This is a genomic window from Acinetobacter sp. XH1741 (genome assembly GCF_041021895.1).
In the GTDB taxonomy this organism is placed as follows: Bacteria; Pseudomonadota; Gammaproteobacteria; order Pseudomonadales; family Moraxellaceae; genus Acinetobacter.
Window position 1 is genome coordinate 1,901,399 of record NZ_CP157428.1, and the last position, 57,671, is coordinate 1,959,069.

At 38.9% G+C, this 57,671-nt stretch carries 50 protein-coding genes (2 of these 50 running past the window's edge); 26 read left to right on the forward strand and 24 right to left on the reverse strand.

The annotated features are described in order from the left end of the window. On the forward strand, positions 1-1,169 hold the 3' portion of the coding sequence (gene mnmG, locus ABLB96_RS09070; RefSeq protein WP_348897857.1) for a tRNA uridine-5-carboxymethylaminomethyl(34) synthesis enzyme MnmG. 712 nt of this gene lie to the left of the window's left edge; only the last 1,169 of its 1,881 coding nucleotides appear in the window; the start codon falls outside the window, past its left edge; it ends in the stop codon at positions 1,167-1,169. A 386-nt stretch (positions 1,170-1,555) separates the two neighbouring features. Here mnmG and ABLB96_RS09075 read toward each other — a convergent pair whose 3' ends face one another. After that, the gene (locus ABLB96_RS09075) at positions 1,556-2,563 is read right to left on the reverse strand and encodes a WYL domain-containing protein (protein ID WP_348897859.1); all 1,008 of its coding nucleotides are present in this window, start codon (positions 2,561-2,563) and stop codon (positions 1,556-1,558) included. Positions 2,564-2,788: 225 nt separating this feature from the next. On the opposite strand from ABLB96_RS09075, the gene ABLB96_RS09080 reads away from it, so the two are divergent. From ABLB96_RS09080 to ABLB96_RS09095, 4 genes are read left to right on the forward strand one after another with little or no spacing between them, the layout of a single operon-like run. Continuing rightward, positions 2,789-4,339, forward strand: coding sequence for a circularly permuted type 2 ATP-grasp protein (locus ABLB96_RS09080; protein ID WP_348897860.1), 1,551 nt, complete (start codon positions 2,789-2,791; stop codon positions 4,337-4,339). A gap of 22 nt (positions 4,340-4,361) precedes the next feature. Continuing rightward, positions 4,362-4,958, forward strand: coding sequence for an alpha-E domain-containing protein (locus ABLB96_RS09085; protein ID WP_348897861.1), 597 nt, complete (start codon positions 4,362-4,364; stop codon positions 4,956-4,958). A gap of 2 nt (positions 4,959-4,960) precedes the next feature. Next, complete coding sequence (locus tag ABLB96_RS09090; protein WP_348897862.1) at positions 4,961-5,740, forward strand: transglutaminase family protein; 780 nt, start codon at positions 4,961-4,963, stop codon at positions 5,738-5,740. Positions 5,741-5,756: 16 nt separating this feature from the next. After that, complete coding sequence (locus tag ABLB96_RS09095) at positions 5,757-6,491, forward strand: proteasome-type protease (protein WP_348897863.1); 735 nt, start codon at positions 5,757-5,759, stop codon at positions 6,489-6,491. A gap of 58 nt (positions 6,492-6,549) precedes the next feature. Here the strand turns inward: ABLB96_RS09095 and alr are convergent, their stop codons facing one another. The 12 genes from alr to ppsA form a co-directional block, all read right to left on the reverse strand. Then, on the reverse strand, positions 6,550-7,620 hold the full coding sequence (alr, locus tag ABLB96_RS09100) for an alanine racemase (protein ID WP_348897864.1): 1,071 nt from the start codon (positions 7,618-7,620) through the stop codon (positions 6,550-6,552). Between the two features lie 32 nt (positions 7,621-7,652). Continuing rightward, entirely contained in the window at positions 7,653-9,098 is a 1,446-nt protein-coding gene (gene dnaB, locus ABLB96_RS09105; protein WP_348897865.1) for a replicative DNA helicase, read from the reverse strand. A gap of 201 nt (positions 9,099-9,299) precedes the next feature. After that, positions 9,300-9,746 carry a 50S ribosomal protein L9 gene (gene rplI, locus ABLB96_RS09110; protein ID WP_004700828.1) on the reverse strand — a complete coding sequence of 149 codons (447 nt, stop codon included), beginning with the start codon at positions 9,744-9,746 and terminating at the stop codon, positions 9,300-9,302. An 8-nt stretch (positions 9,747-9,754) separates the two neighbouring features. Then, positions 9,755-9,982: a 30S ribosomal protein S18 gene (gene rpsR / locus ABLB96_RS09115; RefSeq protein WP_000090661.1), complete on the reverse strand. Its 228-nt coding sequence runs from the start codon at positions 9,980-9,982 to the stop codon at positions 9,755-9,757. 11 nt (positions 9,983-9,993) lie between these two features. Further along, complete coding sequence (gene rpsF, locus ABLB96_RS09120; protein ID WP_004700831.1) at positions 9,994-10,377, reverse strand: 30S ribosomal protein S6; 384 nt, start codon at positions 10,375-10,377, stop codon at positions 9,994-9,996. 181 nt (positions 10,378-10,558) lie between these two features. Next, entirely contained in the window at positions 10,559-11,437 is an 879-nt protein-coding gene (cyoE, locus tag ABLB96_RS09125) for a heme o synthase (RefSeq protein ID WP_348897866.1), read from the reverse strand. 10 nt (positions 11,438-11,447) lie between these two features. Next, complete coding sequence (locus ABLB96_RS09130; RefSeq protein ID WP_348897867.1) at positions 11,448-11,777, reverse strand: cytochrome o ubiquinol oxidase subunit IV; 330 nt, start codon at positions 11,775-11,777, stop codon at positions 11,448-11,450. Further along, the gene (cyoC, locus tag ABLB96_RS09135) at positions 11,777-12,397 is read right to left on the reverse strand and encodes a cytochrome o ubiquinol oxidase subunit III (protein WP_348897868.1); all 621 of its coding nucleotides are present in this window, start codon (positions 12,395-12,397) and stop codon (positions 11,777-11,779) included. The genes ABLB96_RS09130 and cyoC overlap by 1 nt, the downstream gene beginning before the upstream one ends. Positions 12,398-12,401: 4 nt before the next feature. Further along, positions 12,402-14,393: a cytochrome o ubiquinol oxidase subunit I gene (cyoB, locus tag ABLB96_RS09140; RefSeq protein WP_348897869.1), complete on the reverse strand. Its 1,992-nt coding sequence runs from the start codon at positions 14,391-14,393 to the stop codon at positions 12,402-12,404. 3 nt (positions 14,394-14,396) lie between these two features. Beyond that, complete coding sequence (cyoA, locus tag ABLB96_RS09145) at positions 14,397-15,449, reverse strand: ubiquinol oxidase subunit II (RefSeq protein ID WP_348897870.1); 1,053 nt, start codon at positions 15,447-15,449, stop codon at positions 14,397-14,399. Positions 15,450-15,764: 315 nt separating this feature from the next. Continuing rightward, positions 15,765-16,520 (reverse strand): RDD family protein, encoded by a 756-nt coding sequence (locus tag ABLB96_RS09150; RefSeq protein ID WP_348897871.1) that lies wholly within the window; start codon positions 16,518-16,520, stop codon positions 15,765-15,767. Between the two features lie 64 nt (positions 16,521-16,584). After that, on the reverse strand, positions 16,585-18,972 hold the full coding sequence (ppsA, locus tag ABLB96_RS09155; RefSeq protein WP_348897872.1) for a phosphoenolpyruvate synthase: 2,388 nt from the start codon (positions 18,970-18,972) through the stop codon (positions 16,585-16,587). A 147-nt stretch (positions 18,973-19,119) separates the two neighbouring features. Here ppsA and ABLB96_RS09160 point away from each other — a divergent pair, with 147 nt between their 5' ends. From ABLB96_RS09160 to pgaD, 5 genes are all read left to right on the forward strand, one after another. Next, positions 19,120-19,956, forward strand: coding sequence for a pyruvate, water dikinase regulatory protein (locus ABLB96_RS09160; RefSeq protein WP_348897873.1), 837 nt, complete (start codon positions 19,120-19,122; stop codon positions 19,954-19,956). Positions 19,957-20,343: 387 nt separating this feature from the next. Next, complete coding sequence (gene pgaA, locus ABLB96_RS09165) at positions 20,344-22,782, forward strand: poly-beta-1,6 N-acetyl-D-glucosamine export porin PgaA (protein WP_348897633.1); 2,439 nt, start codon at positions 20,344-20,346, stop codon at positions 22,780-22,782. Further along, the gene (gene pgaB / locus ABLB96_RS09170; RefSeq protein ID WP_348897632.1) at positions 22,782-24,611 is read left to right on the forward strand and encodes a poly-beta-1,6-N-acetyl-D-glucosamine N-deacetylase PgaB; all 1,830 of its coding nucleotides are present in this window, start codon (positions 22,782-22,784) and stop codon (positions 24,609-24,611) included. The genes pgaA and pgaB overlap by 1 nt, the downstream gene beginning before the upstream one ends. Then, positions 24,611-25,858 carry a poly-beta-1,6-N-acetyl-D-glucosamine synthase gene (gene pgaC / locus ABLB96_RS09175; RefSeq protein WP_348897631.1) on the forward strand — a complete coding sequence of 416 codons (1,248 nt, stop codon included), beginning with the start codon at positions 24,611-24,613 and terminating at the stop codon, positions 25,856-25,858. The genes pgaB and pgaC overlap by 1 nt, the downstream gene beginning before the upstream one ends. Then, positions 25,855-26,319, forward strand: a complete 465-nt coding sequence (gene pgaD / locus ABLB96_RS09180) for a poly-beta-1,6-N-acetyl-D-glucosamine biosynthesis protein PgaD (protein WP_348897630.1) — start codon at positions 25,855-25,857, stop codon at positions 26,317-26,319. The genes pgaC and pgaD overlap by 4 nt, the downstream gene beginning before the upstream one ends. Positions 26,320-26,360: 41 nt before the next feature. On the opposite strand, the gene ABLB96_RS09185 is transcribed toward pgaD, so the two are convergent. The 4 genes from ABLB96_RS09185 to ABLB96_RS09200 all read right to left on the reverse strand — a co-directional run bounded on the left by ABLB96_RS09185 (position 26,361) and on the right by ABLB96_RS09200 (position 29,367). Then, positions 26,361-26,924: a flavoprotein gene (locus ABLB96_RS09185; RefSeq protein WP_348897629.1), complete on the reverse strand. Its 564-nt coding sequence runs from the start codon at positions 26,922-26,924 to the stop codon at positions 26,361-26,363. A gap of 146 nt (positions 26,925-27,070) precedes the next feature. After that, entirely contained in the window at positions 27,071-28,075 is a 1,005-nt protein-coding gene (locus tag ABLB96_RS09190) for an LLM class flavin-dependent oxidoreductase (RefSeq protein ID WP_348897628.1), read from the reverse strand. Between the two features lie 133 nt (positions 28,076-28,208). Next, positions 28,209-28,721 carry a hypothetical protein gene (locus ABLB96_RS09195; RefSeq protein ID WP_348897627.1) on the reverse strand — a complete coding sequence of 171 codons (513 nt, stop codon included), beginning with the start codon at positions 28,719-28,721 and terminating at the stop codon, positions 28,209-28,211. Positions 28,722-28,956: 235 nt separating this feature from the next. Further along, positions 28,957-29,367 carry a hypothetical protein gene (locus ABLB96_RS09200; protein ID WP_348897634.1) on the reverse strand — a complete coding sequence of 137 codons (411 nt, stop codon included), beginning with the start codon at positions 29,365-29,367 and terminating at the stop codon, positions 28,957-28,959. 409 nt (positions 29,368-29,776) lie between these two features. Here ABLB96_RS09200 and prfA point away from each other — a divergent pair, with 409 nt between their 5' ends. Both prfA and prmC read left to right on the forward strand, forming a co-directional pair. Continuing rightward, positions 29,777-30,865 (forward strand): peptide chain release factor 1, encoded by a 1,089-nt coding sequence (prfA, locus tag ABLB96_RS09205; protein WP_348897626.1) that lies wholly within the window; start codon positions 29,777-29,779, stop codon positions 30,863-30,865. Beyond that, entirely contained in the window at positions 30,865-31,680 is an 816-nt protein-coding gene (prmC, locus tag ABLB96_RS09210) for a peptide chain release factor N(5)-glutamine methyltransferase (RefSeq protein ID WP_348897624.1), read from the forward strand. Before prfA ends, prmC begins: the two co-directional genes overlap by 1 nt. A gap of 2 nt (positions 31,681-31,682) precedes the next feature. Here the strand turns inward: prmC and ABLB96_RS09215 are convergent, their stop codons facing one another. The 3 genes from ABLB96_RS09215 to ABLB96_RS09225 form a co-directional block, all read right to left on the reverse strand. Continuing rightward, positions 31,683-32,522 carry an ABC transporter permease gene (locus ABLB96_RS09215; RefSeq protein WP_348897622.1) on the reverse strand — a complete coding sequence of 280 codons (840 nt, stop codon included), beginning with the start codon at positions 32,520-32,522 and terminating at the stop codon, positions 31,683-31,685. 3 nt (positions 32,523-32,525) lie between these two features. Continuing rightward, positions 32,526-33,500 carry an aliphatic sulfonate ABC transporter substrate-binding protein gene (locus tag ABLB96_RS09220; protein WP_348897620.1) on the reverse strand — a complete coding sequence of 325 codons (975 nt, stop codon included), beginning with the start codon at positions 33,498-33,500 and terminating at the stop codon, positions 32,526-32,528. A gap of 241 nt (positions 33,501-33,741) precedes the next feature. Further along, positions 33,742-34,770 (reverse strand): AraC family transcriptional regulator, encoded by a 1,029-nt coding sequence (locus tag ABLB96_RS09225; protein WP_348897618.1) that lies wholly within the window; start codon positions 34,768-34,770, stop codon positions 33,742-33,744. A 169-nt stretch (positions 34,771-34,939) separates the two neighbouring features. On the opposite strand from ABLB96_RS09225, the gene ABLB96_RS09230 reads away from it, so the two are divergent. From ABLB96_RS09230 to ABLB96_RS09240, 3 genes are all read left to right on the forward strand, one after another. Further along, on the forward strand, positions 34,940-35,710 hold the full coding sequence (locus ABLB96_RS09230; protein ID WP_348897616.1) for a 3-hydroxyacyl-CoA dehydrogenase: 771 nt from the start codon (positions 34,940-34,942) through the stop codon (positions 35,708-35,710). Positions 35,711-35,729: 19 nt separating this feature from the next. Continuing rightward, complete coding sequence (locus tag ABLB96_RS09235) at positions 35,730-36,866, forward strand: acyl-CoA dehydrogenase family protein (protein WP_348897614.1); 1,137 nt, start codon at positions 35,730-35,732, stop codon at positions 36,864-36,866. A 220-nt stretch (positions 36,867-37,086) separates the two neighbouring features. Continuing rightward, entirely contained in the window at positions 37,087-38,730 is a 1,644-nt protein-coding gene (locus tag ABLB96_RS09240) for an AMP-binding protein (protein WP_348897612.1), read from the forward strand. Between the two features lie 45 nt (positions 38,731-38,775). On the opposite strand, the gene ABLB96_RS09245 is transcribed toward ABLB96_RS09240, so the two are convergent. Further along, positions 38,776-39,354 (reverse strand): flavin reductase family protein, encoded by a 579-nt coding sequence (locus ABLB96_RS09245; RefSeq protein ID WP_348897610.1) that lies wholly within the window; start codon positions 39,352-39,354, stop codon positions 38,776-38,778. 173 nt (positions 39,355-39,527) lie between these two features. Here ABLB96_RS09245 and ABLB96_RS09250 point away from each other — a divergent pair, with 173 nt between their 5' ends. From ABLB96_RS09250 to ABLB96_RS09290, 9 genes are all read left to right on the forward strand, one after another. Then, positions 39,528-40,304, forward strand: coding sequence for a HesA/MoeB/ThiF family protein (locus tag ABLB96_RS09250; protein ID WP_216984858.1), 777 nt, complete (start codon positions 39,528-39,530; stop codon positions 40,302-40,304). 58 nt (positions 40,305-40,362) lie between these two features. Beyond that, positions 40,363-41,661 (forward strand): AarF/UbiB family protein, encoded by a 1,299-nt coding sequence (locus ABLB96_RS09255; RefSeq protein WP_348897608.1) that lies wholly within the window; start codon positions 40,363-40,365, stop codon positions 41,659-41,661. 15 nt (positions 41,662-41,676) lie between these two features. Continuing rightward, a complete protein-coding gene (folB, locus tag ABLB96_RS09260; RefSeq protein WP_348897606.1) occupies positions 41,677-42,057 on the forward strand; it encodes a dihydroneopterin aldolase in 381 nt (126 codons plus the stop codon). After that, positions 42,014-42,460, forward strand: coding sequence for a 2-amino-4-hydroxy-6-hydroxymethyldihydropteridine diphosphokinase (locus tag ABLB96_RS09265; protein ID WP_348897604.1), 447 nt, complete (start codon positions 42,014-42,016; stop codon positions 42,458-42,460). Before folB ends, ABLB96_RS09265 begins: the two co-directional genes overlap by 44 nt. 249 nt (positions 42,461-42,709) lie before the next feature. Then, positions 42,710-44,419: a potassium-transporting ATPase subunit KdpA gene (gene kdpA, locus ABLB96_RS09270; RefSeq protein WP_348897602.1), complete on the forward strand. Its 1,710-nt coding sequence runs from the start codon at positions 42,710-42,712 to the stop codon at positions 44,417-44,419. An 8-nt stretch (positions 44,420-44,427) separates the two neighbouring features. Beyond that, on the forward strand, positions 44,428-46,467 hold the full coding sequence (gene kdpB / locus ABLB96_RS09275; protein WP_348897601.1) for a potassium-transporting ATPase subunit KdpB: 2,040 nt from the start codon (positions 44,428-44,430) through the stop codon (positions 46,465-46,467). Between the two features lie 13 nt (positions 46,468-46,480). After that, positions 46,481-47,086: a potassium-transporting ATPase subunit KdpC gene (kdpC, locus tag ABLB96_RS09280; RefSeq protein ID WP_199944414.1), complete on the forward strand. Its 606-nt coding sequence runs from the start codon at positions 46,481-46,483 to the stop codon at positions 47,084-47,086. Positions 47,087-47,124: 38 nt separating this feature from the next. Further along, positions 47,125-49,779: a sensor histidine kinase KdpD gene (locus ABLB96_RS09285; RefSeq protein ID WP_348897598.1), complete on the forward strand. Its 2,655-nt coding sequence runs from the start codon at positions 47,125-47,127 to the stop codon at positions 49,777-49,779. Positions 49,780-49,790: 11 nt separating this feature from the next. Next, a complete protein-coding gene (locus ABLB96_RS09290) occupies positions 49,791-50,507 on the forward strand; it encodes a response regulator (RefSeq protein ID WP_004791511.1) in 717 nt (238 codons plus the stop codon). A gap of 72 nt (positions 50,508-50,579) precedes the next feature. Here ABLB96_RS09290 and ABLB96_RS09295 read toward each other — a convergent pair whose 3' ends face one another. Continuing rightward, positions 50,580-52,004: a glutamine synthetase family protein gene (locus tag ABLB96_RS09295; RefSeq protein WP_348897596.1), complete on the reverse strand. Its 1,425-nt coding sequence runs from the start codon at positions 52,002-52,004 to the stop codon at positions 50,580-50,582. A gap of 397 nt (positions 52,005-52,401) precedes the next feature. On the opposite strand from ABLB96_RS09295, the gene ABLB96_RS09300 reads away from it, so the two are divergent. Further along, positions 52,402-52,950, forward strand: a complete 549-nt coding sequence (locus tag ABLB96_RS09300) for a DUF2799 domain-containing protein (protein WP_348897594.1) — start codon at positions 52,402-52,404, stop codon at positions 52,948-52,950. 45 nt (positions 52,951-52,995) lie between these two features. Here the strand turns inward: ABLB96_RS09300 and coq7 are convergent, their stop codons facing one another. Then, the gene (gene coq7 / locus ABLB96_RS09305; RefSeq protein ID WP_348897592.1) at positions 52,996-53,631 is read right to left on the reverse strand and encodes a 2-polyprenyl-3-methyl-6-methoxy-1,4-benzoquinone monooxygenase; all 636 of its coding nucleotides are present in this window, start codon (positions 53,629-53,631) and stop codon (positions 52,996-52,998) included. Between the two features lie 3 nt (positions 53,632-53,634). After that, positions 53,635-54,957, reverse strand: coding sequence for an MFS transporter (locus ABLB96_RS09310; protein ID WP_348897590.1), 1,323 nt, complete (start codon positions 54,955-54,957; stop codon positions 53,635-53,637). 165 nt (positions 54,958-55,122) lie between these two features. Between ABLB96_RS09310 and ABLB96_RS09315 the strand changes: the two genes are divergently transcribed. Then, on the forward strand, positions 55,123-57,671 hold the 5' portion of the coding sequence (locus tag ABLB96_RS09315) for an autotransporter assembly complex family protein (RefSeq protein ID WP_348897588.1). 178 nt of this gene lie beyond the right edge of the window; 2,549 of the gene's 2,727 nt are visible here — the first part of the coding sequence; the start codon lies at positions 55,123-55,125; its stop codon lies beyond the right edge, outside the window.

The window sequence follows — 57,671 nt, forward strand, 5'->3', positions numbered from 1 at the left end:
AACAAGTAAACTGTTATATCACTCATACAAATGAAAAAACTCACGATATTATTCGCGGTGGTTTAGATCGTTCACCTATGTATACCGGCGTTATTGAAGGTGTAGGTCCACGTTACTGTCCTTCAATTGAAGACAAGATTCACCGTTTCGCTGATAAAGACTCGCATCAGGTATTTTTAGAGCCTGAAGGCCTGGATACACATGAGCTTTATCCAAATGGTATTTCGACTTCTTTACCATTTGATGTTCAATTTGAGCTTGTACGCTCAATTCGTGGTATGGAAAATGCCCATATCCTGCGTCCAGGTTATGCAATTGAATATGATTACTTCAACCCACAAGCTTTAAAATTTACTCTAGAAACCAAAGCAATTAATGGTTTGTATTTTGCAGGGCAAATTAACGGTACAACCGGTTATGAAGAAGCAGGTGCTCAAGGTTTACTTGCTGGCTTAAATGCTGCACGTCGTGCTTGGGAACAAGAAGAATGGACACCTAAACGTGACCAGGCGTATATGGGTGTATTGGTTGATGACCTGATTACTTTAGGTACTAAAGAACCGTATCGTATGTTTACTTCACGTGCGGAATATCGTTTGATGTTGCGTGAAGATAATGCCGATCAACGTTTAACGACTATTGGTCGTGAACTTGGTTTGGTCGATGATGTTCGTTGGGCTGCTTATTGTGAAAAAATGGAAGCAGTTGAGCGTGAAACCTCTCGTCTACAGCATTTGTGGGCAGCACCTAACAACCCAATGGGTAAAAAGTTTGTTGAAATGACAGGTGCTGACTTAAGTAAAGAATGTAGCGCGATTGACTTGCTCAAACGTCCTAATATTAGCTTTAGTCAAATTGCAGAACTTACAGGTTCAGAAGTTTCACCACAAGTTGGTGATCAAATCGAAATTGCTGTTAAGTATGAAGGTTATATTAACCGTCAGCATGAAGATGTAGCTCAATTGAAGCGTCTTGAAGAAACCAAAATTCCTGCCGATTTTGATTATGATGTCGTTTCTGGTTTGTCTCGTGAAATTACTCAGAAGTTGAAAACTGTTCGCCCAGAAACATTAGCTCAAGCGAGCCGTATTCCGGGTGTTACACCTGCCGCAGTTCAACTGGTCATGATCACAATTCGTAAAAATAATATGACGAAAAAAACAGCTTAATTATTTAAGCACGTAAAAAAGCTCAGTTCAGACTGGGCTTTTTTATTTTCTGATCAAAAAATATATGGAAACTTCCTAAGGAAGAAAATAGATTTCGCTTCCTTTTTTTCTTATTTCACACGTTTTAAATGCTCAGTTATATTGAACTCACATTCAAACAAGAGGGCTTTAACTATGACAATGAAATCAATTCGCTACAATGGATATGAAATGGCATGCCAATGCTCATGTTCAAAATAGCGCAAAAAAAAGAGCAGATCAGTCGTGGTGGGGGAGAACATATTGATCTGAACACAACTAAAAATATAAATGCCAATATAAAATTAAGAAAATTATAATTCAAAATCTAAAGAGAACCTTCTGGTTCTCTTTTTTATATCTACTTACTATTTATGATCTGGCTCAATTTCACGTACAGCATTGTGTACTTGAATTGGTTCAATATGCAGCAGTTTCTTACCATAACTTCGTAACCACCACACTAACTGAGACGTAAATGGAACGGTTGCCGTAACTTCAACAATATTTTCTTCAATTGGAGTGATTGTCTGATCTTTGCTTAACTGACTTTCATAAAAAGTTTTAGCAGTTTGTTCTGTCATGGTTAAGGTAAGTTGAATAGATTCGGTAGGTTGGCTGTAATCTACTCTAAAACCTAAAGCTCCAGAATCAATATAGTGGTCAATATCAAAATTGACTGGATGAAGTGCACGACTTTCTAAAACCTTGGCAGATTTGAAGCGGTGTAATGCAAAGGTTTGTACTTCAGTTTTGTCATGTCGGGTGCAAATTAAGTAAATCACTGCACCTTTTTGCACCAAGGCCAACGGATTTAAAATATAAGTTTTATCTTCACCTTGATTCACACGGGCCTGATAAATACACTCAATTTGTTTGTCTTGTAATAAGCCTTCATAAATTGCTTGCTGGGCATTACGGTCGACTATCGGTGGAATAAGAGGCTGACTGGCCGGTACGATACGGACTCGATTAATCCATTGCCTTACATTGTTCTGTGTGGAAAGGCTACGTTTAGCAAGATCAAACCACGGCCCCATTTCATCGAGCAAGCTTGGAGGAAGTAAATGCTTGAGATGCTCCTCAACCATCATAAACGTTACTGCTTGAGAGCTTGTCATGTGCGGTAAGCTTTGAATTGGTGCATCTGATTGCCAACGCCAGCCTTGAGGGACGGCTTTATTACTTTCAATTGGAAAACGCTGAGCAATTTGATTTAAATCACGCTGAATTGTCCTTAAACTGATTTCAATACCTTCACGCTCAAGCATTTCTTGCAATTCTCGAGTCCCGATCCATTTACCGGTAGGAAGGCGAGATAGAATCTGCCATTGGCGATATAAACTATTTGAAGTTTCTTTTTCTATTACAGACATAAGCGTAATGCATCTACATCCAATTGCTTTGGTGTCAACACAATAAGAAAACTTTACACATTTGGCAAGTTTGTCAGATTCGGTTTATAGCTCCTTTTACAATCAATGCTAAAATTTAGAAGAAAGTAATAACAATGATATGCAATAAGTATTATAGATATATAAGTGGCACTGAAATTGCTTATTTAAAAATGAAATATAGATAAAACATAAGACGAGGTTGCTATGTCAGAACAAGAGAAAGACCTACAAACCGATATTGATTATTTTTTACAAGACCAAGCGGCCAATGCATTACTCAACCAGACCTCATTTATACAAAGTATTACTGTTCAAACAAATTTATTTGAACAGCTCAAGTCTCAGTTTTTTAATGAGATGTTAGATGATATGACTTCAAATGGGGCGGCTTCTAAAAAAATTGAGCAATGGTTGAGTATCCGTACTTTAGATGAGCTTAAACAATTAAATAAGGAAGCCAAACAACATTTTCTCTATCACGGTATTACCTTTAATGTATATGGTGATAAAGAAGGTGCAGAACGAACCATTCCTTTTGACTTAATCCCAAGGGTAATTGAAAAGAAACAATGGGAAAAAATTGCGGCAGGCTGTGCACAAAGAGTTAAGGCTTTAAATTATTTTTTAGATGATATTTATCATGGGCAACACATTTTAAAAGAGCAGTTAATTCCTGAAAATCAGATTATTTGTCATGAAGCTTTTCAGCCCCATATGCTCAAGCATACGCTCAAAGGAAAAATTTATTCCCAAATTAGTGGAATAGATATTATCCGTGACGGCGAGGGTGAGTTTTTTGTGCTGGAGGATAATTTGAGAACCCCCTCTGGCGTATCTTATATGCTTGAAAGTAGAAATATTAGTCAGAAATTAATGCCTGAGTTGTGTGCGGCGAACAATTTGCATGGAATTGAACACTACCCAAGCTTATTAAAAGAAATACTTCAAGAAAACTCAGAAGTTGATCAAGCTTTTATTGTGGTACTAACACCTGGGCGTTTTAACAGTGCTTATTATGAACATGCCTTTTTAGCACGGGAAATGGATGTACCACTGGTTACCAATAGAGATTTATTCGTAGAAAATGATCAAGTCTTTGTAAAAACGATTCGGGGACGTCAAAAAGTCGATGTGATTTATCGCCGTTTAGATGATGATTTTTTAGACCCTCTTGCGTTTAGATCTGATAGTGCTCTAGGCGTGGCAGGTCTAATGTCGGCTTATTTACAGAAAAATGTAGTGATTGCCAATGCACCGGGAACAGGTGTGGCTGACGATAAATCAATTTATCCGTATGTTGATCAAATGATCCAATATTATTTGGGAGAAACACCAATTCTGAAAAATGTACCTACCTATCAGTGCCGTGAAAAAGAACATTTAGACTATGTTCTAGCTCATTTAGATCAATTAGTGATTAAAGAGGCTCAAGGGTCTGGTGGATATGGCATGTTAATCGGACCTAAAGCGGGTTTATGTGAAATTGATGAATTTAGAAAAAAACTGATTGCTACACCACATGCATATATTGCACAGCCGACCTTGGCTTTATCTGTTGCACCAACTTTAACTACCGCAGGAGTGGCTGAGCGCCACATCGACCTACGTCCGTTTGTATTAAGTTCTCCTTATCGTACTGAAATTGTACCGGGAGGCTTAACTCGAGTGGCCATGCAGGCAGGATCTTTAGTCGTAAACTCCTCACAAGGAGGAGGGATTAAAGATACATGGGTTGTTGAATCACTCCATTCCTAATGGCTGGTTAAAGAGGAAATTTATGGTTTTACTAAATTCGAGTGCACACCATATTTATTGGCTGGGCCGTTATTTAATGCGTATTAAATTTGCTGTATCACACTTGCCATTTACAGATGATGAAAAAGCAACCCAATTTGCTGCTGCATTTGGTCTGGTGATTGAACAAGCAGAATTACTGAATTGCTATATGTTGGATACGAAACAAACATATTCGTTACTGAACCAGTTCCTCATTGCTAAGGATAATATTCAAGAATTAAGAGGTGTATTATCTTCGAGTGCTTATGCGGAATTGAATCATGCGATTAAGTCCATTCAAGCTTATCCTGATTCCTTAAAGCAGACTTTAGCTCAATGTAGCCAGATACTCGAGGCTGAACATGAGGATATAGTGTTATTTCTACATTTGGGACAAAAAGTAGAACAATTTGATATACAACTACGTTTCCAGCGAGACCTTACAGGGCTCGTACACGAGCTAGAAAAATTACTTCAACGGCTGAATGAATTAGGATGGGATCAACTAAATCAACCATGGCAATTATTAAAAGATCATCCCAATTGGGATGCTTATTATAATTTTACTCAGCAGCTGGAATATATGTTCGAGGCATGATTATGAAATTGATGGTGAATCATCAAACGCATTATAACTATACTGAAACTGCGAAAAACAGCATTCAGTATATTAAAATGATGCCTCAAACATCACTGCATCAACATGTTGTGAATTGGGCAATCAGTGTCCCGGGTGATAAGACACTTAAGAGAGATATTTTTAATAATGTGTGGTTAACGGCTACTCAGCGTTATGAATATCAGCATCTCACTTTTATGGCACAAGGTATAGTAGAGCTTTTAAATACAGAAATTGGTGGCGTCGATGTACCTATACCAATAAATCTATTTCTTCAAAGTACGCAAGTCACAAAATATGATTCCGAAATGTTGGATTTTGCCCAGAGAATTGTAACCGTCAAAGATCGACAGCATATCGCTTTACTTAGCGAAAATATTTTGCAAAAGATGCCATATCAACCAGATAGTACCTCTGTTGATACGATTGCTACTGAGGGTTTTCATGCAGGTCAGGGAGTATGTCAAGATCATGCACATGTTTTAATCGCTATGTGCCGTGCGTTACAATTACCAGCACGTTATGTCTCTGGTTATTTATTTGATCAAAACTATCCGCACCTTGCCAGTCATGCGTGGGCGGAGGTATTTTTAGATAATCAGTGGTATTGTTTTGATGTAAGCAATCAGTTGTTTACGCCAAAGCATCATATTTATCTTGCAGTTGGTCGAGACTATCTTGATGTAGCACCTATTAGAGGTGTGCGAGAGCAAGGTGGTATTGAAAATATGATGTCTGTGGTTCAAGTGCTGGCTTGTTGAATGTAAAGAGAACGAAATGACCTATTGTTGTGCGCTGAGATTAGAGCAGGGTTTAGTGTTTATAAGTGACACTCGAACTAATGCCGGGGTCGACCATATTTCTGTGTTCCGTAAGCTTCATACTTTCGGTGTGACAGGAGAGCGGTTTATTGCCTTACAAACAGCAGGTAATTTAGCCACTACACAAGCCGTTATCGGACATTTACAAAATGCGCTTACTTTACAGCAAGAGCCTAATTTATATAGCATTAATACAATGTTTGAAGTGGCTGACTTAGTCGGTAAAACTTTAAAAAATGTTTTGGAAGATATTAGTTCAGATACCCAAGAACAAATGAATTATGCCTGTAGTATTTTAGTGGGTGGGCAAATTAAAGGCGGCGATATGCAGCTCTATAATGTCTATCCGCAAGGTAATTTTATTTGTGCGACAACAGATACACCTTATTTTCAAATTGGTGAAAGTAAATATGGTAAACCTATTTTAGATCGAGCTTTATATTATGCGATGCCGCTAGATGATGCGTTACGTTGTAGTTTGATCTCATTTGACTCAACTTTGCGCTCTAATGTTTCTGTTGGTTTGCCATTAGATGCATTGGTCTATAACAGAGATAGTTTTGTGATTCCAATGGGTAAGCGTGTTACTGAAGATGACTCGTATTTTTCACAAATTAGTCGCCAATGGTCAGATACATTACGCCGTGGTTTGCAAGAAATGCCAAAACCTACAGATGATTATTGGCGTTAATAGGCACTTTAAATAAAAAAAATCCAAGCTTGCTTGGATTTTTTGTTTTCTTTATAGATTAAATACTTTGACGAACCGGGCGTGGGCTAAGGCGACAAAGCAATTCATAACCGATTGTTCCATTCGCATCGGCAACATCATCAACTAGGCGGTGTTTTCCCCAAAGTTCAACTTGTGTACCTAGTTTTACTTGAGTATTTGTGACATCAATTGCAATCATGTCCATACTTACTCGACCTACGACTGGGCAAAGTTTACCGTCAATAGCGACAAAATTTTGTTTGATATAAGCACGTGGATAACCATCTCCATAACCAATAGACACAATGGCAATATCCATAGCTTGTTGAGCACAAAACGTAGAACCATAGCCTACATGTTCACCAGCTTGAATATGATTTAATGCCATAACTTCAGCTGTAAAAGTCATGACAGGTTTTAAATCAAGGTCATGTACTGTTTTGTCTGCAAAAGGTGATGCGCCGTAGAGCATTACTCCTGGTCGAACATAGTCGAAATTTAGCTCTGGCCATTTAAAGATCGCAGCTGAATTACAACAAGAGGCTAAAACTGGATCACAGGCTTGTTTAATATGTAAAAATTGCTGTTTTTGCTGTTCATTTAACGGGTGATCAACATCTGCATTTGCAAAATGCATGGCAAGTACACACGTAAAGCCCTCAGACTTTAAGGTTTTAATCACTTCAATAATTTCTGGATCTTTAAAACCTAAGCGGTTCATACCACTATTAAGCTTAACCCATACTTTTAAGTCTTGAGCGATGTAGGCTTGTTTATGCTTAATTAACCATTCAAATTGTTGTTGATGGTGAATAACACATTCAAATTTGTGTTCAATTGCGATGGGCATTTCATCTTCAGAAAATACCCCCTCAATTAACGTTACTGGTTGCTTAAATCCGAGTTGTCGGATTTCTAAACCTTCTTGTAGGCAGGCGACACCAAAGGCATCTGAGGCATTTAAGGCTGCTAAACAGTCTTTGACTCCATGTCCGTAAGCATTAGCTTTTACCATACTTACGATTTTTGAATTTGCTGCGAGTTGTTTGACACGGTTTAAATTATATTGAAGCGCTTGGCGATCAATATAAACTGTTGCTTGACGCACCCTCATTTACTCCTTTGGGCTAGAGATAGAGCTTATTCTTCATCATCATATTGGCTGTAATACTCAGGAGAGAGATTACTAAATCGAGTATATTGACCTTCAAAGGCAAGACGGACAGTACCAATAGGACCATTACGCTGTTTACCAATAATAATTTCCGCAGTGCCTGCTTCTTTAGATTCTTTGTTATAAACTTCATCACGATAAATAAACATGATTAAGTCGGCATCCTGTTCAATCGCACCGGATTCACGTAAGTCAGACATTACTGGGCGTTTGTTTGGACGGTTCTCTAGGCTTCGGTTAAGCTGGGAAAGTGCAATAACAGGACATTGCATTTCTTTCGCCAAGGCTTTTAAGCTACGTGAAATTTCCGAGATCTCTCCCACACGGTTATCACCCATGCCTGGAACTTTCATCAGCTGTAAATAGTCGACCATAATACAGCCGATTTTCCCGTCATGCATTTTTGCAACGCGACGAGCACGCGCACGAAGCTCTGTTGGTGGTAGAGCAGAAGAATCATCGATATATAAATGCATTTGTTGAAGTTGCAAAATGGTACCGGTAACCTTGGTCCATTCATCAGCATCTAAGTTACCCGAACGTAGATGTCCTTGGTGAACTTTACCCATTGCTGAAATAAGACGCATCGCAATTGAGTCGGCTGGCATTTCCATAGAGAATACGAGAGCAGGAAGCTTATTGTATTGTAAAACACTTTCAACCAAGTTCATGGCAAATGTCGTTTTACCCATAGATGGACGTGCCGCAACAATAATTAAATCGCCTGGTTGCATACCCGAAGTTTTATTATCAAGCTCTAAGAAGCCTGTAGTTAAACCCGTAATATTTCCATCAAGTTTTGAAAGCTCATCTAGTTTGCTAATAACATCAGCAGTTACAGAGCTGATTGCTTTAGGGCCAGAATCTTTCTTATTGTTATTATGCTGTTCTGCCAAAGAGAAAATACTGGTTTCTGCTAAATCTAAAATTTCACTTACACCACGACCTTTTGTGTCATAAGCATTTTGTAAAATTTCAGTACTTACTTTGATCATGCTGCGTAGCGTAGAAAATTCTTTAATTTTCGTTGCATAAGTTTCAAGGTTGTAGAAACTTGAAGGGGAGTCAGCCATAAGCTGCATCAAATATTCTTCGCCACCAATTGCATTAAGTAAATTTTGTTTTAATAACCAATCATTGACTAAGACTGCGTCATATGGGGAATTTTCCTGTGCTAATTTTTCAATTGCACGATAAATATATTTATGACGAGTGGCATAAAAATCATTTTCTTTGAGTAAATCGCTGACTTGTTCAAAAGATTCAGCAACTGTCATCAGCGCAGCAAGCACCGCTTGCTCAATAGCTAAATTGTGTGGGGGAGTGCGAAACTCTTTAAGTTGGCCTGATTCACTCGACTTATTTTCTGTTGAAGGTGAAGGGGTTAAAGAAGTGGCATTCGCCTGAGACATAATTAGACCTGATGATAAAATGTGTGCACAAAAAGGGTTTTAAGCCGAGAACTATCTTAAAACAAAACTAAATAAACTACCTAATTAAAAAACCAATTAAACTGAAGAACTGATCAGGAATTAATATATCTAATTTTATTTCATAAATTTAAGAGATAAAAAAAGAGCATGCGTAAGCATGCTCTTTTTTTTGATGAGAAATTACTCAGATACGATAGTAACGAGAACTTCTGCAACAACATCATGATGCAATTGGATTGCGATGTTGAATTCACCAGTGTGACGAAGCGCACCGTTTGGTAAACGAACTTCTGCACGGTCAACTGTAAGACCTGCATTCGTTAACGCGTCAGCGATGTCACGAGTACCGATAGAACCGAAGAGTTTACCTTCGTCACCAGCTTTAGCAGTGATAACGATGTTAACTTCGTTCAATTGTTCAGCACGTGCTTGAGCAGCAGCTAAAATTTCAGCTTCTTGCTTCTCAAGTTCAGCACGACGAGCTTCAAAAGCAGCAGTGTTAGCTTCAGTAGCTGCAACTGCTTTACCTTGAGGGATAAGGAAGTTACGGCCGTAACCAGCTTTAACTGATACTTTATCGCCTAATTTACCAAGGTTCTTAATGCGTTGTAATAAGATAACGTCCACAGATCACCTCACTTATGGTTGTCAGTGTACGGAATCAAAGACAAATAGCGAGCTTGTTTGATAGCAAGTGCTAATTGACGTTGATAACGAGCTTTAGTACCAGTGATACGGCTAGGAACAATCTTGCCGTTTTCAGTGATGTACTGTTTTAAAGTGTCGATATCTTTGTAGTCGATGTACGCAACATTCTCAGCTGTAAAGCGGCAGAACTTGCGACGACGGTAAAAACGTGCCATTGATGTTCTCCTTATTCAGCTTCTTGAGCAACTTGCTGTGCTTCTTCACGTTGAGCTTTACGCGCACGCTTTTCTTCAGCACTCTTAGCAAGCAATGACTCTTCAGTGATTGCGTGTTCACGACGAATGATAAGGTTACGAATGATCGCGTCGTTATAACGGAATAATTCTTCTAACTCATCAAGCGTAGCTTGACCACATTCAACATTCATAAGAATGTAGTGTGCTTTGTGAATTTTGTTAATTGGGTAAGCCAATTGACGACGGCCCCAATCTTCTAAACGGTGAATTTGACCTTCAGCTTCTTTGATCTGAGAGATATAGCGTTCAACCATACCTACAACTTGATCGCTTTGGTCTGGATGTACCAAAAGTACGATTTCGTAATGACGCATTGTCAGCTCCTTACGGTTTAAACAGCCCCTAAAAAATTAGAAGCAAGGAGTCATAGCTAAAATAATAATAGCTACGTCGCAAAAAATGCGAAGGCTGAATTATAGGTAAAAATTAGACTAAAAACAAATCTTTTGATGAGAAAAATGAAAAACTTGTTCGGAGGAGGTAATCCTCCCTTAATTAAAAGAGAGGAAGATTTGGAGCAGGGGATTGATAGGTAAAGCTAAAACTCAAACTTAACAAAGTAATTAGGATTACTGAGTAAAGGAAAAAACGCTTAGCCCAAAGTTGGTCGTTTTCAGCTTTAAATCCAATAATTGATAAATAAAACCAATATGCAGTCAAAGCATTAAAGGTAATTAAAAAGAATACATTGGTATAGCCAAAACAATATAATCCATTTAAAACTGCTGCAAATAAAAGGATATATATTACACATTCAATTTTCGTACGATAAATAGAACGTGCCACAGGCAAAATTGGAATTCCTGCATTTTTGTAATCATCAAAACGATAAATCGCAATTGCCCAAGAGTGGGGCATTTGCCATAAAGCGTATGCTAAAAACAAAAGCAAGGCTGCTACATCAAATTGATGAGTTACTGCTGTGTAACCAATAACAGGAGGACTCGCTCCGGAAATACTACCAATGACGGTCTGATGGATTGAGGTACGTTTTGTCCACAAACTATAAAAACCGACATAGACAACAAAACCAATTATTGCAAATAAAAATGCATAACCATTTACACCAAACCACAAGATGCTAAAACCAATTGCTCCAAGTACGAATGCATATATAAGTGCAACAGTAGGAGATATGGTTTTTTTGACAAGTGCGCGGTTTTGAGTGCGCTGCATTTTTGTATCAATATCTTGATCTATGACGTTATTAACAACACATCCTGAAGCAACAACTAACGTTGTTCCAATGAGGGTGAGTAATAATAACAAGATGTCTATAGAGCCTTGGGCGGCTAAGAAGAAGCCGCCCAAGGTGGTAATGAAATTACCGAAGAGAATTCCTGGTTTAGTCAGGAATAAATACTTTTTCAACATGACAATCAGTTTAGATCATCATATTGTAGTGAAGGTAATTCATAATCCACACAGAACCAATCAATAGTACAGCGATACATAGGATTGTGTAGATAAATGCAATCATATTCCAGCGTTGTTCAGATGATGTATTCATGTGTAGGAAGTACACAAGTTGTACAAGAACCTGAGCAACGGCAGTAAGTGCAATCACTGTCATTAAAAGACCGCGGTTAAAACCACCTGCCATTACCATTCCGAATGGGATGATGGTAAGGATTACAGATAGAATAAAACCTACAGTGTATTGCTTAAAGTTACCGTGTGACGCACCAGCAGCATTATGCTCATGACTACTCATTAGAGAACTCCCAGTAAGTAAACGACGCTGAATACACAGATCCAAACGATGTCAAGGAAGTGCCAGAACAAGCTTAAGCAAGCAAGACGACGTGTATTCGGTAAAGTCAAACCTTTAGTTTTGATTTGATACATCAATACTAACATCCACACTAAACCAGAGGTTACGTGGATACCGTGTGTACCAACCAAAGTAAAGAAAGACGACAAGAATGCACTATGAGTTGGACCGTGACCTTCTTCTACAAGGTGATGGAATTCATAGAGTTCCATACCGATGAAGGTTGCACCAAATAGGAATGTAATAAACAACCAAGTGATCACTTGATTTACATTCTTTTTATAAGATGCAAGTACAGCAAAACCGAATGTTACCGATGAAATCAATAAGGCAAATGTTTCAGTTAACACATAGCCTAATGATTCATGGAACAGTTTATATGCACTTGGAGTCCCTTCTGGAACATGACTGTTTAATACAGCGAACGCAATGAAGAGTGATCCGAAAAGAATCAAGTCACTCATCAAGTATGTCCAGAAACCAAAGACCGTTAAGTCTGTATCATCATGTTCATGATGACCATCGTGGCCGTGGTTGTCGTGATGAAGTACTTCAGCCATTTCCTTAGTCCTTCTTCAAGTGTTTTTCAAGTAAAGCATAGCGTTCGTTTTCAATACGCTCAACCTCAGCAGCTGGAACATAGTAATCAACATTCTTAGTGAATGAGCTTACGATCAAGCTAACAACAGCTGAAACGAATGAAACAACAACGAGCCACCAAACATGCCAAATGAGTGCAAAGCCAAGAACTGTAATGAACATTGCAATGACAAAACCAGCAGCACGATCAGTCGGCATGTGGATGTCTTCATATTTAGTGTTACGTGCGTATGCTACACCATTTTCTTTGTCAGTCCAGAAACGGTCAACACCGCTTGCATCTGGTTCATGCGCAAAGTTATAGAATGGAGCAGGGGAAGAAGTTGCCCACTCAAGTGTACGAGCATCCCATGGATCGCCTGTAAGGTCCATGTTGTCCTTGCGTTGCAAGAAACCAACGATGATTTGCATTAAGAAACATGCAATACCAATCGCAACAAGAACGGCACCAAATAATGCAATCGCAAGGTATGGGTCCCATTGAGGGTTGTCATATGTATTCAAACGACGAGTCATACCCATGAAACCAAGGATATAAAGTGGCATGAATGCAAAATAGAAACCGAAGAACCAGAACCAGAATGCAGCTTTACCCCATGCTTCATTGAGCTTCCAACCAAACATTTTTGGCCAGTAGTAAATGATGCCGGCAAACATACCAAACACCACACCACCGATAATTACGTTATGGAAGTGAGCGATCAAGAATAATGAGTTGTGTACAAGGAAGTCCGCAGGTGGAACAGCCATAAGTACACCAGTTAAACCACCAATACCGAATGTTACAAGGAAGCCAAGCGTCCATAACATTGGAGTAGTAAAGGTGATGCGGCCCTTATACATGGTGAATAACCAAGAGAAGATTTTCACACCAGTAGGAATCGCAATAACCATGGTCATGATACCGAAGAACGCGTTAACGTTCGCACCAGCACCCATGGTGAAGAAGTGGTGAAGCCATACAACGAACGCAAGAACAGTAATCGCGATAGTTGCATACACCATAGACTTGTAACCGAACAACGCTTTACGAGAGAAGGTTGCAACGATTTCTGAGTATAGACCAAATGCTGGTAATACCAAGATATATACTTCAGGGTGACCCCATGTCCAAATCAAGTTCACATAAAGCATTGGGCTACCGCCAAGCTCATTTGTGAAGAAATGGAAGCCGAAGTAACGGTCTAGAGTAAGCATTGCAAGCGTACCTGTTAATACAGGGAATGATGCAATGATTAGTACAGCCGTACAAAGTGAAGTCCACGTGAAAATAGGCATGTCCATTAATTTCATGCCAGGTGCACGCATTTTGATGATGGTAACGAAGAAGTTAACACCAGATAAAAGCGTACCTAGACCAGAAACCTGAAGTGCCCAGATATAGTAGTCAACACCTACACCAGGAGAATATTGAATGCCAGACAGAGGAGGGTAAGCCATCCAACCAGTCGCAGCAAATTCACCTAATACAAGTGAAAGCATCATCAAACCAGCAGCACCAGCGAATAACCAGAAGCTTAAAGAGTTTAATAATGGGAAAGCAACGTCGCGAGCACCAATCTGTAAAGGTACAGAGATGTTCATCATACCTACAACGAGACCCATTGCTACGAAGAAGATCATGATGACACCATGTGCGGTGAAGATCTGGTCATAGTGGTCAGGATGTAAATAACCTTCGCCGCCGCCTTTAGCGAGGAAAAGTTGTAAACGCATCATGATCGCATCGGCGAAACCACGCAAAAGCATGACAACAGATACGATGATATACATGATACCAATCTTTTTATGGTCTACAGTAATAAACCACTCGTTCCACAAATATCCCCATTTTTTGAAATAGGTGATACCGCCAAGCACTGCAATTGCACCAATTGCCATAAGGACCATGGTGACAAGTACGATTGGCTCTGTCGGGATAGAGTCCCAACCCAGTTTACCAAAAATCATATCCATGTCTTATTCCCCTTGAGCAGCGTGTTCAGCTGCAGCATGAGTGTCAGCTGTTGCATGTGCAGCAGAGTGGTCAGCACCATGATAGTTACTCATATACCGGTTGATAATTGTTTCAAACAATTGTGGTTCAACTGAAGAGTAATAAGTCACAGGGTGTGGCTTAGTCGGGAACGGTTTCATCGCTTCTGCTTTAGCAAGCGCTTCTTGGTCACCAGCAGCTTTAGCACGATTTACTAAATGCTCGATTTGGTGCTTAGAACGGTCGCCATCACGTAAGGTTGCCAATTCAGCTTGGTCAAGCGTAGTTTTTTGAACTGCTTCTGGATTAATAGTCGAACCATTACCTGCTTTAACAGCTGCTACCCATTCGTTAAATTGTTGCTCTGTAACGCTATGCGCTTTGAAACGCATTTGAGAGAAACCATAGCCTGAGTAGTTAGAAGAGAAACCACGATATACACCAGTTTCATTTGCTAACAAATGAAGGTGAGTTTGCATACCTGCCATTGCGTAAATCTGACCACCTAACTGCGGAATGAAGAATGAGTTCATTGTGAAGTTAGACGTGATTTTGAAACTTAACGGAGTTTTTTCTGGGAAACGTACTTCGTTAACAGTCGCAATGTTTTGTTCAGGATAAATAAAGATCCACTTGAACTGTTCAGCAATAACCTGAATAGTTAAAGGTGCTTTATCTGATTCTAAAGGACGGTATGGGTCATACTTGTGGGAACCCCACCAAGTTAACCAAGCTAAAATACCAATAATAATGACAGGGATACCCCATACTACAACTTCAATTGCAGTTGAGTGTGCCCATGTAGGTTTATAGTCTGCATCTTTATTTGACGCACGATATTTCCAACCAAACCATAATGCCATGATGATTGATGGAATCACCACAAGTAACATTAAATAGATCGCAGTCATCATAAGGTCACTTTGACCTTGACCAACTGGACCTTTAGAGTTTAGAAGTACCATATCACCACCACACCCAGTCAAAAGTGCGGCAAGCGTTGATAAAGACAATACAGCTAAAATCGTTTGTCTCATTTTACAACCTCGGTGAAGAGTCCCATTCCCTAATTAAATATGGGATAGCGATTAAAGTGTCGCATGATTGAGAACGCTAGTCTTAAAGTTTAGACTTCTCAATCATGTGACACCGCTACGTTGTAGGGCATTATGCCTCATATCGACAAACTAAGCTACACATAAAGCAGCTTGAAATAATTGTTTTAAAACCCGATTTTTTTTGTAGGGTATTGAATCTGCATAGAGCTTTTATTTAAATATCAATTCCCTATAGAAAAAAGGAGGCGGGGTGCCTCCTTTTTTTTAGACTTTAAATGAATGAGTCATTCACACTCATTTGATCACTTTTGTTCTTGCAATTTTGTCATGTAGAGCTTGTCTTTTTTGCCCTAATGCAAAAGCATAGTCAATAATTGTACTAATAGGCATAAACAGTAAGTTCAAAATAATGAAGACGATACTTCTTAATAAGAAGATGCGTGTTAGATTAACTTTACCATTCGTTTCGGCATCAACAATTTTAATTCCAACAATTTTTTTACCAATACTTTGCCCGAATTTGGTCAACATGAAAGCTTGAATAGCGAGCATTATTACTACATAAAGTAACATTGTATGCCATGCTTCAATTGGGATGAGTGTAAAAAGCTGTTGTTGAAGTTCAGCTGCTTTAGTTGATGCTACTTCTGCAGATTGCATCTGCTTTTGTAACTCAAAAAGTTGTTTATATTGAGCTTCGTTAAAGAAAAATGAAGGTATAGCTGCAATAGGAAGCCAAAGTAATAAATCAATAATTTTTGCAAGCGCACGAGAGGGAATTGAGGCAAGTTCATGTGTTTTAGTTTCTACACGAATTTGCTGAATTGTCTCATTGTAAGGCGTGTTTATATTTGCTGAAAAAGCAGAATAACCTGTAGGTTGATATACAAGTTTACCTTGGGTTAATTCTCCTAAAGCTTTCCACTCTGTCATGCCTTCATGCCAAGCTAAATCAGTCAATAAAACTTGTTGGCTTGCCAACATTTGATTTAGTTGTTCTAAGGTATAAGGCCCAGCTTGTTGATTATTACGTGCCAAGTAAATTTGCATAAGTAAAAATTCTCTATTCTAAAGATGAAAAAAGACCCACGGATGGGTCTTTTTCTATAACAAATTAGATTTGCTTGATTTTTTCTTCAGCAAGGAAGAACCATGTATCTAAAACCGAATCAGGATTAAGCGACACTGATTCAATACCTTGTTCCATTAACCATTTTGCAAGATCAGGATGGTCAGATGGCCCTTGACCACAGATACCCACATATTTACCTGCTTTACGACAAGCATGAATCGCCATAGAAAGAAGAGCTTTTACAGCAGCATCACGTTCATCAAATAGGTGAGAAACAATACCTGAGTCACGGTCAAGACCAAGTGTTAACTGAGTTAAGTCATTAGAACCGATTGAGAAGCCATCGAAGTGCTCAAGGAATTGTTCAGCTAACAACGCGTTAGTTGGTAATTCACACATCATGATAACTTTTAAGCCGTTCTCACCACGTTTTAAGCCATTTTGAGCAAGTAACTCAATTACGCGTTTTGCTTCAGATACGGTACGTACGAAAGGAATCATGATTTGGATGTTGGTTAAACCCATTTCATCACGAACTTTCTTAAGTGCACGGCATTCGAGTTCGAAACAGTCACGGAAGTTATCAGATACATAGCGGCTTGCACCACGGAAGCCCAACATTGGGTTTTCTTCTTCTGGCTCGTATAACTTACCACCAATGAGGTTTGCATATTCGTTTGACTTAAAGTCAGACATACGAACAATGACAGGTTTGTCAGCAAATGCAGCTGCAAGTGTTGCAATACCTTCAACTAGCTTTTCAACATAGAATTCTACAGGTGAAGCATAACCAGCTGTGCGGGTCATTACGGCAGCGCGAGTTTCACGAGGCAAGCTTTCAATGTTGAGAAGAGCTTTCGGGTGTACACCGATCATGCGGTTAATAATGAACTCAAGACGAGCAAGGCCAATGCCTTCATTTGGAATTTGAGCAAAGTCAAAGGCACGGTCAGGGTTACCTACGTTCATCATGATTTTGAATGAAAGCTTAGGCATAGATTCAACAGAGTTACGTTGAACTTCAAAATCTAATGCACCTTCATAGATGAAACCAGTATCACCTTCTGCACAAGAAACGGTAACTTCTTGACCATCAGTTAATACTTCAGTTGCGTTACCACAACCTACAATTGCAGGCACACCCAGTTCGCGGGCAATAATTGCAGCGTGACAAGTACGGCCACCACGGTTAGTGATAATAGCAGCTGCACGTTTCATTACTGGTTCCCAATCTGGGTCAGTCATGTCTGATACAAGTACGTCACCGTCTTGTACTTTATCCATTTCTTTAATTGAGTTAACAATACGGACTTTACCAGAACCGATACGTTGACCAATTGAACGACCTTCACAAAGTACAGTACCTTTTTGTTTGAGTAGGTAGCGTTCCATTGTGCCGACATTCTGACGACTCTTTACGGTTTCCGGGCGAGCCTGAACAATATAGATTTGACCATCGTCACCATCTTTTGCCCACTCGATATCCATTGGAGCACCATAGTGCTGTTCAATAATAAGTGCTTGCTTAGCTAACTCTTGTAATTCGTGGTCATTTAATGCGAATTGTTGACGCTCTTGTTTTTCAACGTCTACAACAACAACTGATTTACCTGCTGAACCTTCTTCACCATAAATCATTTTTTGGTGTTTAGAACCGAGGTTACGGCGTAATACCGCATGTTTACCCGCATTTAATAATGGTTTAGAGAGGTAGAATTCGTCAGGGTTAACGGCACCTTGTACAACCATTTCACCTAAACCGTAAGATGCAGTAATAAATACAACATCACGGAAACCAGATTCTGTATCAAGGGTAAACATTACACCCGCAGCGCCAGTTTCAGAACGAACCATACGCTGAACACCAGCAGAAAGTGCAACAACGTCATGATCAAAACCTTGATGCACACGGTAAGAAATTGCACGGTCGTTATATAAAGAAGCAAATACTTCTTTGATGGCAATAAGTACGTTCTCAATACCGCGAATATTCAAGAAAGTTTCTTGTTGACCCGCGAAAGATGCATCTGGTAAATCTTCAGCAGTTGCAGATGAACGAACGGCAACCGCGATATCAGGGTTGCCGTTAGAAAGTGTTGTAAAAGCGGCGCGAATTTCTTGTTCTAGGGTTGCAGTGAGTGGAGTCTCTACAATCCATTGACGAATTTTAGCGCCTGTTTCTGCAAGTGCATTTACGTCATCAACGTTAAGCTGTGCAAGTTCTGCTTGAATTCGAGCGTTAAGACCGCTTTGGTCTAAGAACTCACGATAGGCCTCAGCAGTTGTTGCAAAACCACCAGGTACCGATACACCAGCATTTGATAAATGGCTGATCATTTCACCCAAAGATGAGTTTTTCCCACCTACGAGTTCGACATCGTGTTTCCCTAATTTTTCTAGACCGATTACGCGCGCTTCCAAAGTTTTCACTCCACTTTTGCAGTATTAATGTCTATCTTGGCATGAAATTAAAAAAATAAAGTGCTTAGTTGAGAATTTTACTAAGCGACAGTCATGTAAGATCAGTTTACTATAAAGATTATATAGCACTAAGACAAATGTTTAAGGAGAATTTTAATGTCAGAAAGTAAACAGTATAAGCGGAGTGTTTTTTTTATTTCTGATGGAACTGCAATTACTGCCGAGACTCTTGGACATTCGTTATTAGCCCAATTTCCTAATGTAGATTTTGATATTCACATTATGCCTTATATCACAACTGAAGAAGCTGCAATGGCGGTTGTGGTTGAGATTAATCAATGTCAAAACAGAGATGGGTGCTTACCATTAGTATTTGATACGTTAGTTGATCCGCATGTGCGAGAAATCATTAATACGGCTAAAGCAGTTAATTTAGATGTGTTTGAAGGATTAATTAGTAAGCTAGAGCAAGAACTAGGAACACCACCAACAACATTGGTTGGACAAACACATGCGGTAACCGATTCTGAATATTATAAAGCCCGTATTGATGCTGTTCATTTCGCACTTGATAACGATGATGGAGCACGTACTCGTCATTATGACAAAGCTGATTTAATTTTAATTGGTGTGTCTCGTTCTGGTAAAACACCGACCTCGATTTATCTATCTTTACAGTTTGGTATCCGTGTTGCTAACTATCCTTTAACAGAAGAAGATTTAGATGATAACCGTCTGCCGGCTGTACTTAGACAGCACCGTAGCAAACTCTTTGGTTTAATGATTGATGCGGAGCGTTTAGTTGCGATCCGAAGTGAGCGTAAAGCAAATAGTCGATATGCAAGTTTTAGTCAGTGTCAAATGGAATTAAGAGCGATTGAAGGTATTTATATTTCTGAAGGAATTAAATATTTAAATGTAACGGAAATGTCAATTGAAGAAATTTCTACTCGTATTTTACAAATGACTGGTTTAAAACGTCGTATCGGTTAATTAAATCAAATATTTATTTTAACCATTCAATTTGAATGTTGTTGATATGAACAAATTGAATGGTTTAAAAAATAAAACACAATAAAAATAAAAGTTTTAAATATAAAACACTAAGTTAATAAATGGTTTCTAATTAGTTATCGGCACGTAGACTTTTTACATTAAGTTTGTGAGATAAAATTAGCTTTTTGAAACGAAATGTATGGGATAAAAAGAAGAATAAAAACTCTAATTATTTATTTTTTCTAAATATTTGTTCAAAAACTAAAATTTATTTTTAAAATTTAAAAAATGATAAATAGGTCACACTATTTGTTTTTTGTGAGATTAAATATTCAATTTTAACTATAATTTCTCATCTCGATATGGGACTATCCGATTATCAAAATGCTAAAAAAATGTGTTTTTTCATTGGTATATCTCTTACCAATTCATTTATACGCAGCTCAAGTTGATGTATTACGTGAGCAAGCTATTCAAAATTATAGAGCAGGACAAACGCAACAAGCTGTATCTCAACTAGATCAATTGTTAAAAAATAATCCACATGACCAAAAATTGCTTGCGGATTATTTCGTTATTATGTCCAGTGAAAAAAAGGACCTAATGAGTTTTTCATATTTTTTGGGAAATATTAATTATGTGAATTTTCCAGAATATGCACAGCTACCTTTAATTCAAAATTTCCGTGATTTTAAACACTTTAAAACTGCAATTGATTGGTCAAATAAGTTCAATATTCAAAAGTCAGTTGATGGGCGTATTTTATTATCGGTTTTGTATGCTGAAGCTCAGGACACAGCAAATGCGAAAACTCAGTTATCGAACATCAATATTAAAGGTTTAACTGCTGATCAGTTAGTACGAGTTGCCTATGCTTACCGATTATTAAATTTACCTGTAGATGCTTTAACTACAATTGAGCATGCTTATCAGCAACAACCGAAATCTTCATCAGTTTTACAAGAATATGTTTATGACTTAATCGCTGTAGGAGCATATAAAAAAGCCCAGCAATTATTACAGTCAAGTGAAAAAAATGAGCAAATAGAGCAATTACAGCAGACTTTACAAGTGAGTGAATTTTCTCAACATGTAAATAATGCAATTGCGCGTTATAAGTATCTAAATCGTCAAGGTTTATCTGATACGGAAAGTTTCGCCGAATTAGATGCAGTGCTGATGCAGGGTCAAAAAATGCAACAGCAGATGAAAACTACTGATCCTAACTATTTAAAATTTCATTACGATTATTTATACGCGTTAGATTTTAGAGGTCGTGCAAAAGCAGTCTTAGATAACTTTACGCAGTTAAATCTTCCCATTGAGAAATTACCAGCATATGTACGTCATGCAATTGCTGATAGTTATTTGACTGAGCAAAAACCAAAGCAGGCCGAGCTTGCTTATAAAACACTTTTAACGGAAAAGAATTATGCAGATATGACCGTGTATACGGGACTGTATTATTCTTATATCGAACAAGAAAAATATAAGGAAGCGGAACAGCTTCTAACCGAGGTTGATCATCTTATCCCTACCTATAAATATAGTCAGGCTAAAGGTGTAGACAAAACCAGTCATCCTGATCGTGACGATTATATTGCTTTGCAAGGGATGCATTTAGCCTATGCCAACCATTTAGATCAAGCTGAAAATCATTTTAAAAAATTGGTAGAACGAGCACCTGCTAATGAAAGTTTGGTAAATAACCTCGCACGTGTTGAGCGCTGGAGAGAAAAGCCTTTAGAAGCTAAAAAAACAATTTCTCGTTTAAATGGTTTAGATCCAGTCGCTAAAGATACGCGTGTTAACCAAATGCAAAATGCTCAAGCTTTAGGCGATATTCCAGAATGGCGTAAAAATACAGAAAGCCTTTTGCAATATTATCCTGAAGATACAGGAGTGATTAAAAGTCGAAAAGAATTAGATGACCGTAATAGAGCCACCATTTCGCACTCAACGACTTGGGGACAAAGTAAGGCGGATAATAGTGATGCTGTCAGTGGGCAAAACGGCTTAAAAGACAGAGAAATGGAGACGCGTCTTAATAGTCCTTGGATAAAAGATAATTATCGGTTATTTGCTTGGCATCAAGATCGTTACGGAGAATATCGTTTTGGTGATGTCGATAACCAGCGTTATGGTGTTGGTGCAGAATGGCAAGCAAACCGTAAAGCATTGTCAGCGATTTTTTCGCAAGGTACAGACGGCGGACAAGCTGGTATTCGTCTTGATTGGTCGCAGTGGTTAAACGATCACTGGCAGTATCAATTGCAATATAACAGTCAGGCAGACATTCCTCTACAAGCTATTGATGCAGGGGAGGATGGTCAATCTTACCGAGCTGCTTTGACATGGCAAAAAGATGAATCTCGTCAGATTGGCGCAAGTTATGGTTTGACTGATATTAGTGATGGTAATAAACAACAAGAATTTTCAACTTTCTGGCGCGAAAAGTTATTTGCTGCACCACATCACATAACTTACGGCACCGTTCGTGGTTTTTACGGCAGTAACAGTCAAGATCAAACTGCTTATTTTAGTCCAAGTTCTCATTACAGCGCTGAGCTGAACTTAAGCCATGACTGGGTCACTTGGCGTGAGTATGAGCGCTCATTTAAACAGCATTTTGAGGCTGGAGTAGGTCTATATAAACAGGCTGATTACTCGACTAAGCCAACCTATTCTTTGCAATACCAACACCAATGGCAGCTATCACGTACATGGCAACTCAATTATGGAGTGGGTTGGCAATATCACCCTTACGATGGACATGGTGAACAACATACCTATGGTATTTTCGGATTTGAAGGGCGTTTTTAATGAATAATTTATTGTCGAAAATGTTGAGCTGTGCTTTGGCTTCAACATTGTTACCTCTGCAATGTGCATATGCCCAGATGGAAAAAGATTTACCAAAAAATAATACGGTGACTTTAGCTTTTCATGATGTCAGAGATGATGTTTTAAAAGAGGGAGACCGGGATATTTATGCGATTCAAACTAAAAATCTAGCACAATTCTTTGACTGGCTCAGCCAATCTGACTGGAAGCCCGTTCGCTTAAAAGATATTGAAGAGGCACGTCAGAAAGGTAAGGAGCTACCTCATAACGCTATTTTATTAACTTTTGATGATGGTGCTTTAAGTAGTTACAGTCGTATATTTCCATTGCTCAAGCAATATCAGATTCCGGCAGTATTTGCGCTCCCGACCAGTTGGCTAAATGGTAATACAAAAGCTGGCTATGAGGCATATGGGCAAGGAAATTTGGTCAATTGGAAACAAGTTCGAGAAATGCAAGCATCCGGTTTAGCTGAGTTTGCAAGTCATAGTGATGATTTGCATCATGGCGTATTGGCTAACCCTCAAGGGAACGAACAACCCGCAGCAACTACTTATATGTATTTAAAATCACAATCGCGTTATGAAACAGACCTTGAATATCAGCAACGTGTTTTGAAAGATTTAAAAAAATCTCATGATGTGTTGAAAAAAGAGTTGGGTGTGGAATCTAAAGCGATTGTATGGCCTTATGGCGCCGTAAATCAGCAGTTGGAAAAACTAGCTCAGCAAGCGGGTTTCACTTTTTCTTTTAGTCTAGGGCGTGATGGGATAAATCAGATTAATGATCTGACCTTTAAACGTACGCTTATGGTTGATAACGCTACAGCCGAACAATTGTCTGAGACATTACTGAGTATTCTGAACTCTGCAGATAAAGATTTATATAAGCAACCAAAACACTTTGTGAGTATGGATTTAAAACAATTATCTGCTTCAACCAATACTCAGTCAGATCAAAAACTAGGGGGACTGTTATCCAATCTCTATAGCTTAAAAAACAATACACTGGTATTGAAGCCTTTAGATGATCAGGACGGAGATGGGCAATATGATGTTGCTTATTTTCCAACAACTCAATTACCGATTAAGCAAGATATTTTAAACCGTAGTTTATGGCAGGCACAAACTCGTGCAGGGCAGGCGGTTATTTTAGAATTGCCCGCATATCCGCAAAAAAATAAACCGTTTTTGGTGGCAGACTTAGCCAAAGATATTGCACGTTTCAATAGTAATTTAAGTGGTATCCAGCTCAATGCAGGAAACTCTCTAAATTGTGCAATGCAAAATGTGACTCTAAAAGAAAACAGTTGTGTTGAACAAGTAAAGCAATTGGCTCAAGTAAGTCAATTGACCCAAAGTGCCGTGAAGCCTTATTTAAATATGAGTAATCAGGCTCAGTTTAGTTTGTTGCTGACCCCTGATTTGGAGCATGTTGAAAATTTACCAGTGCTTTTAAAATCACTATTAACCCAACATGATTTGGTGAATTTAAAATTTAATATTGTGGGTAAGCAAAAACAATTTAAACAAGCCCTAGAACTTTTAAATACGCTTGATAAAAAATATAAGCAAAGAATTATGCTGACTTTAGCATTGCCAGAAAATGATCAGCAAAATGCTTGGCAAGAAGTGAAACAAGGAATGTTTGATATTCAGCGTATAGGTATTCAAAAATTTGGTGTTGATGGCTATAACACCGAAAACGCAAAAAATGTCCACAACTACTTATATAACCCGCTCAGCTTAAATTCGAGCTCTGTAATGTTTCAACCCTTTGCTGGTCTAGCGACTGAGGGGAAAAAGTAATGAGAGTATTCCTCGATATTCTATTTGCTTTTGCCTTTTTATATCCGCTACTTATGGCTTGGACATGGATGGTAGGTGGTCTCTGGTTTTTCTTTAAACGGGAATATCATGAACAGCAGTTACCTGAACCCTCAAATGAAGGGTGCAGTATTATTATTCCTTGTTTTAATGAAGAAGCACAGGTACGGCAAACTATTCGCTATGCCTTGCAAACAAAATATCCAAATTTTGAAGTTATTGCTGTCAATGATGGTAGTAGTGACAGAACGGCAGAAATTCTTGATGAACTTGCAGCTCAAGATACTCGATTGCGGGTCGTACACTTGGCAGAAAACCAAGGTAAGGCAGTAGCTTTAAAATCGGGTGTATTGGTGAGTAAATACGAATATTTAGTTTGTATTGATGGAGATGCTTTGCTGCATCCGCATGCTGTTCTTTGGCTCATGCAACCATTTCTAAACTTCCCGCGAATTGGTGCCGTTACGGGTAATCCTAGAATTTTAAATCGCTCAAGTATTTTAGGAAAATTACAGGTGGGTGAGTTTTCTTCAATTATTGGATTAATTAAACGGGCACAGCGTACGTATGGACGTATTTTTACGGTATCGGGTGTCATTGTAGCATTTAGAAAAACTGCCTTGGTCCGTGTTGGTTTCTGGTCTGATGACAAAATTACTGAAGATATTGATATCTCGTGGAAGCTTCAAATGGACCATTGGGATATCCAATATATTCCGCAAGCACTTTGTTATATTTATATGCCTGAAACTTTTAAGGGTCTTTGGAAGCAGCGTTTACGTTGGGCACAAGGTGGAGTGGAAGTATTATTAGAATACATCCCTAAAATGTTCAAAATTCGTCTGCGCCGTATGTGGCCCGTTATGCTGGAAGCTTTGGTCAGCATTGTTTGGTCATATGTCATGATTTTGATCTTTATTCTATTTTTTGTAGGATTGTTCTTTGATTTGCCTCAGCAATTTCAGATTAATTCACTGATGCCTCAGTGGTATGGCGTGATATTAGGTGGAACATGTCTTGTCCAGTTTTTAGTAAGTTTATGGATAGACCATCGTTATGATCGTGGCCGATTTTTTAGGAATTATTTTTGGGTAATTTGGTACCCATTGTTTTTCTGGCTACTCACCCTGTTTACCAGTGTTGTTGCAGTACCTAAAACTATATTTAACACGAAAAAGCGTGCTCGTTGGGTTAGCCCAGACCGAGGTTTCCGTGGAGATAATTCATGAAAAATGAAAAAAGTACTGAAGTAGAAGTCTTGGATATACCTGACTATATTGACCAACCTGAATATGTGAAAAATAAAGCCGCAAACTATACTTTACAGACAATTGGCTGGTTTTGTCTGATGTGGTTGCTTTTTCCACTTGTCTCATTATTTTTGTGGTTTTTCGAAGGCCATCTCATTTATGACTATGTATGGGTAGATAATATTTCGGAAGTAAAGACTTTGCTGCATTTACTTCTTTTAATATGCGTAAGTGCTTTGGTACTCATTTTATGGGCAAGTTATAATTGGCTTAGATTTCACGGCGATGATCGCCGTAGCAAGGCTCCCAATAGTTCTGTTGAGTTATTGGCTTCACAATTTAGGGTGAGTACAGCGTCATTATCAGAGTTACAACAGGCTCAGCGTGTTGTCTTACATTATGATGATCATGGTCATTTAATAAAATATGATTTGAGATGAGTTAAAAAAAGCATGGTTATATTAACCATGCTTTTTTATTTTTAAGATGCCGTTCTAATAATTACATCAACAGAATGTTGTGTCCCATCCATACTATAAATAGCCGTTTGGGTAATTTTTACGACTGGCCATGTTTGCAGCTTACAATTTGATCTTTGTAGCGCGGTATAGTAGTTGTCAGATTTAAAAAATGTTTTATTGGCTTTTGCTATGTTAGGCGTCAAAAGACGTTTAAGCCACGTTTCACTCACGTGAGTTTCAAGAAAACGTAAAGCCAAGATACTTTTAATACGGTTGTTGAACAGCCTCCGGTTTTTTGCAATAAGCGGGTGAGTGATTAATCGATGTATGCCGATTTGACTATGGGGCAAAATAAAATGCGGCGTAATTTGAAACACAGTTACAAAGTTGGCTTGTTGGCAAATTTTTTCTAAATGCGTTACGGTTTCCTGATCCGTTCCAATAATGGCTACATTTAAACGAGAAAAATCAAATTCTTTAAGTACATTCGATAATAGAATTTGACCAGTAAATGCATCAAAATCTTGAACTATATTTTGAAAAGTAGCTGATTTAGCAGCATTATTTTTTAGGTTAATAGTCATTTTTCAAAAGTCCTTTTGGTTTTTCATTTATGATGTTTTTATCGTTTTAATATAAATAACCAAGTGAGGAGTTTGGGTAAAGTCTTTTCAGATAGGTGGTTACCTCATGCCTGATATACGCTCAAGCATGAGATCTTCGGTGTTAGTTAGTTTGCTGATTTTACTTGCATTAATTGAGTAAAGCTGTCTAAACGTTTATTTGTATCATATACATCACAAGTAAAAATAAACTCATCGACTTCATATTTACTCAAAAGCTTTTGTAAACCTGAACGTACAGTTTCAACTGAACCAATTTGGGCCATCTGATAGAAATTTTCAACAGAAAGCTGTTCTGCTGTGTTCCATAGTCCCTGCATGGATTCAACTGGCGGTTTGAGTTTTAAGCTTTCACCGCGAATTAAGCCTAAGACGCGTTGATAAGCACTGGTTGCTAAAAACTGTGCATCTTCATCTGTGTTTGCAACGACAACTGGCACACCCATTGAAACATACGGTTTATCTAAATATTCAGATGGCTCGAAATTTTCACGATAAAGCTCAATGGCTTGACCAAGCATACGTGGAGCAAAATGCGATGCAAATGAGTAGGGTAATCCTAGTCTGGCTGCTAGTTGTGCGCTAAATAAGCTTGAACCTAATAACCAGACTGGCACATGTGTGTTTTGGCCTGGTGTAGCAATAATTTTTTGACCTGCTTGAGGGGCGTTAAAATATTGCAAAATTTCGACAACATCTCTAGGAAACTGATCTTCTGTTTCCTGATGCCCGCGACGTAAAGCACGCATGGTGAGCTGATCTGTACCCGGAGCACGACCTAGGCCTAGTTCAATACGATTTGGATATAAGGTAGCTAAGGTACCGAATTGTTCTACAACTACTAAAGGGGCATGGTTTGGTAGCATGATACCACCTGAACCTAAACGAATGCGCTGGGTATGAGCCGCGATAAAGCCAAGTAAAACAGCGGTTGCTGAACTCGCAATTCCATCCATATTATGATGTTCTGCAAGCCAAAAACGGTCATAACCTAATTTTTCTGCATGTTGAGCGAGCTCTAAAGCATGACGCAATGAAAACTCAGTGGTTTTATCATCACGGATGGGAGCAAGCTCCAAAATTGAAAACTTGGTGTCTTGAAGTGATCGCATGCGATATTCTCAAAAAACGTTATATCGAAATAATACGATATAAAGAGGCGCATGTATATCGTTTTATTTCGATATAAATTTAATACACAAATAAAAAAGCACCGCTAGGGTGCTTTTTGATATCTGGATACCATTAGTCGTGTTTATACCAACCACGGTGTAAGCCATTATCATGACGATAATAAGCACGGTCATTGTAACGACGGTCTTCTCTATAGTGACGATCGTAACGGCGGTCATCACGATCATAACGACGGTCATAACGGTCATCATAGTTACGGTCTTGACCAACTTTACGACCTAGAGCAGAACCACCAGCTGCACCTACAGCGGCGCCAATATAGCCACCGTTGGTACCGCCCATATTTCTACCGACGTTATAGCCAGCACCACCACCTAATGCACCACCAATCGCAGCTTCTGTACGATTACGACGGTCACTTGCAGCAGCTGCACCACCAGCGCCACCTAAAGCTGCGCCAATAGTCGCACCAGTTGTGCCACCCATACTTTTACCGAGTGCTGTACCTACAATACTACCGAGGGCTGAAGTTGCTGCAACACGTGTACCATTATCCGCATGTGCAACACTCACCATTGAAGAAGTTGCGATTAATGCACTTGCTAACCAAATATTCATTTTCATTTTGGAACTCCATGCCCTTTTCATTAAGGAGCAATCTGTATGTCTTGAGCTAAATGTAATTAAAAATTTCGTGAAAATTATGGAGAAGCCCCATATCGATACGATAGTTTTGTGTCTGCTTTGTATCGTTTCTATTAAGATGTGAATAAATCATGAACAACTTGTCTTAAGCAAAGATAGTTCTCAAAATAAAAAAACACCCGAAGGTGTTTTTAAATCAATTACATCGCTGTGATTAGCGGTGATGACGATGTCTTTTCTTCCAGTGTTTAGAAGAATCGCGGTCTTTAGAAATTTTATTACCTAAAGCACCACCACCAGCAGCACCTAGAGCAGCACCAATATAACCGCCATTTGTACCGCCCATGCTTTTACCAACAGTATAGCCAGCACCACCGCCTAAGCCACCACCAATTGCAGATTCTGTACGGTGACGACGGTCACTTGCAACTGCTGCACCACCAGCACCACCTAAAGCAGCACCAATTGTTGCGCCAGATGTACCACCCATGCTTTTACCAATTGCAGTACCTGCAACACTACCTAAAGCAGAAGCAGCTGCTACGTGAGTTGTGTTGTCTGCATGTGCTACAGTTGCCATCGAAGTTGCTAAAACAGCACTACATAATAAGGCATTTAATTTCATCATTTACTCCGTGTCCCCAGTTGCAGGACCTTATATCTTTCGTTACAACAAATGTAACAAAACGCTTCTCTTCAAATGTGGAGAACCATCATTTGATTATTGGAGTTTAGTAATTTCTTTGTATGTTTTCTATTAAAAACGGATGTAAAACCACCAATATTATCTAAAAACTAACTAATAAAAATTATTTAAAGTAGGTGATAAGCATTTGAGGAGATGAATATACAATTTAATCCATATCCAGTTAAAAAGAAGACAAAGTTTATTGCTACCTAAAGTTAATGAATTAAAGGATTATATATGTCATTTAAGCAGCATAATCTGTAAACTATGCGCTATTTTTATGATTTGGCTTATCTTCTTATATTTATCGAGATAAGTTTTTTGGACTTTTGAGATATTTCCTCTTATGAAAGCGTCACTCCGTTTACGACTTGATCAACTCTGTGATCGTCATGAAGAACTTACCGCATTGCTTGCAGATGCTGAAGTGATCTCCGATAACAAACGTTTCCGTAAATTGTCTCGTGAACATAGTGATTTATCTGAAATTACCGAAGTTTGGGGCAAATACCGTCAAGCAGAAGAAGACATTGAAACTGCTGAAATGATGAAGGCGGACCCAGACTTTAAAGATATGGCGGAAGAAGAAATTCAAGCAAATAAAACATTGCTTGAAGAATTAGAAAGCCAACTCAATATTTTGATGATTCCAAAAGATCCAAATGACTCTAATGCAGCTTATTTAGAAATTCGCGCTGGAACAGGTGGGGATGAGGCTGCAATTTTCTCTGGTGATTTATTCCGCATGTACAGTAAATATGCCGAGACACAAAATTGGCGTATTGAAGTACTTTCTGAAAATGAAGGCGAGCATGGTGGTTTTAAAGAAGTCATTTGCCGCGTAGATGGTGACGGCGTTTATGGCCGCTTAAAATTTGAAAGTGGTGCTCACCGAGTACAACGTGTTCCTGCAACTGAATCACAAGGGCGTGTACATACTTCAGCTTGTACAGTTGCGATTTTGCCTGAAATTGATGTTGATACGAATGTTGAAATTAATCCGGCAGATTTACGTATTGACACTTACCGTGCGTCAGGTGCGGGTGGTCAGCACATTAACAAAACTGATTCGGCAGTACGTATTACTCACATTCCAACCGGTACAGTAGTTGAATGCCAAGAAGAACGTTCACAACATAAAAACAAAGCCAAAGCGATGGCTCTTTTGGTATCGCGTTTAGAAAATGCGAAACGTGCAGCAGCTGATGCAGCTACTTCTGAAATGCGCCGTGATTTAGTGGGTTCTGGTGACCGTTCTGAACGTATCCGTACTTATAACTACCCACAAGGGCGGATGACAGACCATCGTATTAACCTCACTTTATATAAGTTAGATGCGATTATGGAAGGTGATTTAACTGAATTACTCGATAGCTTGCATCGTGAATATCAGGCAGATCAGCTTGCGATGCTTGCACAGGAAAATGGCGGCTAATGAATATTGCTCAAGCGCTTGCAATTCGTGGTGAGCCTGACAGTTATGAACGACAGGAGAATGCTTGGTTACTTGAGCATTTTCTAAAAATCAATTCACTTGAATTAAAGTTTAGACTTGAGCAAGAGTTAACAGTCCAGCAAGAACAAGATTATTTGTCTAGCCTTAAGCGTATTCAAAATGGTGAACCTTTAGCTTATGTAACAGGTTCACAGCCATTTTGGACGCTCGATTTAAAAGTGACTTCCGATACTTTAGTGCCACGACCTGATACTGAAGTTTTAGTTGAAACCGTTTTAAATCTAAATTTGCCAAATAACGCAAATATTGTGGATTTGGGAACGGGGACAGGGGCGATTGCACTTGCTTTAGCGAGTGAACGTCCAGATTGGCAAGTCACGGCAACTGATATTTATGCGCCTACTTTAGAAGTTGCAAAAGAAAATGCTCAATCACATGATTTGCAACGTGTGAAATTTGCTTGCGGCGCTTGGTTTGAGGCACTCGAACTACAAAAGTTTGATTTAATAGTTTCTAATCCGCCGTACATTAACCCTGAAGATGAACACATGCAAGCTCTGGCAACAGAACCGCGCCGTGCATTGGTTGCAGATCATCAGGGACTGGCTGATATTGAAATTATTATTTCTCAAGGTAAAAACTGGTTAAAACCACAAGGCTGGATTGCACTTGAGCATGGTTATGATCAGGGGCAAGCAGTTCGACATATTTTTGCAGAGCATGGTTTTAGTCAGATTAAAACCATTCAAGACTATGGTCAGAATGATCGGGTCACTTTGGCATGCTGGATTTAAAGTTATTTCTGTAGTGTATCGCGCCAACGTAATAGCCAGTTTTCTATAAGTTTCATTAAGCTATCGGTTACTTTACCTAGCAACGCCAATAAAATAATTGCAATGATAACAATATCAGGTCGAGACGTTTCTCGGCCATCACTGAGTAAATAGCCAATTCCTTGAGTGGCCGCAATCAGTTCAGCTGCAATCATAAACATCCAAGATAAGCTTAAGCTATTGCGTAAGCCAGTTAAAATGCCTGGAGATGCTGCCGGTAAAATAATAGATATAATCCGCTGAAAAGCACTAAGCCGATAAACTTTTCCAACTTCAATGAGCTTTTTATCTACGTTATGAATTGCTGCAACTGTATTGGTATAAGTTGGGAAAAAAGCTCCAATGGCAATTAATGTAATTTTAGAACCTTCGTCAATTCCTAACCAAAGTAATAAAAGTGGAATCCATGCAAGACTTGGGATTGACTTAATAGCTGAAAAAGTTGGTTCTAAATAAGCTTCTGCTTCTTTACTTAAGCCAACCCAAATCGCAAAAATTAAACCTAAACCACTTCCTATAATAAAACCCACGAATACACGCCATGTACTCATATAAATATGGGTAAATAGATCACTATGAACTAAATCTAAAAAAGATTGCCATAAGCTGCTAGGTGCAGGGAGTAAATAAGCATCGATATAGCCATTTCTAACTAAAAACTCACAACCCACTAAAAAGATGACTGGAATAAGTAGTGCTTTAAACCAACGTATAAATTTGTTGTTTAAATGCTTTTTCTGAGATTTTAAAGCTTGCTGAGCTAGTAACTGATTTAGCTCAGCTTTGTTAAATGAATCACTCATATATTACTTCACGACTTTTTGAGCAAAACGTGGGTCTAACAACTGATCAACCACTTGATTGACATTAGTGCCTTTTCTTACCAAGTCTTCTTCAGTCAAAATTTTACCTGAACGTTTCAGTGCTTGTGCTTGAGTTGCTGATGGAATATTTTGATCAAAATTGGTACGGCTTAATTGTAGTTTAGCGACAGGGAGAGGAAGTTTTGATTCTTGAGCTAAAAGAGCTGCTACTTTATCTGGATTGGCTTTTGCCCATTTTCGGGCTTGTTCATAGGCTTTAATAACGGCTTCAACAGCTTCTGGGCTTTGCTTTGCAAAGTCTTCTTTTACGCTAAGTACACTATAACTATTAAATGCTACATTACGATAAAGTAATTTGGCACCCGATTGAATTTGAGCTGAAGCCATTAATGGATCAAGCCCAGCCCAAGCATCGACTTGACCACGTTCTAACGCCGTTTTGCCATCTGGATGCTGTAAATGGACCAGTTGTACATCTCGTTTATTCAAGCCTACCGTATCTAGTGCTTGTAGAGTAAATAAGAAAGGGTCTGTTCCTTTGGTGGCTGCGATTTTTTTACCTTTTAAGTCTTTTAGACTTTTAATGGGTGAATTTTTTGCGACAACAAGAGCGGTCCATTCGGGCTGGCTTTGTACATAGACAGTTTTAATTGGGCTACCATTTGCTTTGCTTAATACAGCTGCCAATCCAGCGGTAGATGCAAAATCGATACTATTACTGTTGAGATATTCTAGTGAGCGATTACTCCCTTGACTAAATACCCACTTAATTTGGGTATTGGGCAGCGCTTTTTCAAGAAGTTTTTGGTCCTTTACGACTAAACTGGTTGGAGCATAATAGGCATAGTCGAGTTTAAACGTAGTTGGAATCGCTGCGAAAGCAGATGAAGCAAATACAAACCCCAATGTTGATGCTAATATAGTCTTTGGTATAGAAAATTTTGATTTGAAAGACATAATAAAAATAGAACCGGAACAAATAATAGAGCATCCTTGCATGGCTTCGGTTGCTTCCAAACTGAGTTATTTTGATTTATAAATCAGATTGAAAGATAAAAGTTTAAATAAAATTATAAATTACTGTTTCTATAGTGATTATTAAGTTTTGAGTAATACACTTATCTGAAATATTGAATTTAAAAGACATAAATATCATAAGTTTAAGGTTTTATGTCTTAAGCTTCGTTGAGTATGGATTTTATTGCTTGTGGGCAGTTAAATTATCTCGATATGCACCTGGACTGACGCCAGTCCATTTTTTAAAGGCACGGTGAAATGCACTTGGGTCTTGGAAGCTTAAATCTTCACTAATGTCATGTATTGAGTCATTCGTTTTACTTAAACGTTCAACCGCAATATCACAGCGGATTTCATTTTTAATTTGTTGATAACTGACTCCTTCATGTTTCAGACGGCGTTGAATGGTGGCTTCTGAAATATTGAGTTGTTTTGCAACATCTTTGAGTTCGGGCCATTGGGCGGGGTGGAGTTTCAATAAATGACGACGAATAAGAACGCTCAAGGCATTTTCATTTTTAAAGCGAACTAAAAGATTTTGTGGAGTTTGTTCTAAAAAATCATAAAGCGCTTTTTTATCTTTTTTAATTTTAATATCTAAATAGTGGGCATCGAATTCAACTCGATTTATCTCGGCATTAAATTGAATATCTTCACCGAAACGTACGAGATAATCCTGAATATCGCTCGGTTTAGGACAACGTACTCTAATACTATTTAAGCCAATTCGTTGGTCTACTAACCAGCACATAAGTCCGTGTACTAATATTAAAAAAGTTGCATAGCTAAACATGCGTTTAGGTTGTTCACGATCATGAATCAGCAAATAAGCTTTTTCTTGATCTCGTATTAATTCTCCGCGCATGTCATCAAGCACAAAGTTAAAAAACTTCAAAATATCGTAGAGGGCCTTTTCTAAAGTTTCGGCCGTACTGACAAGTTTAGTCAATAACTTATAGCTGCCACGACGCATGGGATGACTATCCATACCAAAAAACTCATCGTTCATGGCGTTGGCAAGCTCTATCCATAATTGGGCATATGTCGTAACAGGTACACGAGCCTTTGGAGACATCAGTAATTCAGCGGGAATGCCTGCTTTATTTAGAATTATTTGTGTATTTAGGCCTTTGGCATAAGCCGTACTCAGTGCTTCATGTACTAGTGCAATCGAAATTGTGCCTTTACTTAAAGAAGATTGGACAACCATGTCAAAGACTCATATTTTCTTCATATATTTCAAGTGAAATATTTCATATTTAAAATTTGGATTGATCAAAAGCTGCAAGCATTTTGAGGCTTTTTGAAATTGTATCGGAAAACAACAACTTTTACTCTCACAACTAAAGTTAAAGAACATTTCTATAGGATAGTAAATAATGAAAATTCAAGGGAAACATTTCGTGATTACAGGTGGTGGCTCTGGTTTAGGTGCTGCTACAGCTGAGTATTTAGTGAAGCTCGGTGCCTCAGTCACATTGGTCGACATGAATGTAGAAGCAGGCGAGCAGCAAGTAAAACAGTTGGGGCCAAAAGCTGACTTTGTAAAACTTGATGTAACCGATGAAGCTGCTGCTGAACAGTTCTTTAAAGATATTTTAGTAAAACATGGTCGTTTGCATGGCTTAGTAAACTGTGCGGGTATTGGCCCTTCTGCAAAAGTGGTTGGCCGTGAAGGTGTTCATGATTTGGGGTTATTTGCAAAGATGCTCCAAATTAATGTCACTGGTACATTTAACATGCTGCGTTTTGCAGCAGAGGCAATGAGTAAAAATACGGTTGAAGCAGGCGAAGAGGACCGTGGTGTAATTGTAAACACTGCTTCAGTTGCAGCATTTGACGGTCAAATTGGTCAAGCGGCTTATTCCGCATCTAAAGGCGCTATTGTGGCCATGACATTGCCGATTGCGCGTGAGCTTGCGCGCCATGCTATTCGTATTATGACTATTGCCCCGGGTATTATGGAAACTCCAATGCTTAAGGGCATGCCACAAAATGTACAAGATGCTTTAGGTCAAATGGTGCCGTATCCATCGCGTTTAGGAAAGCCAGAAGAATTTGCTCGTTTGGTCGCCCACATTGCTGAAAATTCCTATTTAAATGGTGAAGTTATCCGTTTAGATGGTGCAATTCGCATGGCAGCAAAATAATAAAAATAAGGATGTTGAAATGATTCTAAACGCTGAGCAAAGTATGGTTCAGGAGATGATGCGTAATTACTCGCAAAATCAGTTAAAACCAACAGCTGCACATCGTGATAAAACCCATGAATTTCCTGCTCAGGAATTAAAAGATTTAGGTGCTCTAGGCGCTATGGGGATGACTGTACCCGATGAATGGGGCGGTGCTGGAATGGACTATGTCTCTTTGGTGCTTGCCATTGAAGAAATTGCCGCAGGTGATGGTGCTATTTCGACAATCGTAAGTGTTCAAAATTCATTGATTTGCGGTATTACATTAGCTTATGGTTCTGAGCAGCAAAAACAAACCTATTTGCCAAAATTTGCTTCTGGCGAATGGCTAGGATGCTTTTGTTTAACTGAGCCACATGTCGGTTCCGATGCAAGCGCGATTTTATGTAAAGCCGAGCGAGACGGTGACCATTGGGTACTCAATGGTGTAAAGCAATTTATTACCAGTGGTAAAAATGCTCAAGTGGCTTTGGTATTTGCGGTCACAGATAAACACGCTGGTAAAAAAGGCATTTCGTGTTTTCTTGTACCAACCAATACACAAGGTTACTTAGTGACTCGTATTGAAGACAAAATGGGTCAACATGCCTCGGACACAGCAACCATTACGCTAGAGGACTGCCGAATTCCTTTAGAAAATTTGGTAGGACAAGAGGGCGAAGGTTATAAAATTGCGCTATCTAATTTAGCGGCTGGGCGTATTGGTATTGCGGCTCAATCTGTTGGTATGGCAAGAGCTGCTTTTGATGCAGCCGTGCAATACGCAAACGAGCGTAAGGCCTTTGGCGTAGAGTTAGTCCAGCATCAGGCGGTTGGCTTTCGCTTAGCAGATATGGCAACTCAGATTGAAGCGGCACATCAGCTGGTTTTACATGCTGCAACTTTAAAGGATGCAGGGCTACCATGTTTAAAAGAAGCCTCGATGGCAAAACTCTTTGCATCAACCATGGCTGAAAGAGTATGTTCGGATGCCATTCAGATTCATGGTGGTTATGGCTACGTTAGTGATTTCCCTGTTGAGAGAATTTATCGTGATGTCCGTGTAAGCCAAATTTATGAAGGCGCTTCAGACATTCAACGTTTGGTGATTGCTCGTGAAGTGGCTCAAGTTTAGATCATAAAATATTGAGTTTTTAAACTTAAAACTGCAAGAAGCCGCACACCATGTGCGGTTTCTTGCAATTGAAATGATGCATTTTTGATATTAGTTTTATTTGAAATAGAGGGAAAAGTTGAAGAAATATTCTTCAAGCTTTAGCTAAAACAATAACAGTCAGGACAAATTTTGTGACCTTGCACAAAATTAATCATCAAACGGAATGAAGGTGAGCATCATGAAAACTTTGGCAGAAGCTTATCAGCAATTTGATCTTGCAAAACTCATTGAAGAGCAACTTGTTGGCGACCCTCAAGCGATAAATGCTTATGTTGAGTGCTGTGAGCGTTATGTAGGAAAAAATAAAATAGCGCTGATTTGGGAAGGGAAAAACGGACAGGCAGAGCACTATACGTTCGAACAACTTGCGGAGCTGTCTGGAAAACTTGCTAACTTTTTTAAAGCACAAGGAATCCAAGCTGGAGATTGTATTGCAGGACTTCTACCGAGAACGCCTGAGTTATTAATTACAATTTTGGCAGCGTGGCGCATAGGCGCGATTTATCAGCCTTTATTTACTGCCTTTGAAGCAAAATCGATTGATCACCGTATTACGACTGCTCAAACTAAACTGATTGTGACCAATGATGAACAGCGCCCTAAACTAAATACTCTAAATGTTCCCGTTATTGTCACTGTTCATCAGACAGGTTATTTGTCTGAGCATGACTTTGATTTTTGGCAATCCTTACAACGCTATTCTGAGCAATGTGAGCCAGTGAGTCGTAGCTTTGACGATGACTTTTTAATGATGTTTACCTCTGGCACAACTGGACTAGCCAAGTCTGTACCTGTTCCACTAAAAGCAATTTTGGCATTTAAAGGTTATATGACCCATGCTGTTGATTTGCGTGAAGATGACATGTTTTGGAATTTGGCAGATCCCGGCTGGGCATATGGTTTGTATTATGGTATTACGGGGCCTTTAAGCTTAGGGCATAGCATTATTATGGATGAGCGTTCATTTAATGTAGATCAGGCAATTGAGTTAATTAAAAAATATAAAGTAAGTAATTTAACTGGTTCGCCGACAGCATTTCGAATGTTTTTTGGATTTAAAGAAAAATTTGATCCTTTAATTAAGCAACACTTACGCGTAGTCAGCAGTGCGGGTGAGCCATTAACTCCCGAAGTTGTGAACTGGTTTAAGCAGGATTTAGAGGTCAATATTTTTGATCAGTATGGTCAAACAGAGTTAGGTATGGTGATTGCAAACCACCATGCTCTTGAGCATCCATTAAAAGTAGGCTCGGCTGGTTTTGCAATTCCTGGTCATCGTTTTGCGGTGTTAGACCAAAATTATCAAGAAATGCCAGCTGGTGGTATTGGTATTCTTGCAATGGATTCTGAACAATCTCCATTGATGTGGTTTAAAGGTTATGGTGGCAATAATCGTAAATCATTTGTTGGTAAGTATTATTTAACAGGTGACACAGTCACTTTAAATGAACATGGGGGCATTGATTTTGTGGGGCGTGCTGACGATGTCATTACAACATCAGGCTACCGAGTTGGACCATTTGATGTTGAAAGTACTTTGTTAGAGTGTGAAGCGGTATTGGAGTCCGCCGTAATTGGTAAACCTGATCCGGAACGCACCGAAATAGTAAAAGCTTTTGTGGTGCTTAAACCTGCTTATCAAGCATGTGAAACATTAAAAGATAAATTACAGCAATATGTTCGTAACCGTTTATCTCGTCATGCTTATCCGAAAGAAATTGAGTTTGTAGACAGCCTACCGAAAACCACGAGCGGAAAAATTCAAAGAGGGTTATTGAAGCAGCAAGAAATTGCAAAAATGCAGCAAGCCTATGCAAGCTAAATTAAATAAAGGGAAATATTTAAATATTTCCCTTTATTTCTTATATTAGATATCGGCTTTTACTTCCTCACCAATTAAATAAAACGTTCCCCCAGCAATATAGTGCAGACTTCGAAGTTCTTTTGGTGCATCTTGGAAATGCCAGTGTCCATCTCTAAAAACACGGGTATCGGCCCATGCACCCACAACAGAACCAATAAATAAGTCATGAGCTGACTGATTATGCGGTTCAGGAATAAGTTTACAAACCAGCCATGCGATACAACCTGATACAAGCGGACTGGTTAGCCCTTCTTGATAAAAGAGTTCAACACCACAATGCTCAAGTTTTTGTGGGTCATCTAATTTACTAATGGTGCCAAGTTGCTTGGTCATATTAAGCTGTGCATAGCAAGGAACTTGTAATGTGAAATAACCACTTTGCTCGACAAGCTGTCGGGTTTTCGTACTTTTATCTAAAACCACGGACACTTTGGCAGGCTTGAACTCTAAGGCACATGCCCATGCAGCAGCCATTACATTGCGGTCGTCACCATGTTGTGCAGAAACAAGGACAGTTGGACCATGATTTAACAAACGATAAGCTTTTTCTAACTCTACAGGTGCAATATATGATTGGGACATATTTAGCCTAAGTAATACAGAAAATGGATTGCTCTATTGTTGCAGAAAGTGTGAAAGAAGTAATGTGAACAAACGTGCTTGAACCGAATAAAAAAGTTGTTTCCATTTTATAGCTTTCATAATGACGAACTTAGTCATAAAATCATTTTGCTTCTAAGTGAAAGGATTAAGGTGTGACCGAGCTTCAAGATATCGATTTTGTAGAGTTAAGTGATGAAGAAATGCATCTCTATAGCCGTCAGATTTTACTTGATGGGTGGGATATTGAAGCTCAGGAAAAACTCAAACTGGCTAATGTGTTGATTGTAGGTGCTGGTGGCATAGGCTGTAGCAGTGCAGAGCTACTCGCACGAGCAGGGGTCGGAAAAATTACACTCATTGATGCCGATACCATTGAGATAAGTAATTTACAGCGCCAAATCGCATTTGGTCATGAAGATATTGGTCGCTATAAAGCTGAAGTTTTGGCAAAACGGTTACAGAAAATTAACCCTTATATCTGTGTTGAATACTTTAATGAACGTTTAGACGAACATAACATTGATAGACTTGTTGAACACCAAGATGTGGTTTTAGATGGCTGTGATAACTTTACAACTCGTTATTTAGTGAATAGCGCTTGTAAGAAACATCAGGTCGCTTTAATTAGTGCTTCTGCAATTGGCTTTCAGGCGCAAATGTTTATGGTAGAAGGTGATTCTGCTTGTTATGAATGTTTGTTCCCCAAAGAACAACATGACAATGAAGGATTGCGATGTGCAGAGTCGGGTGTACTAGCGACTACACCTGTAATGATAGCGTCATTACAAGCACATCACACTTTATTGTATTTAGGGCTAAATCGTACGCCGTTAAAGCAGAAACTGCTACTTTGGGATGGGTTAACGATGACACAACGCATTGTTAATTTTGATAAAGATATAAATTGTCCACTTTGTCAGGCAAGCTAATCAGCAAATAAGACAAAATTTGCTACACTTGATTTGAATACTCTGGTTTTAAAGAAATATGAAAAAAAATATTTTATTTGATGGATTGCGCTCAGTTGCCCGTATCGGTGAAACAGCAGTTGTTGCTGCTAAAGCTGGTATTAAATATGCAACTGATAAACCAAGTAATGCCAAACTCATGCGAGAGACTTTTGAATCACTTGGCTCAACATATATTAAACTTGGTCAGTTTATTGCAAGTACACCATCGTTATTCCCACGTGAATATGTAGAAGAATTTCAAGGTTGTTTAGATCAGACACCAACTCTGCCATTTAGCTATATTCAAGGCGTACTTGCCTCTGAATTTGAAGGGCGTGATTTAAGCCAGATTTTTAGCTATATCGATGAGAAACCATTAGCTTCTGCTTCAATTGCTCAAGTTCATGCAGCTAAACTGACGACAGGTGAAGATGTCGTTATTAAAGTACAAAAACCTGGCGTGGAAACCATTTTATACACTGACCTAAATGTAGTGCATTGGGCAGCAAAATTACTTGAACGTGCAGTACCCAAAATTAAGTTTGCTGCTCTTTCTGATATTGTCGATGAAATTAAAACTCGTATGGTGCGTGAAGTCGACTTTATTGAAGAAGCACAAAACTTAGATGACTTTGTAGAATATTTAAATATTTCTCAAAACCACGCCGCGACAGCACCTAAGGTTTATCATCAGTTTTCTACGCGCCGTGTTTTGACCATGCAGCGTTTATACGGTGTGTCTTTGACAGATTTTAGTGTCGTAAAACAATATGCTAAAGACCCATCACAAGTACTCATTACTGCCATGAACACATGGTTTGGTAGTCTAATGCTGTGTAAGAGTTTCCATGCTGACTTACATGCTGGAAATCTAATGTTGCTTGAAGATGGACGAATTGGTTTTATCGATTTTGGTATCGTGGGGCAGTTAAAGCCAGAAGTCTGGACAGCATGTATTGCGTTTATGGATGCCTTGCAAAAGACTGATTATCAGGCAATGGCTGAAAATATGCTGAAAATGGGTATGACCCATAATAAAGTTGATGTTCAGATTTTAGCTCAAGATTTAGAGCGTTTATTTAATGGCGTATTAATGGCAGATCCTCAGCAAATTCTGTCTACCAATCCTGCCGATTTAAACGACATTATGATGGATATGGTCGGTGTAGGTGAGCGCCACGGTATTAAATTCCCTCGAGATTTTGCCTTATTATTTAAGCAAATGCTTTATTTCGATCGTTTTATGCGCGTACTCGCTCCATATACAGATATTTATGCAGACCAACGTTTGAAAATGGTTCAAAATATGGAACCTGCTTCTTTGTTAAAGCACTAAGGTCAGTTTAGATTTATGGATGCCATTATTATTGAAGGCTTGAAGGTTGAGACAGTGATTGGCTGTTTCAACTGGGAAAGACAAATTATTCAACCTTTAATGTTGGATTTGACCATCCATAATGATTTGAGCCGAGCAGCAGAGTCTGACAAGCTTGAGGACACTCTCAACTATGCTCAGATTTGTGAGTTATCGGCTCAAACTATTCAACAAGCCAAACCTGAATTAATCGAACATGCAGCCCATCTGGTTTTGCAATGTTTGTTTGAAACCTTTCCAACAATTGAAAAAATTACCATAACCATCCGTAAGCCAGCCATCATTGCAGAAGCTAATGCTGTAGGAATTCGTCTTGAACGCACCAGAAACAATTTTTGCGCTCGCCCTTGCGAGTAATTTAGACGCAAATCAGTACTTTACTTTTGCTTATACGCAATTAGCAACTTTGGGGAAAGTGCAGTTTTCATCTGTTTATCAAATTCCATGCCGAGATGGTATTGGAGACAATTACTGGAATTCAGCATGTTTATTAAGAAGCCCTTTATCGTGTGAGCAAATTGAATCTTTTCTAAAAAAACTTGAGACAGATTCTGGGCGTGTTCGTCCATCGCATCATATTTCTTTAGATGTAGATTTGATTGCATGGGGAGTTGATCTGGACCATATGCAATTTAATTCTAAAAAATTACCTTTGGCCCTTGATGTAAAAATCCCTTTATATGAGCTTTGGCATTGTGAGACTTTAAAGGCTGATAGAACACTTTATCCAGTCGTCAACTTTAAGGTTTCAGGTCTTTAAAACTAAATTTTACGCAAAATTTACGCGGTCTTTGAGTTCCTCAATAGAGAATTTACGAGCATTTTACCCATACTGAAATCCACTAAATTAGTGTTATTTCAGGACAATAAAGATGCTTATAAATTCTCAAATGCGCATCTTGCATCAGTCTGGCATAGTGTTATGCGGACTCAAAAAAAATGATATTTCTTCATTTCTCCTTATTTCCAATTTGGCAGATCAAGCCATGGGGTATAGAGGAGAATAGCCATGTTAGAACTTATACTTGTTTTATTTATTGCTATTTTTTTAGCATGGTGTCTGAGTAAATATCTATCCAAAGTAATGGCAAATCAGCCGATGTGGGGTGATGGATTATTTCGTTGGATTGAAAATCCTGTATATCGCTTGTTAGGTATATCTCCACAACAACAGATGAACTGGAAACAATATTCTTTAGCATTTGTTGTTAGCTGTGTCTTTCTAGCTGTAGCCGTTTTCGCTATTTTTATGACGCAAGCATGGCTACCATTAAACCCAAATCACGCGCCAAACATGAGCTGGGATTTAGCATTACACACGACGATTTCATTTTTAACTAATACCAATCAACAGCATTATTCTGGCCAAGCTCAGTTATCTTATTTGTCGCAAATGACAGGTATTGTGGGCTTGCAAGTCATTACTCCAATGATGGGGTTGGCTTTAGTTGTCGCGACCTTAAGAGCTTTCTTTTATCAACGTCCAAGCCATATTGCAGCCGATGTTGCCGAGCAGCCAGACCAAATTTTAATTGGGAACTATTGGGCAGATGTGATTCGCCCTACAGTACGTTTCTTGCTTCCTCTGTGTTTTGTCTGGTCACTGTTGCTCAATAGCCAAGGCGTGCCAGCAACTTTTCAGGGTGGACCAGAAGTACAGGTTATGGATAAAGCGAATACTGTACAAACCCAAAAAATTCCATTAGGTCCAGTTGCACCAATGGTTGCTATTAAGCAATTGGGTAGTAACGGTGGGGGGTGGTATGGTCCAAATAGTGCTGCACCTTTAGAAAATCCAACGCCGCTATCTAACTTTTTGGAAATGCTTGCGATTTTACTCATTCCAATTACAGTCATTTTTATGGTGGGTCATTTTACTCAACGTAAAAAATTTGCCTACTTTGTATTTGGTAGCATGCTCTTCATGTCGGTTATTTCAGGTGCAGCAGCTGTCTGGTCTGAAAGTATGTCGTCTACAGCATCACAAATTGCCATAATGGAAGGTAAAGAACAACGATTTGGAGCTGCATCATCAGCAGTTTGGGCTGCGCTTACCACACAAGTGAATAATGGTTCAGTCAATATGATGCATGATTCTTCGGCACCTCTTACTGGGCTGGTTGAACTCATTAATATGTTGATTAATGCCATTTGGGGTGGTGTGGGCTGTGGTCTGCAACAGTTTATGGTTTATCTGTTACTTGCAGTATTTATTGCAGGTTTAATGACAGGCCGTACGCCTGAGTTGTTTGGGCGCAAAATTGAAGCCGCGGAGATCAAGTTACTTGCAATTATTATCTTGATTCAGCCTCTTATCATTCTTGCTTTTACGGCTCTAAGTGTCAGCATTCCGGGCTTATCAGGCATCACAAACCTAGGACCACATGGTATTACCCAAGTGTTCTATGAATATGTCTCTGCATTTGCAAACAACGGTTCAGGCTTTGCAGGCCTTAAAAATACGACAGTCTGGTGGAATGTCACTTGTAGCATTGCACTTCTTTTAGGGCGCTTCCCAGCATTAATTTTGCCATTAATGATTGCGACACGTTTAGCAGCAAAAAGAAAAGCACCCGAAACAACAGGTAGTCTTCAAGTTGAAACACCAACTTTTGCGTTAACACTGATTACGATTGTTGTGTTGCTTACCTTATTACAATTTATGCCAGTTCTTGTCCTTGGGCCAATTGCCGATCAACTTTTGTTGGTTAAAGGCTAAGGAGGCGAGTGAAAATGAATACACAAACTCATGTAAATAGCCATAAAACGACTGTGGCAGTACCAACTTTTGAAGTTTGGAAAAATGCTTTTGTGAAATTGCTACCGCAGCATGCAATTAAAAACCCTGTTATGGCAATTGTATGGCTTGGAACAGTGATTACTGCTCTAAGTACCTTAATGGGATATGCCACACTGCTGTTTGGTTTGGTCGTCACAGCAATTTTGTTTATTACGATTTTATTTGCTAACTATGCTGAAGCGGTTGCAGAGGCTAGAGGTCGTGGACAGGCATCTTCATTGCGTGCAGCAAGAGAAAACTTGACTGCTCGAAGACTTAATTCTTTGACAGACCGCCAAACCACTCAAATCGCAGCCACCGAACTTCATTTAAATGATTTTATTGAAGTACATGCAGGTGAGCTTGTTCCAGCTGATGGTGAGATTATAGAAGGCTTTGCCACGATTAATGAATCGGCTGTTACAGGTGAATCAGCACCTGTGCTACGTGAAGCCGGAACTGACCGTTCTGGTGTTATTGGCGGTACCAAAGTCCTTACAGATCGTATTGTTGTGCAAGTGACTGCTGAATCTGGTCAAAGTTTCTTGGACCGTATGATTGCTTTGGTTGAAGGCTCAAATCGTCAAAAAACACCGAATGAGGTTGCACTTGGCTTCTTGTTAATGGTGATGACACTTACATTTTTAATTGTGGTGATTAGCCTACCATTTATTGCTCATTATTTGCATATTGAGCTAGATCCAGTTGTACTCGTAGCATTGTTAGTCTGTTTAATTCCAACAACCATTGGTGGCTTGTTACCTGCGATTGGTATTGCAGGTATGAACCGCGCGCTCAAAGCCAATGTTTTGGCGAAATCAGGTAAAGCTGTCGAAGTTGCGGGTGACATTGATGTGCTTTTACTAGATAAAACGGGAACCATTACTTATGGTGACCGTCAAGCGACCTCATTTTATCCTTTAACTTCCGTAAGTGAATCTGAATTAAGAGCCGCTGCTTGGGTAAGTTCACTTGCCGACCCTACACCAGAAGGAAAGTCGATTGTTAAGTTAGCAAAAGAACAAGGTTTAAAACAGCAAGAACCTGAGCAAGCCGAATTTATCTCTTTTAGTGCTTCAACTCGAATTTCTGGTGTGAATTTACCGAATGGTGACCAAATTCGTAAAGGTGCTTTAGATGCAATCTTGAAATTTGTAGATGAAGATTATTCTCAAGATTTAGAGTTAAAAGCACGTGTTGAACAAGTTGCCAAAAAAGGTGCAACACCATTGGTTGTCGCAAATCAACATCATGTATTAGGTGTGATTGAACTCTCTGATGTGATTAAACACGGTATTAAAGAGCGTTTTGCACGCTTAAGAGAAATGGGCATCAAAACTGTCATGGTCACAGGTGATAACCCATTAACTGCTGCCGCGATTGCTGCTGAAGCTGGTGTAGATGACTATATTGCCGAAGCAAAACCAGAAGATAAATTGGCTTGTATTCGTACTGAACAACAACAAGGTCGTTTAGTTGCAATGGTCGGTGATGGAACCAACGATGCGCCGGCATTAGCGCAAGCCGATATTGGTTTGGCTATGAACTCAGGTACACAAGCTGCAAAAGAAGCCGGCAATATGGTTGATTTAGACTCTGACCCGACCAAACTGCTTGCTGTGGTTGAAATTGGGAAACAGCAGCTGATTACCCGCGGTGCTTTAACCACCTTTTCGTTAGCAAATGACGTCTCTAAATACTTTGCCATTTTGCCTGCCTTATTTGCAGCTGCAATACCGCAAATGCAAGTATTAAATGTCATGCACTTAGCGAGTCCAAACAGTGCAATTTTATCTGCATTAATTTTTAACGCGATTATTATCCCGCTATTAATTCCAATTGCACTTCGAGGCGTGAAATTTAAACCTTCCACTGCAACTCAGTTACTACGTCGAAATATGTTGATTTATGGTGTGGGTGGCGTGGTTCTACCATTCATTGCCATTAAAGCGATTGATGTTGTGATTGTTCAATTATTTGGTTTGTAATCTGGAGTTTGAAATGAAAACTTATGCACAAAATTCAGAAGCAAATTTGGGTCAGACCTTAAGAGCATCTTTGGGATTATTAATTTTTACACTTGTCGGTTGCGGTGCAGTTTATAGTGCGATTGCTACAGGTGCGGGACAGGTGCTATTTAACAATCAAGCGAATGGTAGTTTGATTGAAATAGATCATAAAGTTTTAGGGTCAAAATTAGTCGCTCAGCCATTTGTGGGAGAGGCTTATTTTCACCCACGTCCTTCAGCAGTCGCTTATGACCCGATGGCTATGGCAGGTACAAATTTAGCTCGTACTAATCCTGAACTACAGCAACAAATTGATGCTCAGATTCTTGCGGTGAAAAAACAAGATCATACAGGTAATACACCGATTCCAAGCGATTTGGTGACTAAATCGGGGAGTGGTATCGACCCGCATATTAGTCCTGAATCTGCTCAGTTACAGGTTGCTCGAGTGGCTCAAGCTCGTCATTTAGAACCTAAGGTTGTAGAAGAGTTACTCCAAAAGCATATTGAACCGATGCAGTTTGGTGTATTGGGGCAAGCTCGTGTTAATGTATTAGAACTCAATATTGCTTTAGATCAATTACAATCTACACATTAACTTAAAAATAAAGTTGTTAGTTTACCGGATGATATCAAGTGCAAAGCAATCGCGAAAATCAGGCTGAGGCCTTATTAAATCATGTCAACAGATATCAAGCCGGTCGACTAACGGTCTTTTTAGGTGCGGCACCGGGTGTTGGAAAAACCTATGCCATGCTTGCCCGCGCCAAAGAGTTATTTCAACAGGGCACAGACGTTGTTGTGGGTATTGTTGAAACCCACGGAAGAATAGAAACTCTAAAAATTTTGGAAGGCTTACCTGAAATTGCTAGAAAGGAAATGCAATATCAGGGGCATACTTTAGAAGAAATGGACCTGGATGCTATTCTGCTTCGGCATCCAGAAATTGTTTTGGTCGATGAGTTGGCTCATCGTAACGTACCGAATAGTCGTCATGAACGACGTTGGCAAGATGTCAATGAATTGCTAGACGCAGGTATTGATGTATTTACGACCATTAATATTCAGCATTTAGAAAGCCTAAATGATGTGGTCTACCAGATTACGGGGATTCGAGTAAATGAAACGGTACCAGATCGGGTATTTGATCGTATTCGAGACATTCGCTTAATTGATTTACCCGTCAGTGAACTGATCGAAAGGCTCCATCAAGGAAAAGTCTATGTGCCAGAGCAAGCAAATTTGGCATTACAAGGCTTTTTTAGCATTTCAAATTTAACAGCATTGCGTGAACTGGCAATGCAATGTGTTGCTGAGCATGTCGATTTAGATTTAAAACAGAGTTACACCTCTAAGGGTTTGAAGTCTATTTCGCTGCAAAATGAATTGATGATTGCGATAGATGGACAAGGTTCTTCTGAGTATTTAGTACGAGCAGGATGTCGATTAGCAGAGCGTAATGGTGCTACGTGGACTGTAGTGAATGTTGCTAAAAGTTTGGACTTTGGACAGAGTTCAGCAAATTCATATAAAAAAGAATATATTGAGATTGATCGTGCATTTGAATTGGCTCGGCAACTCGGTGGTCGAACAGAAGTTTTATATGGCCATCGAGTTGCGTCAGTATTAATGGATGCCGCCGTTGATCGAGGTATTTCCAATTTAGTCATTGGTAAAAGTATTTCGCCGTGGTGGTTAAAGTTATTTAAGAAAAATTTAGCTCAGCAATTATTAAATCAAGAAAACTCGATTGCTTTAACCATTTTGCATCCAGAACAGGGTACAAAAAAAACAACTCAAATTGAAAAGCCATCATTTTTATCATTAAAAGAAAGTATTTTTGTTCTAGCGGTTACATGTGCCAGTATTTTTATCGCTCACTTTGCCGAAGTTCTCTTAGGTATTGAAGATTTTTCTGTCATTTTCATTATTTCAGTTTTAATTGTAGCAACGAAAACTCGAATGCTCGCTGCTGTAGTAGCCGCACTTATTTGTTTCTTGGCCTATAATTTTTTCTTTATTGCACCACGTTTTACCTTACAAATTTCGGCACACCAAGGGGTGGTTACCGTTGTTGCTTTTTTTGCGGCAGCTTTAATTGCTGGGCGCTTGGCCTCTCAATTACGTCAGCAGGTTTTATCCTTAAAAGCAGCAAATGCCTACACTACGGTAATGCAAGACTTAGCGCGTAAACTTTCTAGTGCAGTAAACCTTGAAGAAGTCATGCAAACAGGCCGAATGACTTTAGAAACCCAGCTGCAAACGAAGGTGTGGATTTCTATTCAAGATAGAGTCATTTCATCTGATATAGCGCTAAGCGATAAAGAAAAAGTTGCAGCAGATTGGTGCTTAAAACATCAACAACCATGTGGACGTTTTACCGATACACTCAGTCAGTCAAACTGGTGGTTTTTACCTCTTTTAGAGCAAAAAAATAGCCTAGGTATTGTGGGAATTTACTTTAAGGATGATGTGGTTTCTCTAAATTTTGAGCAAAAGAAACTGACGGAAAGTGTAATCGAATATATTGCACAGGCAGCTCTTCGCACCCAATTGGTCAATGAACTTGAACAAGCAAAAGTCACCAGTGAAACAGAGCGATTACGTTCGGCTTTATTATCTTCGGTATCGCATGATTTACGTTCACCGCTTGCTTCTATTATTGGTGCAGCAGACACGCTTGCCCATTTTAAAGCTGATATGTCAGAACAAGACCAACAGGATTTACTCGAAACCATTCATTTAGAAGGCGAACGCTTAGACCGTTATATTCAAAACCTACTTGATATGACACGTTTGGGGCATGAAGGTCTATCTTTAAAAAGAGACTGGATTGGTGTGGATGAATTAATTGGTTCTGCAACCCGCCGTTTAAAGCGCTATAAACCAGATACTCAAGTGTCGGTTGAATTACCTGAACAAGCGATTAGTTTATATGTACACCCAGCACTGGTAGAGCAAGCCATTTTTAATGTTTTAGAAAATGCGGCAAACTTTTCACCTCCAGATGAACCAGTCATGATTCGTGCTCATCTTTCATCAGAAGATGAAGTAAAAATAGAAATTGACGATAGAGGTGCAGGAATTCCTGAAGACGAAAGAAACCGCATTTTTGATATGTTTTACACCATGGAGCGCGGAGACCGTGGAAAATTTGGTACAGGTTTAGGGCTAACAATTGTTAAGGCAATTATTGGTGCTCATATGGGTACAATAGAAGCATTTTCAGGACGCCAAAATAAAGGTACTTTAATTCAAATCAGATTACCCATTCATCCAGTAAAAGAATAAGTTGTAAAGTCATGATAACTTCAGAAACATCTCCTGTAGAAACACGTATTGTGATTATTGATGATGAGCCCCAAATCCGTAAATTTTTAGACATCGCCTTAAGAACACAAAAATACAAAACCACGCTCTGCGAAACGGGTTACAAAGGCTTAGAAACTTTGGCGACCCAAGGTGCCGACTTAGTTATTCTAGACCTAGGCTTACCCGATTTAGACGGGAAAGAAGTACTCCAAGAATTACGTAGCTGGTCGAATGTACCTGTTATTGTGTTATCTGTACGTGCCGATGAATATGAAAAAGTTGCTCTGCTCGATGCTGGCGCAAATGATTACATGACCAAACCTTTTAGTGTGCAAGAGCTTTTGGCGCGCATACGTGTCATTTTAAGAAACCAACCGATTCAGCAAGAAGCACATGTATATGACGATGGTTATCTCAAAGTCGATGTCACACAACGTTTGGTGTGGGTTGAGCAACAGCCAATTACGTTAACTCGAAAAGAATTTCAACTTTTGACGTTATTAATGCGCTATCAAGGTCAGCTTTTAACACAGCCACAGCTCTTAAAAGAACTATGGGGGCCAACCCATCAGGAAGATACTCACTATTTACGTATTTTAGTGGGGAAGTTACGTAGTAAGTTGGGGGATAACGCGATTCAACCACGCTATATTGCTACTGAACCTGGTGTTGGATTACGTTTTTTAGCTCAACAGAAAAATCATTAGATATAAAAAAACCTTAGGGTATTTCTCCCTAAGGGTTTGCAAAGTGATTTATAGTTTTTTTGCTTTTTTTATTTATATATCCCAATGTTGTTCTGCTTCAGTCATTTGGCTGTAAATATTTTGATATTCAGCCTGCTTAACTGTGTACCAATGTTCGACAAAGTCAGCGCCTAAATATCCTTTTAAAATAAGACTTCCTTTAAATATTTTTAAGGCTTCTGGTTGGTTATTAGATAATAAAATGTGCTCGTCTTGAAATTTTAAAAGATGTGCAGGTTTTGGTAGCGGTAACTTATGAGATAAACCATAAGCTGCGCCAGCTAAAATAGTCGCTGTTACCAGATAGGGATTACAGTCAGCTCCAGCAACCCGATATTCTAAGCGTTGATTTTGTACATCTGAACATGGAATTCGGATTGCGACATTACGATTGTTGGTATCCCAATTGGCTTCTAATGGCACATGATGACCAATTTTAAAACGTCTATAAGAATTAATATTAGGAGCTAAAATGGCCATAGATGCAGGCATTAACTCAATAAGTCCGCTAATTGCACTGAGTAATTTGGGAGAAAGCTCATCTTTTTCTTCTTCTGAGCTAAATATATTTTCATGGTATTGATTGAGCATGCTCATATGAAAATGCATGCCACTACCAGCCTTAGTCAAGTTGGGCTTCGCCATGAAGCAGGCATTTAAGTCATGCTTTCTTGCAACTTGCTTTACAATTCTTTTTAAGGCATTAATTTGATCACAAAGTTTTAAAATATCATGGCTATGTTGAAGATTTAATTCATATTGCCCAGGAGATGACTCTGCAACAATAGCAGTAATTTCAATAGATTGCAGCAGGGCCGCTTTTTCAACTTCTTCTAGGACTTGTTGATAGTTATTGGGTGCATCTATATCAAAACATTGGTTTTCTAAACATGTTTCAGATTGATGGTGGGGTGAGAAAAGATAAAATTCTAGTTCAGCCGCCATAACAGGAAAATAATTATTCGCGTGTAACTGATTCAATAATTTTTTTAATATATTACGTGGCTCATAGCGACAGCCTGAACCATCATCTTCTTGCATGGATAGATAAAGCTGGGCATGCAATTCGGGAGATAAGGCACTGGGTTGTAGGCTGCCTAAAATGGGTAAGCAAAGTCTATCTGGTTCACCAATATATTTTCCTAGCCCTGTCTCTTCAATCACTTTTCCATCAAGACTCATGGCATACACAGAAAGAGGAAAATAACATCCATGAGATAGATTTTTGAGGCTTTTAACATCAATTCGTTTACCACGAATATGCCCGTTTAAGTCATGTAGACAAATATCAATGTGTTGAGTCTGAGGATATAAACTTAAATATTCATCCACTTCTTTCAAAAAAAGTTCTGCATTGAAAGTGTGATTTTGTGTCGGTGGAGTAAAATCATCTGATATTTTAAATGCCTTAAAGTGAGAATCTTTTAAGTTTAAATTGGGGTAAGTAAGCGTACTCATTATAAAAAACCTTGGTGGTTATTTAGCTCAAATCCTACCTTAGCCTTGGAAGTTAATCGCGTAAAAAAAGAGTAAAATGATTAAGCAATATTTTATAAATAATTATAATTTTTGTATTTTAAATCAAGTGGTTGGGGTTTGTTTGTGGGGTGATTTTTTAAAGTAAAATTAACATATAAGATTTATCTAGTTATTTATGATTTCCCATTTTTTAAATGAAATATAATTAATAATTACAGCCCTTAAATTTGGTGAGATGGTCAAAGTGCTTTAGACTTAAACGCTTATCCAGTTAAACTTTTATGTATAAGTCTTGAATAAAGTAAGACTTTTATTGTCCCTGCACTGGAATTTTATTTTTTGCGTTTTTTTAATGTTATTTTTGAGTTCTCTTAATATGAAAAATATCGGTTTAGCCATTTTAGCAATCAGCCTTTCAGGTTGTGCTGCAATGAGCGTAGAAGAATGTAAGACTGCGAATTGGTCATCAGTGGGTGAGAAAGATGGTTCAAAGGGTTCTTCTCCTCGTTTAGATCAATATTACAAAGCATGTGGAAAAGCCAATATTGTTCCAGATCAAAAGTCGTATGAGCGTGGGTATAAAGAAGGCCTAGGGTACTATTGCCAACCAGCGAACATTTTTTATAACGCTTTAGAGGGTAATGGTAATATTAATGTATGCCCAATCGAGCAGCGTAATCGTTTAAGGCCTTATTATCGGGCGGCTTCTGATTACTACAGTGCAAAAACTGAATATGATCGTTATGACGAAAAGCTTAAGCAATATTCTGACAATGCTTATAATGATAAATTGAAGCCAGAAGAGCGTGAACGTTATCGTAAGCTTTTAAGAGAATTACAAATTGATCGTGACCGTATCAATCGTAATTATTGGGATTCTATTCGGGATATCGAACGTTTCAAATACGATCATGGCTTAAAATAAGATTTGAAAAAAGGATTGATCTATTCAAGATCAATCCTTTATTTTTTAAAGGTAATAACTGGTTTTAGTCATTAATTTTGAAATAGCAGTCATACTGATTTTTACTGCATAAGGTAATTCAACACCACCTGCTTCAAGCGCAGTATGACGATGATGCAATTCATCTTCATTCATTTGCTCTAAAATTTTACGAGAGCGGTCATCTTGAGCTGGTAATTGGTTTAAATGATCTTGCAAATGCATGCTTACCTGACGCTCAGTTTCAGCAACAAAACCTAAGCTATATTTATCACCAGCAATACCTGCAAGAGCGCCCATGCCATATGAAAGGCCGTACCAGATAGGGTTTAATAAACTTGTATGGCTATTCAACTCATTTAAACGGTCTTCACACCAAGCTAAATGGTCTTGTTCTTCAATTGCTGCTTGCTGCATTTCACGGCGTACGTTTGGTAATTTTGCCGTTAATGCTTGTCCATGATAAAGCGCTTGAGCACATACTTCACCACTATGGTTAACACGCATGAGGCCTGCAACATGGCGAGCATCTTCCACACCGAGTTGTGTTTCAGCCGTTTCAGCCGGGTTTTGGCGCTGTGCTGCTGTTGCACCTGGAACAAGACTACGTAATGCCTGATCAAAGGAGTTAATAAGTTGATCAATTCCTGTGTAGTGGCGCATAAATTAGTCCTCCAAAGAAAGATGTGCTGTGGCAAGCATTGGTTTTAGTCGGACAAGAAGCCAGATACTAAAGATTGCACTAAGAACAGCTGTAATAATAAATAGTATTTTAATATCAATTTTTAAAACACTTAAGATTAAGATTGAGAAAATTGCAGAAGAAACCATAAATACAGCATTTAAAATATTATTCGCTGCAACCACTCGGGCACGATGTGAGCGTGGTGAGTAAGCCTGCATCATGGCATACAAAGGAACAATATAAAAACCGCCACTTATACCCAGTAAAGTCACAGCAATCATGACATGGTAGTAAACCCAGCCTTGAGTGAAGATATCTTTTAAAGTCAGTAATGCTCCGGTTTTTTCGGGTACAAAAGCCAGACTTGCTGCAAGATAAAGCGCAAAAACAGTAAGGCCAATTGCACCGATTGGTACCATTTTAATATTAATGTCTGAACCACCAATTTTGCGGCAAAGCAAAGAACCCACACCAATTCCGACTGAGAAGAAAGTTAGTAAAAGACTAACAACATTCTCTGATGCATGAAGATTTTGTTGGGTCAACTGCGGAATTTGCGTTAAATAAGTTGCTCCATAAAACCAGTACCACGAGTTACCTAATAAAATGGTGAATACTAAGGGTAAACTCTTGGCATATTTAATGGTTTGGAAACTGGTACGAATAAAGTTCCAGTCAATCTCTAAATCAGGTGCAGCAACTTTTTGTGGCAAAATGAAGCGACTAAATACATAGCCTATGCAAGCAATAGCGACTACCGTAATACTAATCCACAATAAATTACCTTGTGATGAAGCAATTACGGCACCACCCAAGATCATACCAAACAAGATCGCCATAGATGTACCTGACTGAAACAGGGCATTACCAGACATGAGTTCATTTGGTTTTAAAATTTCAGGCAAAATCGCATATTTAATAGGGCCAAAAAAGGTTGAGTGTGTACCCATTAAAAATAAAGCGAGAAGAAGTAGCCATAAATGACCCAATAAAAAACCAGCAGAACCGATGAGCATAATAATAATTTCTAATATTTTTATGCCACGCACGAGTTGGGAGCGCTCATATTTGTCAGCAATTTGTCCAGCGGTTGCTGAAAAAAAGAAGTATGGCAAGATAAACAATAATGCTGCTAAATTATTGAGTGTGCTTACTGGGGCGGATTGCTGCTGAATCCAGCCATAAGTAATGACCAACAATAAAGCTTGCTTAAAAACATTGTCATTTAATGCGCCAAAAAACTGTGTAAAAAACATCGGTACAAACCGACGTGATGTCATCAGGGATTCATCTTGTTTCATCATGTGCAAGCTTCATTGAGTTTTATTAAAAAATGTGACGGAGTGTTAATTTGCATCGAAAACCATGTATGATATTTTTAACGCTTGATTAAATGAAAAATCAATGGTTTCGAGTGAGTTTTATCCTCATATTGGTGCGTTTATTAAAAAATAAGTTTAGAGTTTTCCATGCCTTCTAAAATTAAGTTTAAACAGTCAACTCTTTCTCACTCTATGCATTTAATCTTAAAAATGCAGAGTATACCTAAACTTATTTGTAGCAGCCTATTGTTAAGTTTATGTGTTAGTCCTTGTTATGCTCAAAGTTCAGCTGAGACAGTAACACCAGCAACCACCCAAGCGGTAGCTGATTCATCATTACAGCAAATAAATACAAATAAGCAAAATGATGTTCCAATTACTGATGTGGCTACTTTAGTAACTCAAGCACAGCAACAACAAGATAGCTTGGCTATATTGCAACAACAAGAACAATTTCCAAATCAGATTGAAGAATTTAAGCCAATTACGCTTGATAATCTCGAAGATTTACCCGTTATGCCTGTTGATCAGAACATGGCAAATGAAATTTATCGGGTAGCAGAAGAGGCAAAGACCGAAGCTCAAAACTTCCAAAATGGAACGCAAAAGCATCCGGAAATGGTGGTAAATGACGCATCACAAGCAGAGCTACATGATATTAATCAGGCACCTGTAAATATTGACCAGCTCATGCATGAGATTCAGTCGGACAGTAAGATTGTAGTCGAAGCCAACGAAACTGGGAAAACTTTACCTGAGCTTACAGCCGCTACTGAAGAACCACCCGAAACAAAAGGTTTTTTTAAGCGAATAATAAATAAAATCCGTCCACCGCGTGTGGTTCCGATGGAGCAAATACCTCGTATTACAGCCGAGGTCAGTGGGGCTCCAGCGGATCTTGCGAAAAATATTAAAGGTAAATTATCTACATTTACCCAAGAATCATTTGAAGATTTTAATGCAGCATTGCCGCAACTTAGAAGTTTAAGTAATCAGGCTGCACAAGCTGTGGGTTATTACAACGCCGAGTTTCGTTTTGAGAAATTAAGTGCCAGTCGAGTTCGAGTTAACGTTACTCCAAACGAACCTGTAAGAATTAATGAACAAAATATTGAATTTAGTGGACCTGGTGAAAAACAACCACAGTTTCAGGTTATTCGTTTAGTTCCAGACCAAGACGTAGGGGATATTTTTAATCATGGTCTGTATGAAACAACCAAAAGCCGAATTGTCGATGCTGCATCGAATAACGGTTATTTTGATGCATTTTGGCGTTTACATGATGTGAAAGTCAGCCAACCTGAAAATAAAGCAGATATTAATCTCAAGTATGAGACAGGTGAGCGGTATAAGCTGGGTAAGGTTGAGTTTCGTATGAGCGATCCTTCAAAACCGTTGCCGATCAAACTCAATATTCTTGAGAGTATGGCACCTTGGAAAGAGGGTGATGACTACACATTCTGGCGTGTAAATACTTTAGCCAATAACTTGACGAACTCACGTTATTTTAACTACACCTTGGTCGATTCTATTAAGCCTGATCCAATTGAAAAGCCACTTGAATTGCCACCAGATTTACAAGCTTTAGTCGATCAGCAAAACGTTAATATTGATGAATCGAAATTACTTCCTGTAGAGCAACAACAGCTTGCTAAAGTACGTCAGTTGGCTTCATCTAGTAAAGAAGTTACTCAAGATGTCGTCGATGAAAAACAATTTGCCGGAACTGAAAATGTACACTTAGCTGCAGCACCAGCTAGTTTAAAAGCGGCAGCAGTTGAACATGAAGAACAACAATCTGAACAAGACCGTTTACAAGCCAAAGCCCGTGAAGAAAAAGTAATTCCGGTGATTGTGACTTTAAATGCGGACAAACTAAATAGTTTGGAAACAGGTGTGGGTTATGGTACTGACACTGGGGCGCGTTTACGTAGTCAATATCGCCGCTCAATCGTGAACCAATACGGTCATTCATTTGATGCCAACTTTGAGCTTTCACAAATTCGCCAGTCCATAGATGGCCGTTATAGTATTCCTTATAAACACCCATTAAATGATTACTTTAACATTGTTGGTGGTTATGAACGCGAGACTCGAAATAATATTGGTCCCGATGTAGGTTTACTTACTGAATCGGCAGTATTGGGTGGTGAACGAGTGATTAAAAAGCCATTAGGTAACTGGCAACATACTATCGGGGTACGCTATCGTCTGGACCGCCTAACTCAAAAAGGTGATGTAGATATTTCTGAGTTACCAGATGCCTTTAAAACTGCTGCATCAGAGCAAGAAGCTTTATTGTTTAGTTATGAAACTTCAAAAACTTCGAGTAATACACGTTTAAACCCAACGAAAGCATTTAAACAAACTTATAAATTAGAACTTGGAAGCGAAAGCTTACTTTCAGATGCCAATATGGCAATTGCAACAGCAGGCTGGAGATTTATCTATTCTTTAGGTGAACACGATGACCACCAGTTTGTTGGCCGATCAGATTTAAGTTATATTTTTACCGATAAATTTGATAAAGTTCCCTACAATTTAAGATTCTTTACTGGTGGTGACCAGTCATTACGTGGTTTTGATTATAAGAGTCTTTCACCAGAAGAAAATGGATATAAAATTGGTGGGCAGGCTTTGGCTGTAGGCTCTTTAGAATATAACTATCAATTCAAAGAGGGTTGGCGTGCAGCTGT

Coding starts and splice junctions, on each gene's coding strand:
- pgaA (WP_348897633.1), top strand. CDS start 20,344: ATGCTAAAAAAATGTGTTTTTTCATTGGTATATCTCTTACCAATTCAT.
- rpsF (WP_004700831.1), bottom strand. CDS start 10,377: ATGCGTCATTACGAAATCGTACTTTTGGTACATCCAGACCAAAGCGAT.
- ABLB96_RS09295 (WP_348897596.1), bottom strand. CDS start 52,004: ATGAGTACGCTTACTTACCCCAATTTAAACTTAAAAGATTCTCACTTT.
- ABLB96_RS09235 (WP_348897614.1), top strand. CDS start 35,730: ATGATTCTAAACGCTGAGCAAAGTATGGTTCAGGAGATGATGCGTAAT.
- pgaB (WP_348897632.1), top strand. CDS start 22,782: ATGAATAATTTATTGTCGAAAATGTTGAGCTGTGCTTTGGCTTCAACA.
- prfA (WP_348897626.1), top strand. CDS start 29,777: ATGAAAGCGTCACTCCGTTTACGACTTGATCAACTCTGTGATCGTCAT.
- ABLB96_RS09090 (WP_348897862.1), top strand. CDS start 4,961: ATGAAATTGATGGTGAATCATCAAACGCATTATAACTATACTGAAACT.
- ABLB96_RS09080 (WP_348897860.1), top strand. CDS start 2,789: ATGTCAGAACAAGAGAAAGACCTACAAACCGATATTGATTATTTTTTA.
- ABLB96_RS09230 (WP_348897616.1), top strand. CDS start 34,940: ATGAAAATTCAAGGGAAACATTTCGTGATTACAGGTGGTGGCTCTGGT.
- ABLB96_RS09085 (WP_348897861.1), top strand. CDS start 4,362: ATGGTTTTACTAAATTCGAGTGCACACCATATTTATTGGCTGGGCCGT.
- cyoB (WP_348897869.1), bottom strand. CDS start 14,393: ATGGATATGATTTTTGGTAAACTGGGTTGGGACTCTATCCCGACAGAG.
- ABLB96_RS09300 (WP_348897594.1), top strand. CDS start 52,402: ATGAAAAATATCGGTTTAGCCATTTTAGCAATCAGCCTTTCAGGTTGT.
- kdpA (WP_348897602.1), top strand. CDS start 42,710: ATGTTAGAACTTATACTTGTTTTATTTATTGCTATTTTTTTAGCATGG.
- ABLB96_RS09255 (WP_348897608.1), top strand. CDS start 40,363: ATGAAAAAAAATATTTTATTTGATGGATTGCGCTCAGTTGCCCGTATC.
- cyoA (WP_348897870.1), bottom strand. CDS start 15,449: ATGAGACAAACGATTTTAGCTGTATTGTCTTTATCAACGCTTGCCGCA.
- rpsR (WP_000090661.1), bottom strand. CDS start 9,982: ATGGCACGTTTTTACCGTCGTCGCAAGTTCTGCCGCTTTACAGCTGAG.
- ABLB96_RS09150 (WP_348897871.1), bottom strand. CDS start 16,520: ATGCAAATTTACTTGGCACGTAATAATCAACAAGCTGGGCCTTATACC.
- ABLB96_RS09215 (WP_348897622.1), bottom strand. CDS start 32,522: ATGAGTGATTCATTTAACAAAGCTGAGCTAAATCAGTTACTAGCTCAG.
- folB (WP_348897606.1), top strand. CDS start 41,677: ATGGATGCCATTATTATTGAAGGCTTGAAGGTTGAGACAGTGATTGGC.
- dnaB (WP_348897865.1), bottom strand. CDS start 9,098: ATGTCTCAGGCGAATGCCACTTCTTTAACCCCTTCACCTTCAACAGAA.
- ABLB96_RS09075 (WP_348897859.1), bottom strand. CDS start 2,563: ATGTCTGTAATAGAAAAAGAAACTTCAAATAGTTTATATCGCCAATGG.
- pgaC (WP_348897631.1), top strand. CDS start 24,611: ATGAGAGTATTCCTCGATATTCTATTTGCTTTTGCCTTTTTATATCCG.
- ABLB96_RS09310 (WP_348897590.1), bottom strand. CDS start 54,957: ATGATGAAACAAGATGAATCCCTGATGACATCACGTCGGTTTGTACCG.
- ABLB96_RS09160 (WP_348897873.1), top strand. CDS start 19,120: ATGTCAGAAAGTAAACAGTATAAGCGGAGTGTTTTTTTTATTTCTGAT.
- coq7 (WP_348897592.1), bottom strand. CDS start 53,631: ATGCGCCACTACACAGGAATTGATCAACTTATTAACTCCTTTGATCAG.
- ABLB96_RS09130 (WP_348897867.1), bottom strand. CDS start 11,777: ATGAGTAGTCATGAGCATAATGCTGCTGGTGCGTCACACGGTAACTTT.
- cyoE (WP_348897866.1), bottom strand. CDS start 11,437: ATGTTGAAAAAGTATTTATTCCTGACTAAACCAGGAATTCTCTTCGGT.
- ABLB96_RS09245 (WP_348897610.1), bottom strand. CDS start 39,354: ATGTCCCAATCATATATTGCACCTGTAGAGTTAGAAAAAGCTTATCGT.
- ABLB96_RS09290 (WP_004791511.1), top strand. CDS start 49,791: ATGATAACTTCAGAAACATCTCCTGTAGAAACACGTATTGTGATTATT.
- ABLB96_RS09240 (WP_348897612.1), top strand. CDS start 37,087: ATGAAAACTTTGGCAGAAGCTTATCAGCAATTTGATCTTGCAAAACTC.
- cyoC (WP_348897868.1), bottom strand. CDS start 12,397: ATGGCTGAAGTACTTCATCACGACAACCACGGCCACGATGGTCATCAT.
- pgaD (WP_348897630.1), top strand. CDS start 25,855: ATGAAAAATGAAAAAAGTACTGAAGTAGAAGTCTTGGATATACCTGAC.
- ABLB96_RS09200 (WP_348897634.1), bottom strand. CDS start 29,367: ATGAAATTAAATGCCTTATTATGTAGTGCTGTTTTAGCAACTTCGATG.
- ABLB96_RS09095 (WP_348897863.1), top strand. CDS start 5,757: ATGACCTATTGTTGTGCGCTGAGATTAGAGCAGGGTTTAGTGTTTATA.
- ABLB96_RS09195 (WP_348897627.1), bottom strand. CDS start 28,721: ATGAAAATGAATATTTGGTTAGCAAGTGCATTAATCGCAACTTCTTCA.
- ABLB96_RS09185 (WP_348897629.1), bottom strand. CDS start 26,924: ATGACTATTAACCTAAAAAATAATGCTGCTAAATCAGCTACTTTTCAA.
- ABLB96_RS09220 (WP_348897620.1), bottom strand. CDS start 33,500: ATGTCTTTCAAATCAAAATTTTCTATACCAAAGACTATATTAGCATCA.
- kdpC (WP_199944414.1), top strand. CDS start 46,481: ATGAAAACTTATGCACAAAATTCAGAAGCAAATTTGGGTCAGACCTTA.
- ABLB96_RS09225 (WP_348897618.1), bottom strand. CDS start 34,770: ATGGTTGTCCAATCTTCTTTAAGTAAAGGCACAATTTCGATTGCACTA.
- prmC (WP_348897624.1), top strand. CDS start 30,865: ATGAATATTGCTCAAGCGCTTGCAATTCGTGGTGAGCCTGACAGTTAT.
- ABLB96_RS09190 (WP_348897628.1), bottom strand. CDS start 28,075: ATGCGATCACTTCAAGACACCAAGTTTTCAATTTTGGAGCTTGCTCCC.